Source organism: Pantoea sp. Nvir (genome assembly GCF_009829915.1).
Classification (GTDB): Bacteria; Pseudomonadota; Gammaproteobacteria; order Enterobacterales; family Enterobacteriaceae; genus Pantoea.
In genome coordinates, this window is record NZ_SZZW01000001.1 from 57,672 (window position 1) to 115,342 (window position 57,671).

38 protein-coding genes, 1 tRNA gene and 4 pseudogenes (2 of these 43 cut by a window edge) are annotated in these 57,671 nt (G+C 42.1%); 16 read left to right on the top strand and 27 right to left on the bottom strand.

The genetic code is table 11. From position 1 onward, the window contains the following. The 3 genes in view from astD to FD729_RS00245 are tightly spaced (each overlapping or abutting the next) and all read right to left on the bottom strand, a layout consistent with a single transcriptional unit that may run on beyond the window. Positions 1–974 carry the 5' portion of a succinylglutamate-semialdehyde dehydrogenase gene (astD, locus tag FD729_RS00235; RefSeq protein WP_159931304.1) on the bottom strand. 496 nt of this gene lie to the left of the window's left edge, so 974 of the gene's 1,470 nt are visible here — the first part of the coding sequence; its start codon is at positions 972–974; its stop codon lies beyond the left edge, outside the window. After that, positions 971–2,002: an arginine N-succinyltransferase gene (gene astA, locus FD729_RS00240; RefSeq protein ID WP_159931305.1), complete on the bottom strand. Its 1,032-nt coding sequence runs from the start codon at positions 2,000–2,002 to the stop codon at positions 971–973. The genes astD and astA overlap by 4 nt, the downstream gene beginning before the upstream one ends. Further along, positions 1,999–3,219, bottom strand: coding sequence for a bifunctional succinylornithine transaminase/acetylornithine transaminase (locus tag FD729_RS00245; RefSeq protein ID WP_159931306.1), 1,221 nt, complete (start codon positions 3,217–3,219; stop codon positions 1,999–2,001). Before FD729_RS00245 ends, astA begins: the two co-directional genes overlap by 4 nt. Before the next feature lie 1,167 nt (positions 3,220–4,386). Here FD729_RS00245 and chaA point away from each other — a divergent pair. Further along, positions 4,387–5,484, top strand: a pseudogene (gene chaA, locus FD729_RS00250) (sodium-potassium/proton antiporter ChaA). A gap of 139 nt (positions 5,485–5,623) precedes the next feature. Here the strand turns inward: chaA and kdsA are convergent. The 4 genes from kdsA to hemA all read right to left on the bottom strand — a co-directional run bounded on the left by kdsA (position 5,624) and on the right by hemA (position 10,247). After that, the gene (gene kdsA, locus FD729_RS00255) at positions 5,624–6,478 is read right to left on the bottom strand and encodes a 3-deoxy-8-phosphooctulonate synthase (RefSeq protein ID WP_159931307.1); all 855 of its coding nucleotides are present in this window, start codon (positions 6,476–6,478) and stop codon (positions 5,624–5,626) included. A 553-nt stretch (positions 6,479–7,031) separates the two neighbouring features. Further along, a complete protein-coding gene (prmC, locus tag FD729_RS00260; RefSeq protein WP_159931308.1) occupies positions 7,032–7,865 on the bottom strand; it encodes a peptide chain release factor N(5)-glutamine methyltransferase in 834 nt (277 codons plus the stop codon). 2 nt (positions 7,866–7,867) lie between these two features. Beyond that, positions 7,868–8,947, bottom strand: coding sequence for a peptide chain release factor 1 (gene prfA, locus FD729_RS00265; RefSeq protein WP_159931309.1), 1,080 nt, complete (start codon positions 8,945–8,947; stop codon positions 7,868–7,870). A 43-nt stretch (positions 8,948–8,990) separates the two neighbouring features. Further along, a complete protein-coding gene (gene hemA / locus FD729_RS00270) occupies positions 8,991–10,247 on the bottom strand; it encodes a glutamyl-tRNA reductase (RefSeq protein WP_159931598.1) in 1,257 nt (418 codons plus the stop codon). Between the two features lie 199 nt (positions 10,248–10,446). Here hemA and lolB point away from each other — a divergent pair, with 199 nt between their 5' ends. From lolB to treA, 6 genes are all read left to right on the top strand, one after another. Beyond that, entirely contained in the window at positions 10,447–11,106 is a 660-nt protein-coding gene (lolB, locus tag FD729_RS00275; RefSeq protein WP_159931310.1) for a lipoprotein insertase outer membrane protein LolB, read from the top strand. Then, on the top strand, positions 11,103–11,972 hold the full coding sequence (gene ispE, locus FD729_RS00280) for a 4-(cytidine 5'-diphospho)-2-C-methyl-D-erythritol kinase (protein ID WP_159931311.1): 870 nt from the start codon (positions 11,103–11,105) through the stop codon (positions 11,970–11,972). Before lolB ends, ispE begins: the two co-directional genes overlap by 4 nt. A 121-nt stretch (positions 11,973–12,093) precedes the next feature. Further along, positions 12,094–13,041, top strand: a complete 948-nt coding sequence (locus tag FD729_RS00285; protein WP_159931312.1) for a ribose-phosphate pyrophosphokinase — start codon at positions 12,094–12,096, stop codon at positions 13,039–13,041. A 231-nt stretch (positions 13,042–13,272) separates the two neighbouring features. Continuing rightward, the gene (gene pth, locus FD729_RS00290; RefSeq protein ID WP_159931313.1) at positions 13,273–13,860 is read left to right on the top strand and encodes an aminoacyl-tRNA hydrolase; all 588 of its coding nucleotides are present in this window, start codon (positions 13,273–13,275) and stop codon (positions 13,858–13,860) included. Between the two features lie 112 nt (positions 13,861–13,972). After that, entirely contained in the window at positions 13,973–15,064 is a 1,092-nt protein-coding gene (ychF, locus tag FD729_RS00295; protein WP_159931314.1) for a redox-regulated ATPase YchF, read from the top strand. Between the two features lie 501 nt (positions 15,065–15,565). After that, complete coding sequence (gene treA / locus FD729_RS00300; RefSeq protein ID WP_159931315.1) at positions 15,566–17,260, top strand: alpha,alpha-trehalase TreA; 1,695 nt, start codon at positions 15,566–15,568, stop codon at positions 17,258–17,260. 1,130 nt (positions 17,261–18,390) lie between these two features. On the opposite strand, the gene icd is transcribed toward treA, so the two are convergent. Beyond that, a complete protein-coding gene (gene icd, locus FD729_RS00305; protein ID WP_159931316.1) occupies positions 18,391–19,644 on the bottom strand; it encodes an NADP-dependent isocitrate dehydrogenase in 1,254 nt (417 codons plus the stop codon). A gap of 710 nt (positions 19,645–20,354) precedes the next feature. Here icd and mnmA point away from each other — a divergent pair. The 6 genes from mnmA (at position 20,355) to potD (ending at position 29,048) form a co-directional block, all read left to right on the top strand. Beyond that, positions 20,355–21,467 carry a tRNA 2-thiouridine(34) synthase MnmA gene (gene mnmA, locus FD729_RS00310; RefSeq protein ID WP_159931317.1) on the top strand — a complete coding sequence of 371 codons (1,113 nt, stop codon included), beginning with the start codon at positions 20,355–20,357 and terminating at the stop codon, positions 21,465–21,467. A 585-nt stretch (positions 21,468–22,052) separates the two neighbouring features. Next, positions 22,053–23,423, top strand: coding sequence for an adenylosuccinate lyase (gene purB / locus FD729_RS00315; RefSeq protein WP_159931318.1), 1,371 nt, complete (start codon positions 22,053–22,055; stop codon positions 23,421–23,423). Between the two features lie 1,831 nt (positions 23,424–25,254). Beyond that, on the top strand, positions 25,255–26,373 hold the full coding sequence (gene potA / locus FD729_RS00320) for a spermidine/putrescine ABC transporter ATP-binding protein PotA (RefSeq protein WP_159931319.1): 1,119 nt from the start codon (positions 25,255–25,257) through the stop codon (positions 26,371–26,373). After that, positions 26,357–27,217 (top strand): spermidine/putrescine ABC transporter permease PotB, encoded by an 861-nt coding sequence (gene potB / locus FD729_RS00325; protein ID WP_159931320.1) that lies wholly within the window; start codon positions 26,357–26,359, stop codon positions 27,215–27,217. The genes potA and potB overlap by 17 nt, the downstream gene beginning before the upstream one ends. Then, complete coding sequence (gene potC, locus FD729_RS00330; RefSeq protein WP_159931321.1) at positions 27,214–27,996, top strand: spermidine/putrescine ABC transporter permease PotC; 783 nt, start codon at positions 27,214–27,216, stop codon at positions 27,994–27,996. The genes potB and potC overlap by 4 nt, the downstream gene beginning before the upstream one ends. A 2-nt stretch (positions 27,997–27,998) precedes the next feature. Continuing rightward, positions 27,999–29,048 (top strand): spermidine/putrescine ABC transporter substrate-binding protein PotD, encoded by a 1,050-nt coding sequence (gene potD, locus FD729_RS00335; protein WP_159931322.1) that lies wholly within the window; start codon positions 27,999–28,001, stop codon positions 29,046–29,048. 447 nt (positions 29,049–29,495) lie between these two features. Here the strand turns inward: potD and FD729_RS05260 are convergent. The 4 genes and pseudogenes from FD729_RS05260 to lolC form a co-directional block, all read right to left on the bottom strand. Beyond that, positions 29,496–29,615 (bottom strand): annotated as a pseudogene (locus FD729_RS05260) (NAD-dependent protein deacylase); the annotation flags it as partial. 93 nt (positions 29,616–29,708) lie between these two features. Then, a complete protein-coding gene (gene lolE / locus FD729_RS00345) occupies positions 29,709–30,953 on the bottom strand; it encodes a lipoprotein-releasing ABC transporter permease subunit LolE (RefSeq protein WP_159931323.1) in 1,245 nt (414 codons plus the stop codon). After that, positions 30,953–31,657 carry a lipoprotein-releasing ABC transporter ATP-binding protein LolD gene (lolD, locus tag FD729_RS00350; RefSeq protein ID WP_159931324.1) on the bottom strand — a complete coding sequence of 235 codons (705 nt, stop codon included), beginning with the start codon at positions 31,655–31,657 and terminating at the stop codon, positions 30,953–30,955. The genes lolE and lolD overlap by 1 nt, the downstream gene beginning before the upstream one ends. Next, positions 31,650–32,849, bottom strand: a complete 1,200-nt coding sequence (lolC, locus tag FD729_RS00355; protein ID WP_159931325.1) for a lipoprotein-releasing ABC transporter permease subunit LolC — start codon at positions 32,847–32,849, stop codon at positions 31,650–31,652. Before lolC ends, lolD begins: the two co-directional genes overlap by 8 nt. A 504-nt stretch (positions 32,850–33,353) precedes the next feature. Between lolC and mfd the strand changes: the two are divergent. Both mfd and FD729_RS00365 read left to right on the top strand, forming a co-directional pair. Beyond that, positions 33,354–36,515 (top strand): annotated as a pseudogene (mfd, locus tag FD729_RS00360) (transcription-repair coupling factor). A 464-nt stretch (positions 36,516–36,979) separates the two neighbouring features. Further along, positions 36,980–37,064 (top strand) — tRNA-Ser (locus tag FD729_RS00365). Between the two features lie 656 nt (positions 37,065–37,720). Here FD729_RS00365 and efeB read toward each other — a convergent pair. The 4 genes from efeB to putP all read right to left on the bottom strand — a co-directional run bounded on the left by efeB (position 37,721) and on the right by putP (position 42,659). After that, the gene (gene efeB / locus FD729_RS00370) at positions 37,721–39,010 is read right to left on the bottom strand and encodes an iron uptake transporter deferrochelatase/peroxidase subunit (RefSeq protein ID WP_159931326.1); all 1,290 of its coding nucleotides are present in this window, start codon (positions 39,008–39,010) and stop codon (positions 37,721–37,723) included. 1 nt (position 39,011) lies between these two features. Continuing rightward, positions 39,012–40,139 carry an iron uptake system protein EfeO gene (gene efeO / locus FD729_RS00375; RefSeq protein WP_159931327.1) on the bottom strand — a complete coding sequence of 376 codons (1,128 nt, stop codon included), beginning with the start codon at positions 40,137–40,139 and terminating at the stop codon, positions 39,012–39,014. 19 nt (positions 40,140–40,158) lie between these two features. Then, positions 40,159–40,983, bottom strand: coding sequence for an iron uptake transporter permease EfeU (gene efeU / locus FD729_RS00380; protein ID WP_159931328.1), 825 nt, complete (start codon positions 40,981–40,983; stop codon positions 40,159–40,161). Positions 40,984–41,165: 182 nt separating this feature from the next. Beyond that, positions 41,166–42,659, bottom strand: coding sequence for a sodium/proline symporter PutP (gene putP / locus FD729_RS00385; RefSeq protein ID WP_159931329.1), 1,494 nt, complete (start codon positions 42,657–42,659; stop codon positions 41,166–41,168). A 426-nt stretch (positions 42,660–43,085) separates the two neighbouring features. Here putP and putA point away from each other — a divergent pair, with 426 nt between their 5' ends. Continuing rightward, on the top strand, positions 43,086–47,033 hold the full coding sequence (gene putA / locus FD729_RS00390; RefSeq protein ID WP_370461855.1) for a trifunctional transcriptional regulator/proline dehydrogenase/L-glutamate gamma-semialdehyde dehydrogenase: 3,948 nt from the start codon (positions 43,086–43,088) through the stop codon (positions 47,031–47,033). Positions 47,034–47,374: 341 nt separating this feature from the next. On the opposite strand, the gene lpoB is transcribed toward putA, so the two are convergent. The 11 genes and pseudogenes from lpoB to fabD all read right to left on the bottom strand — a co-directional run. Further along, positions 47,375–47,932 carry a penicillin-binding protein activator LpoB gene (lpoB, locus tag FD729_RS00395; RefSeq protein WP_204162606.1) on the bottom strand — a complete coding sequence of 186 codons (558 nt, stop codon included), beginning with the start codon at positions 47,930–47,932 and terminating at the stop codon, positions 47,375–47,377. 250 nt (positions 47,933–48,182) lie between these two features. Further along, positions 48,183–48,533 carry a purine nucleoside phosphoramidase gene (gene hinT, locus FD729_RS00400; RefSeq protein WP_159931332.1) on the bottom strand — a complete coding sequence of 117 codons (351 nt, stop codon included), beginning with the start codon at positions 48,531–48,533 and terminating at the stop codon, positions 48,183–48,185. A 287-nt stretch (positions 48,534–48,820) separates the two neighbouring features. Then, positions 48,821–50,292: pseudogene (gene ptsG, locus FD729_RS00405) on the bottom strand (PTS glucose transporter subunit IIBC). Positions 50,293–50,500: 208 nt separating this feature from the next. Then, positions 50,501–51,292 carry a metal-dependent hydrolase gene (locus tag FD729_RS00410; RefSeq protein ID WP_159931333.1) on the bottom strand — a complete coding sequence of 264 codons (792 nt, stop codon included), beginning with the start codon at positions 51,290–51,292 and terminating at the stop codon, positions 50,501–50,503. Between the two features lie 18 nt (positions 51,293–51,310). Continuing rightward, positions 51,311–52,309 (bottom strand): DNA polymerase III subunit delta' C-terminal domain-containing protein, encoded by a 999-nt coding sequence (locus tag FD729_RS00415; RefSeq protein ID WP_159931334.1) that lies wholly within the window; start codon positions 52,307–52,309, stop codon positions 51,311–51,313. After that, a complete protein-coding gene (tmk, locus tag FD729_RS00420) occupies positions 52,306–52,938 on the bottom strand; it encodes a dTMP kinase (protein WP_159931335.1) in 633 nt (210 codons plus the stop codon). Before tmk ends, FD729_RS00415 begins: the two co-directional genes overlap by 4 nt. A 631-nt stretch (positions 52,939–53,569) precedes the next feature. After that, entirely contained in the window at positions 53,570–54,388 is an 819-nt protein-coding gene (pabC, locus tag FD729_RS00425) for an aminodeoxychorismate lyase (RefSeq protein ID WP_204162602.1), read from the bottom strand. A gap of 121 nt (positions 54,389–54,509) precedes the next feature. Then, a complete protein-coding gene (gene fabF / locus FD729_RS00430; protein ID WP_159931336.1) occupies positions 54,510–55,754 on the bottom strand; it encodes a beta-ketoacyl-ACP synthase II in 1,245 nt (414 codons plus the stop codon). Positions 55,755–55,860: 106 nt separating this feature from the next. Beyond that, positions 55,861–56,097: an acyl carrier protein gene (gene acpP / locus FD729_RS00435; RefSeq protein WP_159931337.1), complete on the bottom strand. Its 237-nt coding sequence runs from the start codon at positions 56,095–56,097 to the stop codon at positions 55,861–55,863. Positions 56,098–56,249: 152 nt separating this feature from the next. After that, complete coding sequence (gene fabG, locus FD729_RS00440) at positions 56,250–56,984, bottom strand: 3-oxoacyl-ACP reductase FabG (protein ID WP_159931338.1); 735 nt, start codon at positions 56,982–56,984, stop codon at positions 56,250–56,252. A gap of 10 nt (positions 56,985–56,994) precedes the next feature. Beyond that, positions 56,995–57,671, bottom strand: the 3' portion of a protein-coding gene (fabD, locus tag FD729_RS00445; protein ID WP_159931339.1) for an ACP S-malonyltransferase. It continues 256 nt past the right edge of the window; only the last 677 of its 933 coding nucleotides appear in the window; the start codon falls outside the window, past its right edge; the stop codon is at positions 56,995–56,997.

Genomic DNA, 57,671 nt, shown 5'->3' on the forward strand with positions numbered 1-57,671 from the left:
TTTTCAGCCGCATTGACCGAAATTACACTCCCCATAAAAGTTTGCGGTTCTGTATTCCACGCGCTGGGTTGGAGCCGTGCGCTTACCTCAACTAACCTTGTTAATAAGGCATTCCCAGATGTACCGCGCTTTACTAATAAGCGGCGTGCACAGGTGCAGCGTTGTCCAGAAGTAATAAAGGCGGATTGAATGATGATATGAACCGCTGCGTCGATATTCTCCTGATTCTCGACAATGAGGGGATTGTTACCACCCATCTCTAACACCAATATTTTTTCAGGTTGACCTGCGAACTGGCGATGCAATTGATGGCCAGTGCTAGCGCTGCCAGTAAAAAGTAACCCGTCAATTTGAACGTCAGTTGCCAGTGCCTGTCCCGTATCGTGTGCGCCTTGTAACAGAGCTAGTACGCCGCGCGGTAGACCAGCTTCCTTCCAAATTTGCACGGTTTTTTCTGCCGTCAGAGGCGTCAACTCGCTGGGTTTAAATAGTATGCAGTTGCCTGCCAACAGTGCTGGTACAATATGGCCGTTAGGAAGGTGGCCGGGAAAGTTATATGGGCCGAAGACTGCTAGTACGCCATGCGGACGATGACGTAGCGAGATTTCTCCCTTACGTTGCTCGCCGGTACGCATGTGAAATGCTTTCACCGAAATATCAATCTTGTTAATCATAGCTTGTACTTCGGTAATTGCTTCCCAACGTGGTTTACCTGTTTCGGTGGCAATAGTGTCTGCTATATCGCTTTTGTACCTCTCTAGCAACATAGCAAAACGCTCGATCAACGCCTGGCGCTGGATAAAAGGACGACGCGCCCAACCAGGGAAAGCATTGCGAGCTGCAGTGGCAGCCTCAGAGACCTGTTTCGCTGTAGCGGAATGACCTTGCCATAAAATTTTACCGAACACCGGATCAGTTTTTTGCATTGCACGGCCATCACCAGACAACCATATGCCGTTAATCATCTGCGTCATGCTTTATTATCCCCATAACCTAACATAACCACACGCAAGCTGTCTCCTGACTGTGCATGTAGTGCTTTAAGTTGGTACTTATTAAGCAAAATTTCATCTTTTTCTATATGAGCAGGTAGCAATGTTACTCGAAAACAGTTGTAAGATACATTAGCTACTAAGCAAAGCGGCCCATACTCTTTCGTGTCACCAAGTGCAGCGCTATATATGTGGCTTTTACGTATAGCACGAATATTGTCAATATCACATTCTAACGTTGGACCTCCGTCAAAGATATCGATGTAGTTACGGTAGCGGAAACCTTCTGCCTCTAATACTGCACGCGCGGGCAAAGTTTTCGCGTGTACTTGCCCAATGACCGCCTTCGCCTCAGGAGAAAGGTAGTCAATGTAAAGGGGGTGTTTCGGCATTAATTCGGCGATAAACGCCTTTTGCCCAGTACCGCTGAGAAAGTCGGCCTTGCGAAATTCCATAGAAAAAAAGCGGTTGCCCACACTTTCCCAGAATGGGGAATGGCCATATTCGTCGCTGACGCCACGCATTTCTGCGACGACACGCTCCATAAAAAGATGACGAAAATTGGCCATGAACATGAAACGGGATTTCGATAGCAGATAGCCGTTTTTCCCGTCTCGGTAGTCGGGATCGAGAAACAGTGTACAGAGTTCACTACTGCCAGTATGATCATTGCTTAATGACAATGTTGGCAGAGCTGCATAAACATTAAGCTTTTTTGAAGCATGTACCTGAGTACCTACACGAAAGTTGTACCAAGGTTCTTGCAGTCCGACCGCTACCTCAATTGCGGAGACGCCGATGGCACGGTTGTTATCGCTGTCCACCAGCACGAATACATAACCCTGTTCAGCCAGTGACAGTGAGCCTTGCCAAGTTTGTAATGAGCGCTCGATGCGGGATTGTAAGAACTGATTGTCAATAGGAAGGGATGTTAACCCACCGTCAGTTTTTTTTGCTAGTGACAATAGCTGCGCTAGATCGTCATGTTCAACTGGACGAATCACCATCATGTTTTCGATCCTCGAGCCAAATGTTCACAGGCTACAGCGAAGCGTGCCATCCCTGTTTTCACTTCCTGCTCACTAATATTAAGCGCAGGAGTAAAGCGTACCACATTAGTTCCAGCAGTTAGCACCATCACCCGTTGCTCAGCAGCAGCTAAATTGAACTCCTTTGCCTTACCCGTGTAATCCTCATTTAGCACCGCACCAATGAGCAAGCCTAAGCCGCGCACCTTTTTAAACAGGTGCAACCGTTGATTAATAGCTGACAGTGCCTCGACAATCCACTTATGCCGTTCTATAACGCCTCTCATTACATGGGGCTGATTAATTAGCTGTATTACCTTGTACGCCACTGCACCAGCTAACGGATTACCACCGTAGGTAGTGCCGTGCGTGCCTACACTCATCACCTGTGCAAGATCTTCGCTCGTCAGCATAGCTCCAATGGGAAAACCACCTCCCAGTGCTTTAGCTGTTGTCAATATATCAGGCGTTATCCCATAGTGCATATAGGCGTAGAGCGAACCGGTGCGGCCTACACCACTCTGTACTTCGTCAAAAATCAGCAGTACCTTATGTTTTTTGCATAGTGTATGCAAACCACGCAAAAAAGCGCCATCAGCAGGTAGCACACCGCCCTCACCTTGAATAGGTTCAACAATTACTGCGCAAGTATGATCATTAATCAACTTTGCAGCGGCTTCAAGATCATTAAATGAAGCGTGGTAAATATCAGATGGTAGCGGCGCAAAATCTTGTGAATAGGTTGGTTGTCCTCCTACTGAGACTGTAAAGAGAGTACGGCCGTGGAAGGAATTAGTGAAAGCAACAATGCCACTTTTGTTCACACCAAAACGATCATGCGCTACCTTACGAGCTAACTTTAGAGCCGCCTCATTGGCCTCTGCACCAGAATTACAGAAGAAAACACGATCGGCGAAAGTAGCCTCTATCAGCTGTTTTGCTAAAAGTAAGATGGGTTCGTTAGTATAGCCGTTTCCGGTATGCCACAGGCGCTCCGCTTGTTCGGTGAGTGCTCTCTGCAAGTCTGGATGAGCATGCCCTAGTACATTAACAGCAATACCACCAGTAAAATCCACATAGTCCTGGCCACTCTGATCCCAGAGTGTAGATCCTGAAGCATATACCGGTACAAAATTAGCTGGTGTATAAACCGGCACCATCCATTGATCAAAATCGTAACGCGAAACCTGCGGTAACATAATTATTTCTCCTGCTTTCTCTCTGGCACACAGGCAAGTAAAGAGAATGTTTTAAATTTGCACAATATGAGTAAAAGCAGAACTACTGTAAACTACAGCTTACATGGCAGCTAGAGGAATAAATGCATAAAACAATGAGGAAAACAGAAAATCAATAAGTTACATATAAATATTATTCAATAATATTGCATATATATTGAATAATTTCATCTTTTTTATGACATTGGGGCAGATCTAACAGAAAATTTATAAATTTATAAAAGGTAATAGTGCTTCTATAATTTCTTTTAAATTTCATTCTTCCATTGGGAGATCGGCTTACAATTTAAGCACATTAAATTAACAACTTATATAAAAATTAAGGAACGATATCTTCTTGACTAAATGTGTACGCTAGAAATGGATCTTCCCTGCATCTTTTATCAACTCATTATTATTTAGAAGAAAAATAAAAGCACACTCAAAATTGATACATCGGAACTGAAATAGAAAAGTTTGATATTGATATTCTTATATCTATGTTGGTTACTGTTTCCCAATTTTATGACACAACAAGAAATTGGTACCTTCCTATAGAAAGGAGAACATAATGTGTAGATAGAGTGGATAGAATAATATAGAAGTTGTCCGGTATTTAAGAACTGCATGTATACAATATATTGGCATGTACTTACAGCGTAGAAATCAATAAGATTAGCTAGAGATCACTCCCCAATAGTGATGATGGGAAATAGATAGTTCACTACTTATTTAGACTCTCCCTAAGTCTAATCGTATTAATTACTAATTTTAGTAGTGATTATGATAGTAACTAAGGTGATAAAGAGGAGTACGGTGTCTATATAGTGCTAAATAGTTAGCCTATCGAAGTGGTGAGATGTTCTATATATATTTTATATATTAAGCTTTCGTAAAGCAAAAAATTTTTTCATTTAAGGATCTTTTTAAGATTACGAATACGGACAAAACTGTAATTTTACTTTGCATCTAAAAATATATTTATTAATCGATAAAGTATATGGCAATGAATATTGCTCTGTTCTATTTTTTAGAAATTATTTATCGAAATTTACGTCAATAAAAAATTTGCAAAATTTTAATACAGTGAATTTTTACTATTTCATAAAGTTCTGTTTAGGTTTCGCCTATGCTCTTCTTTTGGAGAGAATGGTAAATATCTATGCACAAAAAAACTATTATAAAAAGTCCCTACTGATACTACCACCTCACCTCACTTGGTCTACTATTTTTTTCAATTGTGACAAAGCACTGCATGTCATTATTGGAATCAACCTAATGGCACTAACAGCTGTTCTCAGCAGCGCCTTTAGTGTAGTACGTCATGCAGATGTACTAGCCCACTGTCTAGGTGAACCTTATGGTTCTCTGCTATTGAGTTTGCTCGTAGTCATTCTAGAGATCATTTTATTTCCGCCCTAATGGCGCCCGGTAATACCGCACCCGTACTTATGCGCGATACCCTCTACTACGTTATCATGATTGTCACTGGAGGAATGGTAGGATTTTCGTTGCTATTAAGTGGAAGGAAGTTTGTTACACAGCACCTAAATCTTATAGGAGTAAGGCAGTATCTGATCGCAATTTCTCCACTAGCAATATTGATATTCGTCTTTCCTAACGCGCTGTCAAGTGGCAATTTCACCATTAACCAGAAAATTAATTATTGAAACAATTTCAGCGATAATCTATGGTGTATTCTTACAAATTCAGACACGTACGCACTAAAACCTGTTTATATATGAAAATGAAGACGATAGTAATGGCGACGAGCCTCATCGCAGAAAACTTTCGGAGCACAATAGCATCTGGCATACCGTACGGTTAATAGTGCATCTAATTGCGGTGATCAGCGTCACTAAAATAAACGCTAGCACTCTAGAATATTTGCTTTCTTATCTTAATGTCCCAACACAGTTCTCTGGTTTTATTGTGGTACTGCTGATTTTATCTCCAGAAGGATTAAGTGCAATAAAGGCGGTGCTAATGAATCAGATGCAGCGAGCCATGAACATTTTTTTAGCTCGGTGTTAGCAAATATCTCTCTGACAGTACCTGCAGTTACCATTATCGCCACTCTAACGGGTAAGCAACTAGAGTTCGGTCTCGAACCACCGCAGATGGTGATGGTAATATCGGTAGTACTGTTCTTATGACAGATCTCCTTTTCTAATGGGCATACAAATGTTCTTAAGTTACTGCGTACTTAGCATTTTCGCTGGATATCTGTTTACTATCATGTTGTAACTATAATATTTAAATATTGGATATCAATGCCGATAACTATTGAGCTTTTGTAAAAGTTACCCGTTACTAGTTATTTTCTATAGTACATAAAGGAGGAAAAATTTATGGATCCTCTTGATCCAGCACTTTGAAGCTTTGTTTAGTTTTTGGTATCTAGTTCAAGAAAACTTTTCACCAGATCGTCAATGGCCTTTATTTGCACCAAAAACGGCTCAAGCTTGTTAAGCGGCAGCGCGGAAGGTCCATCACATTTAGAGTTATTAGGATCTGGATGTGCTTCAATAAAGAGACCAGCAATGCCGACTGCCATTCCGGCACGCGCTAATTCACCAACTTGGGCACGACGACCTCCGGAGGTTATATCCAACGAATTACGCATCTGCAGTGCGTGTGTTACATCGAAGATTACTGGTCTATTATTAGACACTTTCTTCATTACGTTAAAGCCGAGCATATCAACAACCAGGTTGTCATAACCAAAATTGCTGCCGCGATCGCATAAAATCACTTTATCATTGCCGCTTTCTATGAACTTATCTACAATATTACCCATCTGTCCTGGGCTAAGGAATTGAGGTTTCTTGACGTTAATTACCGCTCCGGTTTTTGCCATCGCTTTAACTAGATCAGTCTGGCGCGCTAAAAAGGCAGGTAACTGTATCACATCTACCATATCGGCTACTGGCTGTGCCTGCATAGGCTCATGTACGTCAGTAATAATTTTCACGTCAAAAGCCAATTTTATTTCCTGGAAGATTTTCATGCTTTTTTCGAAGCCAGGACCACGATAGGATTTTATTGAAGAGCGGTTAGCTTTATCAAATGAAGCTTTGAACACATAAGGGATAGCGAGTTTGTCGGTAACATTCACATAGTGCTCACAAACACGCATAGCAAGATCACGAGATTCTAAAACGTTCATACCACCAAACAACACAAATGGTAGATCGTTAGCAACTTTAATATCACGAATAGTGACTACTTTTTGAATCATGCTTTTTCCTTTTCTTTTATTTTATCCGAAACTTTTGAATATAATTAATTTCGTATAATACACTGAGCTTATATTTATTAGCACTATCCTAGAAAAATTCATTGATTAAGAAGTTAGAGTACCCAATATCATATGCTCGTATTTTAAATGGGAACACTATAAAAATTATGATCACGAATTTTATAAAGGTATTTGGAGTAGATCTGTACTAGTAATTGACTTTTTTTTAAAAAAATATTAAGCAATATGATTGCCTAACATATTATTTTCAATATCTTATGTTGATATATTTACATAATTAATTAAACATATCACATATTGCCATTACTCATCTCAATGAGATCCAAGCTGGAGGCAAAATATTATCGTCAGCAGAAAAATAGGAGCTTATGTAAAAGATGATGTATATAGTACATCCTATAATCTTCTTTTCTATGATTACTCCCTTGATAACTAACTTTCCTTACAAAGGAGGAATTCGATTCTTAAGATATTTCATATATAAAATTGTTTAATGAAGTAATAACAAGATCACATAGTGCGCTTATGTTTTTTAAGGTGCAGTTTGACCAAGTGTAACGCGTGGGTTACCACTGTAGTCATTTACTGTAGTAACTTGAAAAAATCCTTGCTGTTGCATCAATTCTCTCACTATCGCATCTTGTTTCCATCCATGCTCCAATAGTAACCAGCCGCTAGGTACAAGCCACTGCGGCGCCTGTGTGATAAGATGCCGCAAATCTGCCAATCCGTCCTCATTAGCTACTAGAGCGCTAAGAGGCTCAAAACGCACATCACCTTGCAATAAATGTTGATCATTCCTACCTATATAGGGAGGATTACTAACTATCAGATGAAACCGCTTGGTAAGTATATTATCAAACCAGTGGCTCATTGTGAAAACTGCATTGGGAATAGCCAGCCGTTTAGCGTTATTACGTGCTAACATAACAGCAGCATCGATGCGATCGACCCCTTGCACCTGACAATCAGGACGTTCACACGCTAGCGCTAGGGCAATAGCACCAGTACCTGTGCCTAAATCAAGGATACTTGATGGAGTAGTAGGAATACGCTTTAATGCCTGCTCAACTAAAACTTCGGTATCTGGCCGTGGGATCAGCGTCGCGCTGGACACGCGCAATGGTAACGACCAGAACTCGCGTTCACCGACCAGATAAGCTACTGGCTCTCCCTGAACGCGGCGCTCTAGCAATAAATTAAGGCACACAAGTTGCTCTGGTAGTAGTTCAGTTTTATCAAATGCTATCAGCCAGCTGTGTGACTGACCGGTCACGAACCTCAGAATGATCTCCGCGTCACGCTTCGGGCTATTACCTCCCTGCAACGCGGTAATAGCTTGTTTTAGCCAGGCATGAATCTCCATTATTACTCCTCACCGGCCAGAGCAACTAACTGATCTGCCTGATACTCTTGGACATTCGGTTCAATTAGGTTGTCGAGCTTACCCTCCATGGTTTCCTCAAGACGATGAAGGGTCAGATTAATACGATGATCGGTGACACGTCCCTGAGGAAAATTGTAGGTGCGAATACGATCAGAACATTCACCGCTGCCAAGCAGATTGCGGCGTGTGCTCGCTTCTACTTCACGGCGCTTCGCTATTTCTGCAGCGTGGATACGAGCACCCAGAACTGCCAGCGCTTTGGCTTTGTTTTTATGCTGAGATCGTTCATCTTGGCACTCCACGACGATACCAGTAGGTAGATGGGTAATACGTATAGCAGAATCAGTGGTGTTAACGTGTTGGCCACCTGCACCAGATGAACGGAAGGTATCAATTTTTAGATCAAAAGGGTTAATATCCCTGAGTTTCGCTTTAGGCAGTTCAGGCATCACTGCGACGGTGCAGGCAGAAGTATGAATACGACCCTGAGATTCGGTTTCTGGCACACGCTGAACGCGATGGCCGCCAGATTCAAACTTCAGGCGGCCATAGGCACCCTCACCTGTCACACGTGCGATCACCTCTTTATACCCACCGTGTTCGCCTTCGTTGGCGCTAACAATTTCAACTCGCCAACGGCGGCCTTCGGCATAACGACTGTACATACGGAAGAGATCACCTGCGAAAATCGCTGCCTCGCCTCCTCCGGTGCCGGCTCGTACTTCAATAAAGCATGCACGGTCATCTTCTGGATCTTTTGGGAGCAGCAGCTGTAGCTGCTGCTCCAACCGCGCTCTTTCTCCGCGCGCAAGTCGTAATTCTTCTTGCGCCATATCGCGTATTTCCGCATCATTCAGCATTAACTGAGCCGCTTCAATATCTTCCTGCGTGTGTTGCCACGCACGAAAACATTGAGTAACGTCAGTTAATTGAACGTATTCGCGTGAAAGCGTGCGGAAGCGATCTTGATCGGCGATGATACTTGCATCGCCCAGCATCGCTTCTACTTCTTCGTAGCGCTCTTGAAGCGCTTCTAATTTAGCAATAATAGAAGTTTTCATTTCGTGATAAAATTCTCATTACAGAGGGCAAAAACCAGAAAGTCTAATTAAGACCCAGGCTAGTGCGAAGTAATTGCAGCCGTTCGGTATCACCGTCGCGAGCGGCTTGCTGTAAAGATTTGGTTGGTGCATGAACTAAACGGTTCGTCAGCTTATGTGCCAACTCCTGCAGTACCTTTTGTGGATCAGCACCTTGCTGTAGTGCGACCATTGCACGCGATTCAAGAGCTTCACGAATACTTTCCGCCTGAATGCGGTAATCACGGATAGTTTCTACCGCGCTCTGGGCGCGTAGCCAAGACATAAATTCACTGCTTTCCTGCATAACTATACTTTCAGCTTGCACGGAAGCAATTTTACGCTGCGCCATATTCTGGTTAATGATCACTTGTAAGTCATCAAAGCTATAAAGATAGGCGTTAGGTAGTTTACCGACATCAGGCTCAACATCGCGTGGTACGGCAATATCAACTAACAACACTGGTTTATTACGGCGTGCTTTTAGAGCTCGCTCCAACATTGCTTTGCTTATAATTGGCAACAGACTGGAAGTAGAAGAGATAACGATATCAGCCTCGATGAGGCACATATCAATATCAGTGAGTTCTATCACTTCGGCACCTATTTCTTCCCCCAGCCGTTCGGCGTGTTTGCGGGTCCGGTTGGCTATAATAAGTTTTCGCACTTTATGCTCGCGTAAATGGCGAGCCACTAGCTTAATAGTTTCGCCGGCACCGACTAGCAGCACATGGACCGATGAAAGAGATTCAAATATCTGACGAGCTAGCGTACAAGCAACAAAGGCTACCGATACTGCACTAGTACCAATTTCCGTCTCGGTACGCACGCGTTTAGCAACCGAGAAAGATTTTTGAAACATACGCTCTAAATCACTGCTTAAGGTATGGCCTTGCTGTGACTCAGCAAAAGCCTTTTTTACTTGGCCAAGAATTTGCGGTTCCCCCAGTACAAGAGAGTCAAGTCCGCTGGCTACCCGCATCAGGTGGCTTACGGCCGCGCTGTCCTGATGCCAATAGAGACTTGGACGCACGTCTTCTTTATTAATATGATGATAGTTGCACAGCCATAGCAGCAAGTGTTCCTGCAAATCAACTTGATATTCAACACTGAGGTAAAGCTCGGTGCGGTTACAGGTAGAAAGGACGATAACGCTCTGGACCATTGGTTGGGAGAGTAAACTGTCGAGAGCCGGTCCAAGCACCTCTGGTCCGAACGCAACGCGTTCACGCAAAGCGAGAGGTGCAGTTCTATGATTTATTCCGAGAGCAAGCAGCGTCATAGCGATAATAGCAATAAAGTTGGTTTGTCCCAATAATGTCAGGGTTTTGTGAAGCGCATTCTATAAGATGTGATAGACCATGGAAAGCTATACAAAATTCATCATAGTCATATAAGATTAATTGATCATGTTCAATTTTCTGTCATCTTTATTGACTCGTTATAGCTTGGTCGTTAGCTTTGTTTATTACAAATTAAAAATGTGTTTAAGGAGAGGAGATAACTACGTGGTATCTTTTCCACCACGCAATATATTGTGCATTTTTTTGCTATTAGTGAGCGTTCTGCTAGCCGCATGTACCGTTAATAATACTCAAGGTCCTGGTCCTAGTACAACAGTACCACAGTGGAAGCAGCATCAGCAGCAGGTGGAGAAAGTCACGCGTTATAGAACACGCGGTGTTTTCGCTTATATTTCTAATAGAAAAAAAATTTATGCTCGATTTAACTGGCAGCAATCAGCACCAGACCTCTATTCTTTGCTATTGACCAGCCCACTAGGTAGCACAGAGCTACAGCTCAATGCTCAGGGCAAGACCGTACAGCTTATAGACAATAAAGGCAAAAGATACGTCAGCAACGATGTAGAAAAGCTGATCGCTCAGCTAACAGGTATGAATATTCCACTGACCAAGCTACGTCAGTGGATTATGGGGCATCCTGACAATATCAGTCAATATCAGCTTAACAGTAACTATCAGTTAAAAAGCCTGAAATATAATCGCAACGGCCAACATTGGCAGGTCAATATTCAAAGTTACGATAACAAGGTAACGCCTGCGATGCCTATGAGTATAGAGTTACGCGAAGATGACCAATGCATTATTAAGCTACGTATGGATAGCTGGAGCATTCCATGATAACCTCTTGGCCTGCACCAGCAAAACTCAATCTTTTTCTTTACATAACCGGACGTCTTATCAATGGCTACCATAAATTGCAAACGCTGTTTCAGTTTCTAGATTATGGGGACACGCTATACATCACTCCAGATCAAAGCGGTAGTGTCACTCTGATCACGCCAGTCAAGGGTATAGCCAACAAAGATAATCTGATTATACGTGCCGCAAAGCTTCTATACCAGACGGCTCTGGAGCAAAATAATTTACCCGTAAATGCAGGAGCAAAGATTGCCATTGAAAAACGGCTGCCAATAGGCGGCGGCCTAGGTGGCGGTTCCTCAAATGCTGCGACAGTTCTAATCGCGCTGAATTACTTGTGGTGTACTGGTTTCTCTTTCGATACGCTGGCAGAATTGGGGATACAGCTGGGTGCAGACGTACCTATCTTTATCAGAGGTTTTGCCGCCTTTGCGCAGGGTATTGGCGAACAGTTGAAACCTGTCAATCCGACAGAGAAGTGGTATCTGGTGGTGCACCCTGGCGTCAATATTTCCACGTCGCTGGTGTTTAACGATTCTCAGCTTAAGAGGAATTCACCCGTGCGTTCGCAGGAAGAGCTTTTAGCAGAACCATTCCATAATGATTGTGAAGCAGTAGTAAGAAAACGTTTTTACGAAGTTGATGAGCTTATTTCTTGGCTGCTAGAATACTCACCATCGCGCCTGACTGGCACTGGCGCTTGCGTGTTTGCTGAATTTAACACCGAGTCAGCAGCTCGTCAGGTGCTGGAGATCACTCCAAAATGTGTCTGCGGATTTGTCGCACGAGGTGTTAATATTTCTCCTCTGCACAGTACCCTTTTCAGAATGCAGGCGTATTTATAATGGTGTCACCTTGTTTCAGATACTTTAACTCTGCGCATTAACATACCCGTATGAATAGTGCTGTAGGATGCGCAGTGTCCGTTGGTTACTGTAACGCTGTTCATTGTTTGAGGTTTTTCTCGTGCCTGATATGAAGCTGTTTGCTGGTAACGCTAGCCCGGAACTGGCACAACGTATTGCCCACCGCCTCTATACTAACCTAGGAGAAGCCGCAGTGGGACGTTTCAGCGATGGAGAAGTAAGTGTACAAATTAATGAAAATGTACGTGGTGGAGATATTTTCATTATCCAGTCTACTTGTGCTCCCACCAATGATAATGTAATGGAGTTAGTGGTGATGGTCGACGCGCTGCGTCGAGCTTCTGCTGGTCGTATTACCGCAGTCATTCCATACTTCGGCTATGCTCGCCAAGATCGCCGCGTCCGTTCCGCAAGGGTGCCGATCACAGCTAAAGTGGTCGCAGATTTCCTTTCCAGCGTCGGAGTCGATCGGATTCTGACAGTGGATCTTCATGCTGAGCAAATTCAAGGTTTCTTTGACGTTCCAGTCGATAATGTTTTCGGCAGCCCTATTCTTCTAGAAGATATGCTACGAATTGGTCTGGAAAACCCGATTGTAGTTTCACCCGATATCGGTGGCGTCGTACGTGCACGCGCAATAGCGAAATTACTGAATGATACCGATATGGCTATTATCGACAAACGTCGTCCACGAGCTAACATTTCGCAAGTAATGAACATTATCGGCGATGTAGCTGGCCGTGACTGTGTACTCGTAGATGACATGATCGACACCGGAGGAACGCTAATCAAAGCTGCAGAAGCTCTAAAAGAGAGAAACGCAAAACGCGTCTTTGCGTATGCAACTCACCCGATTTTTTCAGGTGATGCAGTAGAAAATCTGCATAATTCTGTGATTGACCAGGTTATCGTATGTGACACCATTCCGCTTTCTAACGCAATGAAAGAATTACCGAATGTTCGTACACTGACGCTTTCTGGCATGCTTGCTGAAGCCATTCGCCGTATCAGCAATGAAGAGTCTATCTCAGCAATGTTCGAGCATTAATATTAACAATAGAAGAGACTAGTAGCGCGAATGGTTTTCTTTTGAATTTGATAATAATTTGCTAATGAATCTGTTTCTTTAAACCATATTTTTTGATTATTCCTTTCGTTAAATACCTTACTTTATTTCATAATGTTTGCTTCTTTGGCCAATCTAGGGGGGAACGTTTGTCCTCTTGTCTGCCGTTAAGTACACTAGCTTTTTCAAAACTTGAGCAGGACAATAATCATTGTGAGCAAAATTAAATTAATTGTTGGATTGGCGAATACTGGGGCGGAATATATCGCAACACGCCATAATGCAGGTGCCTGGTATCTCGATTTACTAGTGGAACGCTATAATCAGTCTTTGAAGGAAAAAGCGAAATTTTTCGGTTATACTGCACGCATTAACCCGTCTGGTAAAGAAGATATATATCTGCTCGTGCCGACGACTTTTATAAACCTTAGCGGCAAAGCTGTATCAGCAGTAGCAACCTTTTTTCGCATAACTCCGGAAGAGATTTTAGTCGCTCACGACGATCTAGATTTGCTTCCTGGCATTGCTAAATTTAAACAGGGCGGCGGCTCTGGCGGACATAATGGTCTGAAAGATATTATCAACAAGCTAGGGAATAATAATTTTCACCGTCTGCGGATTGGTATCGGCCATCCGGGTAATCGCAATAAGGTGACTGAATTTGTATTAGGAAAGCCATCTGCTAGCGAGCAAAAGCGGATCAAAGACGCTATTGCTGAAGCGGTATACTGTACTGAAGTCTGGTTGAAGGAAGCTCGTTTAAAAGCAATAAACCGGTTACACTCTTTTAAGGCAAGTTAAACTCCTTGCTTATGCTATTGATGTGTCTATAATGTGGCAGCTTTTCTTTCTCAACAATGCTTATTAATGCTGACGTTGCGTCTCAATTTAACATTGACTAAGGTAACCAACCATGGGATTTAAATGTGGTATTGTGGGCCTACCAAACGTTGGTAAATCTACTATTTTTAACGCATTGACTAAAGCTGGAATCAAAGCGGCTAATTTCCCCTTTTCCACCATCGAACCCAATACCGGTGTGGTACCAATGCCCGATCCGCGTCTTAATCAGCTAACAGAGATCGTCAAGCCACAACGTGTGGTGCCTACTACAATGGAGTTTGTTGATATCGCAGGCTTAGTAAAAGGAGCGTCAAAAGGCGAAGGTCTAGGCAATCGTTTATTAACTAACATCCGTAAAACTGAAGCGATCGGACATGTGGTACGCTGTTTCGAGAATGACAATATTATCCACGTTGCTGGTAAAGTCAATCCTGTAGAAGACATTAACATTATCAATACCGAACTGGTACTCTCAGATATAGAAACCTGTGAGTGTGCTATCCGGCGTTTGCACAAAAAAAACAAAGGTGGTAGTAAAGATGCGAATGTTGAATTAGCAGTTCTGGAGAAGTGCCTGCTACACTTAGAAAACTCGGGTATGCTAAGAACACTGGAGTTAGATGCCCATGAGAAAGCGGTGATCTTTTACCTAGGCTTCTTAACTCTGAAGCCTACTATGTATATTGCAAACGTTAATGAAGACGGTTTTCAGAATAATTTCTACTTCGACCAAGTATGCGCTATAGCAGCCGCTGAAAGTTCTGTGATAGTACCGATCTGTGCAGATTTAGAATCAGATATCGCGGCATTAAACGACGAAGAGCACAATGAGTTTATAGCTGAGATGGGTCTGGACGAGCCCGGTCTGAACCGTGTCATCCGCGCTGGTTATGCACTTCTGAATCTGCAAACTTATTTTACTACGGGTGCGAAAGAAGTGAGGGCATGGACCATTCCGGTAGGGGTCACCGCTCTGCAGGCAGCTGGTAAGATACATACTGACTTCAGGAAAGGTTTTATCCGTGCGCAAACGATCGCTTTTGAAGACTTTATCAATTACAAAGGTGAACAAGGTGCGAAAGAAGCGGGTAAGATGCGTTTAGAAGGAAGAGAATACCTTGTTAAAGATGGTGATGTTATGAGCTTTTTGTTTAACATCTAATGGTTATTTGCCATCATAATTACAAAAAAAATATATATATAGTTGCGTGTATTTTTTATCGTATCGAATGATAGATTACCTTTTTGCTAAAAGGTAGAATACTCCAAAACATACAGAATATGGCGTTTTAAAAAGTTTTCCAATTTAGAGAATTAATATCGTCAGGAATCGGTCACAAAGGCTCCTACTGACGTAGGCGCAGCATGGATTCAGTTAAATGCAAACCCTTTCTCTACATTGAGGTATGCTAATAAAAACCGGAGACACCAAATGAACTGGTATATACTTGATACTAGCATAAATAGCGAATATATCTCTACTATGCACAAATTTGAACATTTTACCAGTCGGTCGGGTATCAGATAATTATTCATGCGGTTTCTATCCACTTTATTTTATATTTCCGCTTCACCACTACATTACGACGCTAGATGATGACTAAAGTTGTTTTAGTGTCTAGTCAGTTGCATGCAAACGCTTTTCTAAGAAGGAAAGAAGACGATGAAGAAATTGTTTTTAACCACGCTCTTCAAACGTCAAGGAGTTGCACCATTCGTCGTGCTGACTCTGCTGTTTTATCAGCCTGCACTGACGACGCAGGCTGATGATAATATACAACATATGCTCAGCAACCATCCAAAACCTCCGGATATACGATTTGGTGAGCTATTTGAGGAAGTGCAGAATGCACAACTTTATACTGACCAAAAAACCTTCGCTGACGCTGTACCTAAATACGATCCCTCTTTGATCATAGCTGATTGGAAAAGGCAGAGAAATCAGAGAAATTTCGACTTAAAAAATTTTATATTGAACAATTTCACCCTACCAGACGAAAGTAATAAGTATGTGCCAAGCACAGGATATAGTCTTCGTGCGCATATCAACAGTCTCTGGCCAGTGCTGACACGTACTACCAAAAGCACCGGACGCTATGACTCGCTACTACCTTTGCCAAAGCCCTATGTGGTTCCTGGTGGTCGTTTCCGAGAGTTTTATTACTGGGACAGCTACTTTACCATGCTTGGTCTAGCGGAAAGTAAACGATGGGATCTCGTGCAGAACATGGTGGACAACTTTGCGTGGGAGATAGATCACTATGGTCATATACCAAATGGCAATCGCAGCTACTATCTTAGCCGGTCTCAGCCCCCCTTTTTCAGCCTGATGGTAGAGTTGTTGGCAACACACGTTGGTGATGTCATATACACTAAATATTTACCGCAGTTGCATAAAGAGTATAACTACTGGATGGCAGATAGTAACAGCGTTTCTGCTGGTCAGGCAAGCAAGCGCGTGGTTAAGCTAGCAGATAACACGCTTTTAAACCGCTACTGGGACGATCGAGCCGTGCCACGTACTGAATCTTGGCTAGACGATGTTAATACCGCGAAAAAAGCGCCGCAGCGCGATAAAAGTGAGATCTATCGTGACCTGCGCACCGGTGCTGCATCTGGTTGGGATTTTAGCTCACGCTGGTTCAGCGAACCATATAACATTACCTCAATACGTACTACCCAGTTAGCGCCTGTTGATCTTAATAGCCTAATTTTCCACTTAGAGCAGACACTTGCTAAAGCCTACCAAATAAATAAACAGCAAGATAAAGCGAAACAGTTCGATAATCTAGCAGAAAAGAGGCAGGCAGCGGTTAATCATTACCTGTGGGATGAAAAGCATGGGTGGTACGCTGACTACGATATTAAGAACAAGTATGTCGTTAGTGAGCGGCTTACTGCCGCAACTCTCTTTCCTCTCTATATGCAGCTTGCTAGCGACAAACAAGCTGATCGTACCGCTTCTGCCGTGGAGAATCAACTACTGAAAACGGGCGGTTTACTTACCACTACGGTGAACAATGGTCAGCAGTGGGACGCACCAAACGGCTGGGCGCCACTGCAATGGGTAGCAATAGCTGGTCTAGAGCACTACAACAAACCGCAGCTAGCGCAACAGATAGGATTGCGCTTTCTGAAGAATGTACAAACCACTTATGATAAAGATCATAAGCTAGTTGAAAAATATGTAGTTGACGGGCCAAATCTTGGCGGAGGTAGTGGAGGCGAATATCCACTTCAAGATGGCTTCGGTTGGACTAACGGTGTAACACTGATGTTGCTTGACAAATACTGCCCAAAAGAGAAAAGTTGTAACAACGCACAAGATATTCCTCAAATCTCTATAATGAAGAAATAACCTGCCTAGGCAAAATACCTACCTACGTTGGTATTTTGCCTTATTTCTTTTACTTGACCGGTTGCTGATATATGAACATAGAGATCATATATAACATATAGTATACATAAACACGATTAATATCATCTCCTAAATTTATATACAAAAAAAGTACCAGGGAGAAGTCTTGTGAATTAACTACCTTTCTTCAGAACTGTAGTTCAGAATAAAAGGAAACATCTAGCTGTTAGTCCATATAACTAGCACTTACATTATGTCTTGAATGACTAATTCATTTTAATACTTTAGAGGTAACTATAGATAGTAAATTCTGTTATAGAGAAAGGGCGCTATGCTTCAATGTATTATTTACCATTGCTAAAATAACAGGACTGCAACTTTTCATCTTAGTGATTATAGTGCGTACATAATCTGCAGTGAGGAAGAACCTTTGACACCTGACTGATAAAGTTTCCTATAAGGAAAAATCGTTTTCATAAAAAATACTTAAAAACATATTTGTTTTTTTGATTAAACGTATAGCAACTGTACAACTAATAACACACTAATTATATTAGGAAAAATTAAATATACCGTAAGAGCAAAAAAATTGCTAATTACCCTGTTTTACTTTAAAAGATGACTGAAAAACAATAAAATCTCCTGCGTATATATCTTATTGTACTCCCCTTTAATCAGAAACTTTCTGCTCACTCGCAGAAAGTAATGATGCTAAGTTTCTTTACCAGCAACTGGGGAATATTAATTTTTTTAAAAATACTTTAAAACAAAGAATGGAAAAACAAAAAAACACCCATTACTCTATAAATGATAGAGACATAATCTATATCTAGACAGTGCAATAATTAATTTTATTTTGTTATAGGATAAGGGCAGATAAACCTACTAACTTAAATTCCCATATTAGTTAGTAACCAGAATTCTAAAAATTAATAAAATATCCAAATGAATCTAAAAAATGCAACTAACTGCTAAATTCTTATTATCAAGTTCCAAGTTTTTAGAAGCCAAAGTAAAGTTCATTTTTTAGTATGACTCCTTAATTAACTAATAGAGCAGTTAGCTGAAAAAAGAAATAAACAACTCTGGTTCCACCAGAGATTTGACTAGGGTTAAGAATAAGAATTCTTTCACATGTTTTTAATTATAGCGTTGCCAAACTCTGAACATTTTAGTAAAATAGAATCTTCCATCATACGCTCGAAGTCATAGGTTACAGTCTTATTAGCAATAGCTCCTTCCATGCCTTTAATAATTAGGTCAGCTGCTTCAAACCACTCTAGATGACGTAGCATCATTTCTGCAGAAAGAATAATGGAACCTGGATTTACTTTATCTTGGCCTGCATATTTCGGTGCGCTGCCATGAGTAGCTTCAAACACCGCGCATTCATCACCGATATTTGCACCTGGTGCAATACCGATACCACCGACTTGCGCTGCTAATGCATCTGAAATATAGTCACCATTGAGGTTCATACAAGCAATAATGTCGTACTCCGCAGGACGTAGAAGTATTTGTTGGAGGAACGCATCGGTGATTACATCCTTGATGATGATATCTTTACCGGTATTTGGATTTTTAATCTTCATCCACGATCCACCGCCGTCCAGCATCTCCGCACTAAACTCCTCTTTTAGAAGCTGATAGCCCCAGTCTTTGAACGCACCTTCGGTAAACTTCATAATATTGCCTTTGTGTACTAACGTTAAAGAATCGCGATCGTTTATAATGGTATATTCAATTGCTGCGCGCACCAGACGTTTAGTTCCTTCTTTTGAGCAAGGTTTCACACCAACCCCGCAATCATACGGGAAGCGAATTTTTTCCACGCCCATTTCGTCACGCAGGAATCTAATGACCTTTTCTGCCTCAGAAGAGCCAGCTTTCCACTCGATCCCAGCGTAGATATCTTCAGAGTTTTCGCGGAAGATAACCATATCAATATTTTCAGGATGTTTTACCGGGCTTGGAGTGCCCTTATAATAGCGAACTGGACGTAGACAAACGTACAGATCGAGCTCTTGGCGCAGTATAACGTTCAGAGAACGTATGCCTCCACCAACCGGAGTGGTCAGCGGGCCTTTGATAGCAACACGGTACTCTTTGATCAGATCGAGGGTTTCTTGAGGCAGCCAGTGATCTTGTCCATAGATTTTTGCAGCTTTCTCACCAATATAGATCTCCATCCAAAAGATTGTACGTCCACCTTGATAAGCTTTCTGTACAGCGGCATCAACCACCTGCAGCATAACCGGCGAGATGTCAACGCCAATACCATCACCTTCTATATAAGGAATAATCGGGTTACTTGGTACATTAAGTTTGCCTTGATCTATAGTAATTCGTTGACCTCTCAGTGGCACAAGTACTTTACTTTTCATTAATTTCTCCTGGAAGATTTGTTTATAAAATAAAAAATATAATCGTATAATACTTGAATGTATGTGTCGCGCCAATCTTTGGCGTTTTTTGTTTTAAGGCGTATTTAACTCCTAAATAAAAAAATTTTTTTAAAAATTAAGTAATGTAATTAATATTACAAATTTTACGGATGTCGGATATAATCCATTATTCAATGATTGTTATATTAAATAGCTATAATTTACTGGTCCATAGCTTATCTGTAGACTAAATACATTAGTGCACAGCACGTAATGCGAAATTAGTTTTTTGTTAAACATTAAATAAAAATTTAAAAAGTCTTTATTTAAAGATAAAGTCACCTTTACAGAAGGTTGTACAAGCTAATGGCTGAGTTAGAAAAGAATATAAGATCATGCTACCTGCAAATAATTGACTTCTCGCTCGGAAGCAAATAAAACACCATCAGATAATATTTCTTTTGTATTTGTTTTTTATAAGAAACTATATTAACAATATGAAGGTAAGGGATACTCATTATTACTAATGAAGTGCGCCTAAGAGAATTATATTTGTAAGTACTTATATGTACTATTTTTTGATAAAAGCATACGTTGTGATAAAAATCCCTAAGTTATAAATTCATCTGAATGAACCAGTTTATCAGAAAATAGCGCAACATCAACATATGCGTAAAATACGCCGTCTATTTTTAGGATCAAGAGTTCTTATGTCTACAAACAGCCAAAAAAAAGTGATAGTTGGTATGTCAGGAGGCGTCGATTCTTCAGTATCTGCTTGGTTATTGCAGCAACAGGGCTATCAGGTAGAAGGACTATTTATGAAAAATTGGGAGGAAGACGACACCGAGGATTACTGTACTTCATCAAACGATCTGGCGGATGCGCAGGCAGTATGCGATAAACTCAATATAAAGTTACATAAAATCAACTTTTCTGCCGAGTACTGGCATAAAGTCTTTAAACACTTTCTTGAGGAGAACAGAGCGGGTCGTACGCCTAATCCCGACATTCTTTGTAATAAAGAAATTAAATTTAAAACATTCTTAGAATTTGCTACTGAGGATCTTGATGCTGACTATATTGCTACTGGCCATTATGTAAGGCGCATAGATACCGAAGGTAAAATTCAGCTGCTACGTGGTCTGGATGAGAATAAGGATCAAAGTTACTTCCTCTATACACTAAGCTATAAGCAAATCTCCCAAAGCTTGTTTCCGTTAGGTGCACTAAATAAACTCCGAGTACGCAGCATAGCTAAAAAGCTAGATCTAGTGACAGCGAAAAAAAAAGATTCCACCGGTATTTGCTTTATTGGAAAACGTAAGTTTCGTGATTTCATCGGTCGTTACCTACCTACATGCCCTGGCGCTATAGAAACTATCAATGGCCAAGTAATAGGAAAACATGAGGGACTCATATATCACACAATAGGTCAGCGTAAAGGACTGGGCATCGGTGGCCTGAAAGAGAGCACAGGAGATCCTTGGTACGTGGCAGATAAAGATGTGGCACGTAACTGTCTAATCGTAGTACAAGGCATTGATCATCCGTGCCTAATGTCAGCAGGGCTAATTACCCAGCAACCGCACTGGATCGACCGCTTACCCATAACCGCTCCACTACACTGCACGGTAAAAACGCGTTATCGCCAGTCGGATATCCCTTGTAAAATTATTTCGTGCAGTGAGGATTTTCTCGAAGTGCGTTTCGATAAACCAGTCTCCTCAGTTACCCCAGGTCAGTCCGCTGTTTTCTATCTCGGTGAAATATGTCTCGGTGGAGGTATTATTAAAAAGCGCCTGCCACTGACTGTAAAATGAAATGGCTTTTTAACTTGTAAAAAGGGTAATTTGTAACGCCGTAATTAAAAAAATGTTATGGTACCGATAGTACTGGCAGATATTTGCCAACTGATTTACTTCATTTAGCAACTAGCGCATCAGGATAAGTGGCAGCCGTAAGCCTTACATATATCACTACTTGATATAATTGATATGAATCCCGTCGCGACATTAGAGGTTTTCAGAAAATAGTGAGTGACATCACTCTGCATTTGGAATTAGAAAAATCAATAGTAGTGCTTAATATCAGCACTTATCGGACGGGATGTGGTTGTAGTAGAACTATTGCGATTGGTTTATCTCGATGTTAGCACAAAGTATTAGTCTGCTCGAGCATTATAAACTTAGATCTGAAATCACTACTATCAGATAATACAGTTGGCGTCCATATCGGTATAATTAGTTAATTCAAAATGCGTATATAGGTGACCAGTTTTGTAGAATTCAAGTTTGTAGAAAGGAGTATGCGGTATGTTACCGATAGGGAAATTGATTTATCATATCTATTTCTCTGAAATACTGAGCTAATGCAGTCTCATATTGAATGATTCAGGAGTTGCACTGATGGAATTATCCTCTCTGACCGCCATCTCACCTGTAGATGGTCGTTACGGTGATAAAGTCAAACTATTGCGAGCTATTTTTAGTGAATACGGATTACTGAAATTACGAATTGAGATTGAAGTTCGTTGGTTACAGAAAATAGCAGCCACTGCAGAGATCAGGGAAGTTCCTGCATTTGACACTTACACAAATGCTTTCCTTGATTCGATCGTTTTAAATTTTAGCGAAAAAGACGCAGTGCATATTAAAACGATCGAGCGCACTACTAAACATGACGTTAAAGCAGTTGAATATTTCTTGAAAAAGAAAGTTGAACGTATGCTGACTCTGCGTAATGTATCAGAATTTATACACTTCGCTTGTACTTCTGAAGATATCAATAACTTAGCTTACGCACTGATGCTGAAAAGGTCACGTCGCGATATAATCATTCCCTTTTGGCAGCAAATTATAAGCTCGGTAAAAAGTCTTGCACATGAATACCGCAATATTCCTTTGCTATCGCGCACACATGGTCAGCCTGCTACACCATCCACAATGGGCAAAGAGATGGCGAATGTTGCCTACCGCATGGAGCGACAACTGTGCCAATTTCACGAAATTCAAATTCTGGGGAAAATCAACGGAGCAGTAGGCAACTATAATGCGCACCTCGCTGCCTACCCGGACGTGAACTGGCACCAGCTAAGCGAGCAGTTTGTTACCTCTCTGGGTATTACCTGGAATCCTTACACCACACAAATTGAACCCCACGACTATATCGCCGAATTTTTTGATTGCATGGCGCGCTTTAATACTATTTTGATTGATTTTGATCGCGATATCTGGGGTTACATTGCTTTAAACCATTTCCAGCAGAGAACTGCCACTGGAGAAATTGGTTCTTCTACCATGCCACATAAGATTAACCCAATAGAATTTGAAAACTCTGAAGGAAATCTGGGCCTCGCAAATGCGGTTATGAAGTACCTTTCAAGCAAGCTACCAAGATCACGCTGGCAGCGCGATCTCACTGACTCTACCTTACTTCGCAATCTCGGTGTTGGTGTAAGTTATTCACTAATTGCTTATCAATCAACATTGAAAGGAATTTCCAAATTAGAAGTCAACAGACATGCTCTACTGGAAGAACTAGATCAAAATTGGGAAGTATTAGCAGAACCTATTCAGACTGTAATGCGTCGCTACGGTATTGAACAGCCTTATGAGAAGCTAAAAGAGCTGACGCGAGGTAAACATATTGACGCAACTGGTATTCAAGCTTTTATTGACAGCTTAGCTCTACCGGAAGAAGAAAAAACGCGCTTAAAGAGGATGACCCCGGCTAACTATCTCGGCCTAGCCATTCAGATGGTCGATGATCTGAAATAATATTTTGCGGACGATAGTCTGCACTAGACTTAGACTATGTGAAACTATTATATAGAATCTAAAAGTCGAAGTACTACAAGTAGCAATAGATGATTATCTGATTAAAACTTTCTTTCAATAATATTAAAGAAAAATAAATTGTTACAGTTGCTCATACACCTGTAACGGCGGATATTATGGGCTTCATCAGATGATTCATGATTACATCGTTTCAAGTGTCTTCGTGCACTGCTAATTTAAATTTATGACAGACCTGTAAAATTGTAATCTCCTTTGAATAAACTATTGTTGAAACCTAGATCCGCAATACTAGTAAAAATTCATCAATACTGCATCTTTTGATAGATATCTAGTTTTTTATTTTGCCATCGTGTTTTGTTTTCGCTATCGCACGGCATGGTGGTTAGAATAGATCCATGCAGTTTTAGTAGATATACCATTGCGTAATGCGTGGCAAAGTAATTTTCGCTTGATGTTGTCACTACGATTAAATCATGATTGTGCAAGTTTAATAGCTGAGATACGGGTAACAATCAAACAGAATAGCTTCTTCTGAAGCCTAATTTTTTACGAAATCGATACTCGTAACCGCCTTAGTAGTGCAGTCGCAATCATCAATATTTTGTCTTCAAAGACGCACAGCGTATTATTAACAGCAATGATATTTTTACTTGCTTTACACTTTCTATTACGATCAGTTGTTATGAAAGTACTAACCTACTAATTTGCACAATTCAACCATTGATTATCTGGTTAACTACCATTCCACAGGAATAGTAGTATTCATACGTGTTTAGTTAGACTTTAGATACATAGTGCCAATGTACATCTTAATTTTAGTGATCCATATTTTTATAGCTAGCTATTACTGAATTTTACAACTTATTATCTACCTAGTAACTCAAGTCAGCTAGCTAGAGAAGTGCTAAAATATTGATGACTGATTGCACAAGAATTACAGAATCTTGTAGTAACTTAAACGTTCTGCTAAGTCATAAATACCAGCACTATAGGTATCACCACTTCCCCTCTTGAACCTCTCCAATTCAATTTAATTCAATACATACTATTACGCTGTTGGCAGGGATACAAAGCACACTATCACACTATGTACTCTACACAAAAAATATCTCTCCATTGAGAATTGCAATTCAGTGAATGAAAAATCAGGTCGATTGTATTTTGCAACATAGAAACTAGGACTTACCTGAACTCTCATCAGCATGCAAGGTGGGATCATCAACTGCTATGTAATATGATTACAATCGATATTAATATGACTTGATAGCTTCTACGTAGATATTATTTGGAATATATCGCACTGATGGAATTAAGATTCCATTGTCATTCTAAAATAAGACAATGTACAATGAATTAAGTAACAAATTAAATCTCCGGTAGAAAAAGTGTACTCATCAAGTAATGCCATTTACCAAGCTATCTATCAACGTAACTAAGCATAATCAGCTCTTTCCATAGCTTAACTTACTTTTATACTGTCACTTAACTTAAAAAATTAAATAATTTATACATATGAATTTATTTCAAAAATTGATTGTGGTTATCATTAGTAGGCGTATTCAACATATGTTGCATCTCAACATATGTTGAGATGTTAATCCGTACTGCATATTCTTGTGTAAGCAACACTAGGTAATATCCATCATGATTAGAGTAATTAATAACTAAATTATACTTCTTTTCATCGCTAAAACATGGTACTGCCGCTATTTTCAGGTAGCATCGCGCCCTCTTACTAGCTGACTGATGCGAACGGCTGTGCTGTAATCTCTGAACAGCTTCCGCTTCCATACTAACCTGAGTGACTAAAATGACGCAAACATACGTGCCGCAGGCGCTGGTTACGCTTTCTGGCATCAGTAAAGTTTTCAACGCCAAATCTATCATTAGTGACTTTAACTTGACTATTAACGATGGTGAATTTATTACTTTGCTTGGTCCGTCAGGGTGTGGAAAAACCACCATCTTGCGTTTAATTGCTGGGCTAGAAGAAGTTGATAGCGGCCGCGTAATACTAGACGGTAATGATGTCACCAATATGCCAGCCGAGCATCGTCATGTTAATACAGTTTTTCAAAGTTATGCACTCTTTCCTCATATGTCCGTATTTGAAAATGTTGCGTTTGGTCTACGTATGCAGAAAAAGCCGAATGCAGAGATCACTATGCGTGTTAGTGAGGCACTGTCGATAGTTCAGCTGGAAAGTTTTGCAGATCGTCGCCCTCATCAGCTCTCTGGTGGTCAACAGCAGCGCGTTGCTATTGCACGCGCGGTGGTGAATCGCCCCAAAGTACTGCTGCTTGATGAGTCACTATCCGCTCTCGATTACAAGCTGCGTAAACAAATGCAGAATGAGCTAAAGGCTCTTCAGCGCAAACTTGGTATTACCTTTATTTTTGTTACCCATGATCAAGAAGAGGCACTCGCTATGTCGGATCGCATCGTGGTAATGCGGGATGGCAAGATTGAGCAGGACGGCACTCCACGTGAGATCTATGAAGAACCGAAGAATCTGTTTGTAGCATGCTTTATCGGCGAGATTAATGTATTTAATGCCGCCGTACTGGATGCCAGCGACTCTCCACTCGTACGTGCACGAGTGGAGAGTCGTGACTGCGATATTAACTGTCCCTTTCCGGTAACCGTTGGTGATCGCCTGTATGTTCTACTACGTCCGGAAGATCTACGCGTCGAAGAAGTATACAACAGCAAGCAGGTGGTACAAGGACTCATTGGCTATATACGCGAACGTAACTACAAAGGGATGACGCTAGAGTTAACTGTGGAGCTTGAAAATGGCAAAATAGTAACAGTGAGTGAGTTCTTCAATGAGGACGATCCTGACTTTGATTATTCTCTAAACCAAAAAATGGTCATAAACTGGATTCCCAGTTCGGAGGTGGTGTTACGCTATGAAGCTAATGCGTAATCGTTTTCAAAAAGTTATGACATCGCTAATTATCAGCTGGCTAGCGATCTTCGTACTACTGCCAAACTTAATGATTTTTATCATCAGTTTTCTAAGACGAGACGATGCACACTTTATTCGCATGGCGTTCACTCTTAGTAACTATACACGTCTGTTCGATCCACTCTACGCTGAAGTACTACTACATTCTATTAATATGGCAGTTATTGCTACGCTCTCCTGTCTACTACTAGGGTATCCTTTTGCCTGGTGCCTAACAAAACTACCGGCGCGCTTACGCCCATTAATGTTGTTTCTCCTGATTGTACCCTTCTGGACCAACTCTCTAATCCGCATTTATGGGTTGAAGCTTTTTCTTAGTACACGCGGTTGGCTTAACAATTTCCTATTGTGGCTAGGTATAATTGATACGCCATTGCATATTATGTACACGCCACTGGCGGTGATCCTTGGCTTGGTATATATTCTGCTACCTTTTATGGTTCTACCACTTTACTCGAGCTTAGAAAAGCTGGGTTGTGCATATCTGGAAGCGGCGCGTGACCTTGGTGCTAGTAAAACACAAATATTCTTGCATATTATTCTACCGCTTACTATGCCTGGTATCGTTGCTGGTTGCTTACTGGTGCTAATTCCGGCGATGGGACTTTTCTATGTGGCCGACCTGATGGGAGGTGCAAAAAATTTACTGATCGGCAATGTTATCAAAAGCCAATTCCTAAACATTCGCGACTGGCCATTGGGTGCAGCCACAAGTATTATGATGACGGTGCTAATGGGACTGATGCTAATATTTTATTGGCGGGCCGTGCGTCTGTTGAATCAAAAGGTAGAGCTAGAATGATTACGCGCTTATTACGTGGTGGATTTATGGCATTAATTTATGCCTGGTTTTATATTCCTATCGTGATCTTGATCGTAAACTCGTTCAATGCATCGCGCTTCAGTTTGAATAATTGGCAGAAGTTTAGTACCCAATGGTATAGCTTACTTATCAATAATGACAGCTTGATTCAAGCAGCACAACATTCACTTGTAATAGGTGTGCTCTCGGCTAGCTGTGCGACTATCATTGGCTCGCTTACCGCAGTAGCACTCTACCGCTATCGTTTTCGTGGCAAGCCATTCGTTAGCTGCATGCTATTCATGGTAATGATATCGCCAGATATTGTGATGGCCATTTCTCTTCTAGTTCTTTTTATGCTGTTAGGTATATCGCTTGGCTTCTGGTCTCTTCTTTTTTCTCACATAACCTTCTGTCTACCTTTTGTAGTTATCACCGTATACTCGCGGTTAAAAGGATTTGACGTACTCATGTTAGAAGCAGCAAAGGACTTAGGGGCCGGTGAAACTACTATTTTACTCAAAATTATACTGCCTCTAATAATGCCGGTAGTGGTAGCCGGATGGCTACTTAGCTTTACTCTTTCAATGGATGATGTCGTAGTCTCCTCTTTTGTTACTGGACCGACATTTGAAATTTTGCCGTTAACTATTTATTCGATGGTAAAGGTCGGTGTATCGCCGGAGGTAAATGCGTTGGCGACTATTTTATTGCTAACGATGCTATTGGTGGGTATCAGCCAGCTATTACTTCATAATAAAACTAAACAAGAGGACTGATAATGAAGATATGGTGGTCTCATTGGTTAATAGTTGGGATGCTGGCACTGGTCATGCAGGGTAGTGCGCAGGCTAATGACGGGAATATCCTCTATTTCTACAATTGGACTGAATATGTACCTCCAGGTTTACTAGAGCAGTTTACTAAAGAAACCTGTATTAAGGTGATTTACTCCACCTATGAGTCCAACGAAAGTATGTATGCTAAGCTAAAGACTTGGAAAGATAACTCTTATGACCTAATCGTGCCATCAACATATTTCGTTGCTAAGATGCGCAGTGAGGGAATGTTACAAAAGATCAACAAGTCGCAACTTAGCAATTTCAAACACCTCGATCCGAACCTAATGAATAAGCCATTCGACCCAAATAATGACTATTCAATCCCTTATATTTGGGGAGCAACGGCGATTGGCATTAATACCCACTCTATTGACGTAAAATCAGTGCAAAGCTGGGCAGATCTTTGGAAGCCAAAGTACAAGCAAAGCTTGCTACTAACTGATGATGCGCGCGAAGTTTTTCATATGGCTTTACTTAAACTCGGATTTTCCGGAAATACCCGAGATCCAAAAGAGATTAACATGGCTTATGAAGAGCTCAAAAAGTTGATGCCAAACGTACTGGCATTTAACTCTGACAATCCAGGTAATCCCTTTATAGAAGGAGAAGTAAACTTAGGCATGATTTGGAATGGCTCTGCATATGTTGCACATCAGGCAGGGACACCGCTTCAGGTAATTTGGCCGCGGGAAGGTGGGATTTTCTGGATGGATAACTTGGCAATCCCAACTAATGCTAAAAACAAGGCAGGTGCACTGAAGCTAATCAACTTTCTACTGCGTCCAGATATAGCAGCAAAAGTAGCCGAGACCATTGGCTATCCGACACCTAATTTAACTGCGAAGACGCTACTTCCTAAAGCGGTAAAAGAGGATCAATCTCTCTATCCTTCTGCTGAAGTAATTATGAATGGCGAATGGCAGAATGATGTCGGCGACGTCAGCGCACAATATGAAACACTTTTCCAGAAGCTCAAAGCAGGAAGATAAAGAAGAAAGCACTGAAAATCTACCAATGGTAGCGGTAGGCATGAATCGAAAAACTGCTCATAGCGATATCCGCTTTACCCGACTGATGTAGGGAAATAGTAATAGTACAGGACATAGAGTGAGTACAATCCTTGCTCTATGCAATCAACTTGACGGTACAGCTAGTATAATGTGCATATTATACCTAGCTGTGTACATGTAAACCATTCTATTTCAGAGCGGCAGCCTAGGATAAAATTTCATGTGTAAAGTGCTCACTTGGATCTCGGTCGACTTATGCAAGCGGTGTCATACGTTTAAAAGTACTGTACTAGCTTGGTATCAAATAGATATTGTTGAGATGTCTTCACACTATCTACTCGATAATTTTCTCACGGTACTAAAGGTGTTAACGTCTCACACAAATGGGACTCCTGCTTCGGTCAAGAATATAACAAACGACTAAGAATGAGTTACAAGTTCTATTTGTCGATCTCGCTCAAAGATACGCTGACGAAACCGTTGATATATCTTACGACGTATCTTCTTATAGCGCACAAGTCGTAAAGACCGACGAAGTGTATGCATAAAAAAAATCCTTATAGATTATAGTTAGACCGCTTTCATAAACCTCAAGTTCGTTAACACGGGCGACACAGTTCTGCGCTGTCCTTTTATTGATTAATGATGGTTCAGAATACATGCTGGATCGATGCGACTAGCACGTTGTGCAGGATACCAACCTGCCAGAAGACTAAGCACTATGGTCACTAGCAGCACAGAAAAAACATCAAGCCAATGTAGTTCAGACGGTAGAAAATTAATAAAGTAAATATTACTTGCTAGTAAATGATATCCAGTCAACGATTCTATCCAGTAGACCAACATGGTAAGATTAAGAGATATCAGCACTCCAACCACCGCACCGATAAAGCAGCCAAATAGGCATACCAGCAGGCTATACCAGATAAAGATTGCACGGATCAGATCATCTTTTGCTCCGAGAGTACGCAGAACCGCAATATCACTGCTTTTGTCTTTTACTGCCATCACTAACGTTGAAATGATATTAAAGCAGGCTATGCTAATCACCAACAGCATCGCCAAATACATAATAGAGCGGATCATCTGAATATCGCGATACATATAGCCGAACTTGCTGATCCAACTATGAATATAGACGGGAGCATGTGTTGCTTCTCCCGCATTACGCGTTAGTTTTTCCGCCTGAAAAGGATCGTACATCTTTAGAGCGATACCCGTGACACTGTCATTTATATCGAGATATTTTTGCGCATCTGCTAGCGGCACTAACGCCAAGCTATGGTCTAGTATACCGCTCAGCTGAAGAATACCGCTGACATGTAAAAGAATACGCTTCGGCTGTAATAATTTTGTACTGACATTATTGTTGGGAATTATGATACTAACCCAGCCGTCCTGTTTCACATTTAGTGAGCGTGCAATGCCGCTACCTAGAATAATCTGCTGCTTTCCAGCGGTAAAGTTTGCCCAAGCATTACCCTCGACAAAACATGGTAGCGTGCTAAGGTATGGTTCCTGTATGGGATCGACACCTTTTACCTGTAATGCTTGCAGCTTAGTGCCTTTCTCAATCAGTCCGTTGAAGTTAATATAAGGAGCAGCGGCTGCAATACCGGGTACCTGTTCCACAGAAACAATCAGGGACTGCCAGTGACGGAATGGTTGATGTACTGCTTCTATTTCTCCGTGCGGCACTACAGCTATAATACGCCTATTAAGCTCTTGCTCAAATCCGTTCATTGAGCTTAGACCGATAATGAGCACTGCTACGCCCATTGCAATACCCAATGTCGAAATAATAGAAACCAGTGATACCATGCTGCTACGCTGGCAACCGCGGCTGAAACGCATCCCTAAAAACAGGGATAAGGATAAAACCATTATACTATTCCTGCTAATGTCACCTTTTCTCTTAACTCGCCATCCCGCATTTCCATTTGACGCGATAACTTTTTTGCGAGATGAAGATCGTGTGTTACCACAAGAAAAGCAGTATTATGACGTAAATTTAATTCTCTCAATAATTCGAAAATAGAGTCAGCGTTACGTACGTCGAGGTTACCGGTTGGCTCATCTGCCATTACTAGGCATGGGCAATGCACCAGCGCGCGAGCGATAGAAACTCTCTGTCGCTCGCCGCCAGATAGCTCTGAAGGACGATAATACACGCGTTTTCCCAGCCCTACTGCTGCCAGCATATCACGAGCACGCTGCTGGGCTTCTGCTTTACCGCTTTTGCCAATCAGAAGCGGCATCGCGACATTTTCCAGCGCATTAAAATCTGGTAGCAGATGGTGACGCTGATAGATAAACCCTAACTTACGGTTGCGTAGCACTGCTTTAGCTGAAGAGGACATAGAGTTGAGAGACTGGCCATTAAATAAGACTTCACCGGAAGTTGGGATATCAAGGCCGCCTAGCAAATGTAACAACGTGCTTTTACCAGAACCAGAACTACCGACAATCGCTAACAGCTCGCCTGGCTCTAGGCTGAAGGTAACGTTACGTAGAACATCAGTCTGTATACCTCCTTCCTGATATCGTTTGCATAGAGCTCGGCACTGTAATAAAGGGACATTACTCATAACGTAGAACCTCAGCGGGGGGGTTAACCGCGGTACGCCAAGAGGGATAGAATGTTGAAAGAAGTGCTACTACCATAACCGTTAAAGCAATAGTCACTATCTGCCGGAGATTAATATCGACCGGTAGCGCCGAGTCTTCAAGAAATAGACTGATTACTGGCATCATATTATTAAGCTGACTAGTAAATAACACACCCAGTAATGTACCTAACATTGAACCGATAATCCCGGCGCTAGCTCCTTGTACCATAAATACCGCCATAATCTGGTAACGAGTCATGCCCTGGGTTTGTAGAATTGCCACTTCACCTTGCTTTTCCATAATAAGAAGCCCTAGTGAAGTAATAATATTAAAAATAGCGACAGCGATGATTAGGCTAATTAGCAATCCCATCATATTTTTTTCCATACGCACTGCCTGAAAGAGATCCCCTTTACGGTTGCGCCAATCCTTCCATATTAGTCCGTCTGGTAATGACTGCTGGCTAAGTACGTCTACTTTTAATGGATTATCGAGCCATAAACGCCAGCCAGTGACATTACCTGCTGGATAACGCATTAATCTTGAGGCATCTTGTTGATTAACTATAATCTGGTAGCGATCCACCTCACTATTGGTCGCATAGGTGCCCACAACCTTAAAGAGACGCTGGCTTGGTACGCGTCCCACTGGTGTAAACTGGCTAACTAACGGCACCATAAGCCGCAGCTTGTCACCTTGTTTAACACCGAGTTGTATCGCTAGCTGTTCACCGAGAATGACATTATACAGCCCTGGTTGTAGAATGTTTTGCATCGTGTTGACCAGAAACGGCGTTAGGGGATCCTTTTCTTCTGGCGTGATACCGAGCATCACGCCTATTGACATATTATGTACACTCTGTAAAACCACTTCAGCGGTAGTGAGTGGCGCTATGCGGGTGACGCCCTGCAGTCTTAGGTTGCTTGCTGGTTGTTGTTGAGGATTAATACTGCCTTTATCACCGGTAATCAATACCTGCGGCATAAATCCTAGAATATTGCTCTCCAGTGCATGCTCAAATCCATTCATTACTGACAATACGGTGACGAGTGCAAGTACGCCTAGTGTGATACCTATAGTCGAGAGCCACGAAACGAAACGACCAAAGCGATCCGCTGCTTGACTATTCATATAGCGTAGGCCAATAAATAATGCGATGGGTTGATACATATTATTCTGTTTTGGTAATTTCCCCAATTAGTAGGCCAGTGATAATTAAAAAATCATTTAGGTTTGTAAAATCTCATAATTCTATGGGTACAAATTGTATCAATTTTTTTGCGAAGGAAACCCCATAATCCGGCTATATGCTTAATCGATGATCGTGTATTTAGGCTATATTACTAAATATATTTAGAGTTATGTACCTTAAATCTAGGTTTAGACAACATATTCGACTATCTTAAATATAGTATTGTAAGATACTAATTTGCAGATTTCACAATTAAGATTATGAACTGTTTAAATAAAAACACTTTGTAACTAAGTGAAGTAAGAATGTATCAAGCAACTACAGATGTTATTATTGCACCTAATCTGAACGAATATCAATCTTCCATATGTGCACTATACCTAACTATATATCAGTAACATAAGCAACTTGCTTAAAGAAAAACTATAGCATTAAGTAATTACTAAGGGGTAAATCTCCTGTCCGCACAAACTCTCTTTACTATGCTAGTAAAACTTGGTGATTGCTACCCGCTTAGTCATTTGACCGATGTGGTGTATGTGTTATATTGTGCCAATATCACCTATTATCACTCTGGTCTGATGATGATTATCCCAGACATAAAAACTACATGGCGTTTGCTGTATGCACTCGTTCAGTTCACTGAACTTCCAATCAGCAAGGTCTCTGATTAGAAGATGTGGCTTTATAACAGCTTATACCCACGTACGGATATCATTTCGGCCAGCTTGGCGACACTCCGTCAGCTGCCGAATGTAGCACAGTATACTAATTATACTGATGCACAACTTGATACAGCACATCTGTGCGTATAATTATACGCACAGATGTGCTAATGATAATCAAAGCAAGGGAACAGATTATTGCGTAACGGCTTGCTTCTAATAGTACAGGCCGTTTACCGCCATTTAGACAGACTAATGAAATACAGCAAATATATTACGTGGGGCACGTTGTTTGATCTATTCTATATCAGCAGTCAAACATCCCATCGAGTTAACTTCTACGATAACAAGATTGACGATATCCAGAGACTTTTTAACGTTGACACACACCGTACATCAGAAGCAGTTTCAGTGATTAATTTACTATCGTATTATGAATTTTTAATCAACAAAAAGGCAATTGGACTCTTGCGTATCCGATGGCGCGATCTGTTTACTGTGCACCATGAGATAGAATATATCTATAAAAAAATAAGCAAAGACACTCTGCCAAGCGAGGTAGGATACTATCAATGGCGCTTTTTTAAGCAAGGTCTGCTGATGATCTTGGGCTTCTTTCCCCAAAAGAATGTGATTATGAATCATGGTAATCTCAAAAAGAGAATAGAAAATTTTTGGTGGAATGTCGAAACACGCTATGAGAACTACTGCTTCAATCCAATACGTCGGCTTATAAAGAAGGAGATTAAGCTAAGTCAACAAAAGGTACATTGTTTTGATAAGAGCATTCAGGAGCTGCCTACACTGACTATGAGCACCAGTAAGTGTAATTCGGTTAACACCCTACGCAATTGCGCTCCCATTGATGAGAACGACCAGTTTGGTAAAAACGTCAGTTCTCACTTTCAACAAGATAAGAGCTATCCCATCAATTCCAATATTTTCATTCACAACTGGGATATGCTAATACCAGGACAACCGGTAGTGCATTTAGAACACGGAGTCGGTCGTTATATCGGTCTTCGTACTCTGGAAGTAGGAGGTATCAAGTCGGAGTATCTGATGCTCTCTTACGCTAATGACGCTAAACTTTATGTACCAGTGTCTTCTCTGCATCTCATTAGCCGTTACGATGGTGGTGCAGATGAAAATGCTCCACTACACAAACTGGGAAGCGATACTTGGTCGCGCACGCGGCAGAAAGCGGTTGAAAAAGTGCGCGACGTTGCAGTAGAACTGCTGGATATTTACGCCCAGCGTACTGCGAAAGCAGGTTATGCTTTTAAGCACGATCGCGAACAGTATCAGCTCTTTTGTGAGACGTTCCCGTTTAAGACCACTCCAGATCAGGCTCAGGCGATTGATGCGGTGTTGAACGATATGTGTAAGCCATTGGCGATGGATCGTCTGTTGTGCGGAGACGTAGGTTTTGGCAAAACCGAAGTAGCGATGCGTGCGGCTTTCCTAGCAGTTAATAATCATAAGCAGGTAGCTGTGCTAGTACCGACTACATTACTGGCACAACAGCACTACGATAATTTTCGAGATCGCTTTGCTAATTGGCCGGTGCGTATTAAAATGCTATCGAGATTCTGTAGTGTTAAAGAACAGTCGCAAGTTTTACAAGAAGCTAGTGAAGGTAAAATTGATATCTTAATAGGTACTCATAAGTTACTAATAAAAGATATGAAATTTTACGATTTAGGTCTGCTGATTATTGATGAAGAACACCGTTTTGGAGTGCGACACAAAGAGCGCATTAAGGCAATACGTGCTGATATCGATATTTTAACGCTGACTGCAACACCGATTCCACGTACTCTAAAAATGGTGATGAGCGGCATGCGTGATTTATCAATTATCGCCACACCACCAGTATGTCGTTTGGCAGTAAAAACCTTTGTATGTGAATACAACTCCTTAATTGTACGCGAAGTTATTTTACGTGAAATTTCACGTGGTGGCCAAGTTTATTACCTTTACAATGATGTATCGAATATCGAGAAAGCAGCACGGAGGTTGGTGGAGCTCGTGCCAGAGGCATGCATTGCCATCGGCCACGGCCAGATGCGGGAGCGCACCCTTGAAAGAGTAATAAATGATTTTTATCATCAACGTTTTAACGTGCTAGTTTGTACTACTATTATTGAAACTGGTATTGATATTCCAACTGTCAATACTATTATTATTGAGCGTGCTGACCAGTTTGGTCTAGCTCAACTACATCAATTAAGAGGTCGGGTTGGACGCTCTGATCATCAGGCATACGCTTGGTTACTGACGCCACATCGGAAAGCGATAAATAGTGATGCGCAGAAGCGTTTAGAAGCAATTGCCTCGTTGGGAGATCTTGGTGCGGGCTTTACGCTAGCAGCACAAGATCTGGATAGCCGTGGCGCAGGTAAGCTATTAGGTGAAGAGCAGAGTGGCCAGATAGAGACGCTAGGTTTCTCATTCTATATGCAATTACTAAAAAATGCAGTGGAGGCGCTTAAAGTAGGACGTGAGCCGTCATTACAAGACCTCATTAGTAATCAGACTGAACTAGAACTACATATCCCTGCTCTTTTACCAGAGGATTTTATTCCTGACGTTAATACGCGTCTATCTCTCTATAAGCGTATTGCTAATGCTGAAAACACAGAAGTGTTGCGGGATCTTAAAGTTGAGATGATCAACTTCTTTGGCTTGTTACCAGATGCTGTGCGCAATCTACTAGATAGTGCAATGCTTCGACTATTAGCGCGTAGTCTTGGTATTTGCAAGATCGAAGTTAGTGATAAAGGAGGCTTTTTTGAATTTACGCCAAAAAACAATATTGATCCTACCTGGCTCATCAGCCTGTTGCAAAAAGATCCTAAGCAGTGGAAGCTTAATGGTCCAACGAGATTGTGCTTTACCAAAGATTTGCCTGAGTGCAAACTGCGTATAGAGTGGGTGCAAGACTTTATGACCCAGTTGAGTAAAAACTGCTCATAACAGAAGAGTATATTCAAGCATTCTTGATCAATAGGCAACGTTTACTTGTTTTACAGTAGGGAGTTTGCCTACCTTAATTCAGTGCCATCATGTCAAATAAGGTAACTTATAAAAATACATACCATCACGTGTTAATATGGATCCTAAAAAAATCATCTTTAATTTTGATTGGATATTTAATACTATTAACTCTTTTAGCTCATCACTTTCTTCCTGCAGTTAGTGATTTAGATGATATCATATGCTGTATAGCATAGCTTTAATAAATAAGTCAGCGATAAAAATGTATACTTATTATATTTCCACTGTTTATATCTTCTTAGTAAGAGTTTATATGATAAATTTCATTTATGTGAAATTACAACCGCGATTTTTTTAAATAAAGATCAAATATTGCTTGATCCATTTCTTACTAATCTTTATAGTAACGTCCTTTTGAACTAACAAGTTCGGAAATAGTGTATGGTGAGGTGTCCGAGTGGCTGAAGGAGCATGCCTGGAAAGCGTGTATACGGGAACGTATCGGGGGTTCGAATCCCTTCCTCACCAAAATTATAAGTGCTGGATGGGGGTACATTGCTTTTCTACAACTGCTTTACACTATCTTCATTATAGCACCTAACAAGTTCATTAACTGCTAATTAACAATTAAAGTGTCTTTTATACAAGTTAAAAAATTACTTTTTTTATGATACTAGCTCTTTTTAAAAAAGCATTAGATATAAGTTGACTATCTATTAATTAATTCTAGCGCCAATATTACCTATTTTGTTGTATGCTATTTAGCTAAATTTAATATCAAGAACGCTATTTACATTTTTGAATGTTATTTCATGAGTATAATAGATAAAAGTACAATGCCTAACCTTTCAACTTTCTAAAAGAAGCAAAAAATTTTTTAACTAGAATCTCTTTCAACTGGATAGGAATTTATTTTTTTAATAATTTGCTATTAGGTATTCTGAGTTTCTTTCAATATATATATGTAGTACGGGGGATTTTTAAATAAGATTTATTGATTCTGTAGATATGATATTATCTCAGGATTACTACTATTTTTCATAACATGGATTTAATTATTAGGCTGGTGAAAAACCAGCCCAATTCACACTATAAGTTGATATATCAATTATTCTTTCTTGTTTTTTCTCGGTACGAGGAAAAACAGCGTTACTCCCTACCATTAATTGAACATACAGATGGAATTAAGCTTCTAACATCGACTGTGCCAGATAACTTTTCTCATTCACAACACCTGGTAAAACAAAAAAGTAACCGCCACCGATTGGACGCACATATTCCTCCAGATCTTCTCCGTTTAATCGTTTCTGCACAGTAATGAAGCCTTTTTCTATATCATGCTGATAACACACAAAGAGAAGGCCCATATCAAGTTGTCCTGATGCGGTAACACCCTCCGAATAGCTATAGCCCCGCCGTAGTATCAAGCTACTCTCCGTCTCACTAGTACGAGGATTAGCAAGACGAATATGTGCATCGAGAGCGATAATCTTGCCGTCTGGATCCTGCGCGTAGTTGGGAATATCTTTCTCGTGATTCATACCTAACGGTGCACCACTTAGTTTTTCACGGCCAAAAATAGTTTGCTGCTCGCCGAGTGGAGTACGGTCCCACATTTCGACGTAAAAACGAATAATGCGTGCTACCTGATAACATCCGTTATGAGCCCAAGCTGGCTCATCTTGATTAGATGTAACCCATAATAGCTTGTCCATCAACAGGTTATTCTGAGTATCAGGATTCGCAGTACCGTCTTTAAACCCGAGTAGGTTAATCGGTGTTTCTTTACTTCCATTACGGGAAGGAGAGTCAGCAATGAAACCTTCGCGTCGCCAGCGTACACCAAGCAGATCGGGCGTATGCTTAATAATATCTCGCACTGCATGGATAACTGTATCTTGAGTATTTGCACAGATTTGCAGCAGCAAATCTCCATGGCACTGAGAGGCATCAAGCGAATCATTCGGGAAACGCGTCATAGTTTGAAGTTTTTTTGGCCGTACATCCTCTAGGCCAAAGCGATGGTCGAATAACGTTGCTCCTACCGATACCGTAATCGTGAGGTTGTCCGGTGCAATAAACCCCCCTAAGATGCCAGAATCCATCGGTGGTAGCTGTAGATTAACAACAGGTGGTGCTAAGCCTCCATGAGTTAAAAAAGAAATCCGGTTGGTTAATACCTGAAATAACCGTACCAAATCAGCTTTATCACTGGCCAGCACATCAAAAGCGACTAGCATCATTGATGCCTGCTGCGGCGTGATAATGCCTGCTTGATGCTGTCCATAAAAGGGCTGCACCTGCTGCCGAGCCTCAACCGCCGAAACCACTGATCCCATGGGATCAGTGGGAGTAGTTTCTGCCGATACATGAAACGGACAACCACCACTTAAGGCAGTCGCACTGCCAAGCATTCCTAAACCCTTTAAAAGGCGCCGCCGCGCGGACTGTATTTCATCCTGTCGATGACTCATACTAATCAAGACCTAATGTAGCACGTAGTAAAGAAAGATCTTCCGCAAGCGCAGTAATGGGGCCTTTAAGCGCATTACGGTCGACGCGAGTTAATTTTTCATAAGAAGCATATCCATCTTTAAAGCAATATTTTTTAATTATGGCGTTAATCTTCTTAAAATTACTGTCTATTTTTGATAGAAGTTGCGGATTTGCCTGCTGTATCTGCGGACGCAGTAGATTGACAATTTTTTGCGCACCGTCGAAGTTTGCTTGAAAATCCCATAAATCAGTATGGCTATAGCGATCCTCTTCTCCTGAGATTTTCTTGGCAGCGATTTCCTCAATCAGCGCTGCTGCACCACCGACCACTTTTACTGGCGGGAACGCTAATTCACTGATACGAGACTGCAGATCCCGTACGTCTAGATTTAACTGGTTAGCATAGCCCTCCATACCTTTAGTGCTATTGTTGCTAAATAGAGCTTTCTCCAAGCGATGAAAGCCAGTAAATTTCGGATCTTTCTCTTTGTGCTCAAAATCATCTTCACGCGCATCAATGTTACTATCAAGATCAGAAAAAAGCTCAGCAATAGGTTCAATGCGTTCATAGTGCTGGCGTGTCGGCGCATAGAGAGCACGGGCTTTGTTGAGATCACCCGCTTTTACTGCACGAGTAAAGGCTTCTGTTCCCGCCACGAGTTGTGCTACTTCATAGGTGACGTAAGTTTTATATTCAGTAATAGGACCTATTAGCGCCATTACATCAGGTTGACTGTTCTTTGTCTTTGAAGAGGTTTCGCTGTTCTGCACGATAATTTTACCCTTGATATTGCTCAGTAGACCACAGGTCATCTCATACTCCCCAGCTTCAAGGTTAGCAGTTAGCTTTTGAATGAAGCCAGGTGCAATATTCTCACGTTCTTCCACTACCATTACACCTTTGAGAATTTCCCACTCCACTGCTTTATCGCTATTATTTTTAATTAGAAACTGGGTTTTACCTTCCTTAACCGTTAACTGAATCGGTTCGCATTGAGTATTAGTTACACTGACATAGACCTGAGGAATATCGGTTGAGTCAGCATGACCAGATAACAAAGCTAGCAGTGAAGCTAGCAACGTTTTGCAGCGAAAGCAAGTCATCATAGATATTCCATATCCCCTATTAGAGAGAAAGTTGGCGCTGCGAACGCGTAGGTAGTAAAAACAGAAGTAGTGTTGGAATAAGATAGAAAAAATATACTGTTACTTCACTGATGCTTGGTGATTCCTGATAGCCTAGCACTCCCTGAAGCAAGGTCCCCAATAGCGAATGAGTAGATAGCACATTACTCATATCAAACACAACAGTCTGAAAGTGGTTCCAGATACCTGCTTCATGAAAAGCGCGCACGGCGCCTGCTGCCAATCCGGCGGCGACAAAAAGAATAAATAAACCGCTCCAATAAAAGAAATTTGCCATATTAAGCCGTATGCCACCTAAATAAAGCAGAATACCAAGCACTATCGCAGTAGCTAGACCGAGGAGCGCTCCTATCGCTGGAGCGTAACCGACATCCTGAGTAAAAGTTGCCAGTAGAAAAAAAATCGACTCCAGCCCTTCTCTCGCCACAGCAAGAAACACCATCAGCACCAGAGCTAAACCTCCGCATCTACTTTGGTTCAGTGCCTGATCAACTGCCTCTTCAAGCTGCGCACGCATGTTACGAGCTGCCTGGCGCATCCAGAATACCATCGAGGTAAGAATGGCGACAGCTACAACGGCTACGATACCTTCAAACAACTCTTGTTCTTTTTGCGGAAACTCTCCGGTAGTCTGATTAATAAAAACTCCAAGTGCTACACAAATTGTGGTAGCGATAAAAACGCCCGTCCATAGTGCAGGGAACCATTGCTTACGTCCCGTGCGTTTTAAATAACTACTGATTAAACTCACAATCAGTGCCGCTTCAAGGCCTTCACGTAGCATGATAAGAAAAGGAACAAACATTACCAACCTCATGAATGTTAAGCAGAGTTAACCGCAGACAAAGCTACATAAAATGCGAATGCTACCGATTAGCATTATCGCCATTAAAAAAACAAGTAATCTTTCGAAATTATTTTGTTGAAGACATCAAAAAAATCTACTACTAACGTAAAGAAGCAAGCATACATTACTCCATTTAGCAATTATTTAGTAAGGTATTCCGCTTCAGCTGCGGCAAAACGCTGTTGCATAGCAGCTGATGGCGCACGACTTAGTAGGCTAAATACTACAATCGCGATACTGGCAAAAACGAAGCCAGGAATGATCTCATAAAGATCCAGCCAGTGGTACTGTTTCCAAATCAGAACGGTTACTGAACCGACAATAATACCTGCCAGAGCGCCGTTTCTCGTCATACGCTTCCAACAGACACCTAAGAGAACCACTGGTCCAAAAGCTGCCCCAAAACCGGCCCAAGCATAGCTTACTAGTCCCAGCACGCGGTTATTCGGATTAGAAGCAAGAGCAATGGAAATTAGTGCCACTAGCAGTACCATGGCACGACCGAACCACACAAGTTCTTTCTGACTAGCATTTTTGCGTAGCAAACCTTTGTAGAGATCCTCAGTTAGTGCGCTAGAGCAGACTAACAGCTGGCAACTCAATGTTGACATTACTGCTGCTAAAATAGCCGAAAGTAAAATCCCCGCAATCCACGGATTGAACAAAATACGTGCCAGTTCAATAAAGACACGCTCGCTGTTACCGCTGACTCCAGCTGCTTGCTCAGGATGGTTCTGAAAGTAAGCGATCCCAAAGAAACCAACGGCTACTGCACCTGACAAACAGAGTACCATCCATGCCATACTAATACGACGAGCGGTGCGGATTGAACGGTGAGAGTCTGCTGCCATAAAGCGTGTTAAAATATGTGGTTGCCCGAAATATCCGAGTCCCCAGCCAAGAAAAGAAATAATAGCAACGAAATTTAGTCCTTTAAGCATACTGAGGTCTTCAATATTTTTTGCCTCAATGACCGATAACGAATCGTCTAATCCACCTACCGCAACAATCACGATGATTGGCGTTAAGATTAATGCGAAGATCATCAGACTTGCTTGCACAGTATCAGTCCAGCTCACCGCCAAAAAACCGCCCACCAAAGTATAAAGGATAGTCGCTGCCGCACCAGCCCAAAGTGCTGTTTCATAGCTCATACCGAACGTACTTTCAAATAGACGCCCACCTGCTACTATGCCTGATGCACAATAAATGGTGAAGAAGATCAAGATTACTAACGCAGAGATCACGCGCAAAACTTTGCTTGTGTCTTCGAAGCGGCTAGTAAAAAAATCAGGTAAAGTTAAGGCATTATCATGGTGCTCGGTCTGTACTCGTAAACGTCCCGCTACGATTTTCCAGTTTAGCCAAGCGCCGATAGTTAAACCGATGGCAATCCAGCTTTCAGAAATACCTGAAAGAAAAATCGCACCGGGTAGTCCCATCAGAAGCCAACCGCTCATATCTGATGCGCCCGCTGATAGTGCGGTTACTACACTGCCTAGACTGCGGCCTCCTAAAATATAATCATCAAAATTCTTAGTAGAACGGTAAGCTACAAAACCTATTAGCACCATCCCAATTATATAAATTAAAAAAGTTACTATCATTGGTGTAGTTGGTGTGGTTGTACTCATTTGTCTCTCCCACTTTACAGTTGTTTCTCCAAGAGAAACCGCACGCTGGAGCATCGCGTGAATATGTATATGTAATATACTTTATCCACGTTCACGCACTTACCCCTAGGCGCGGTATCTTGCCGGAAAGGCGCAACACGCACAATGGTATCTAACACAGGCATCACGGTGGCTCTACCTTTTGTTGATGTATTTTGTTGACAGGTTGCACGAGCTCACATTTCAATAGTTGCACCTGCGTAATTTTGACAAGATTCTTACAACAAGTTCCTGACTATCTTTTTTTTGACGCTAACAAATTAATCATTAAAAAGGCTGCAACACAGGTCACACTTAACACTGTTGCACAATATTACAACATCAGTGATAGTGCTGCCCACATACGTATTATAAGATACAAAAAAAAGGAGTGAAGATGTCATGGGCATGACTACTACCATTGATATGAAATTAGATGAAACTACCCGCGAACGTATTAGACTGGCGGCGCAAAAGATTGACCGCACCCCGCATTGGCTCATTAAACAAGCAATTTTTCATTATCTCGTCCAATTGGAAAAAGGAGAAATATGGCCGGAGAGTCCTATAACAACATGCGCACTGATCGAGATAGAAGAGAAACCAACAGAAGAAACATATCGGCCTTTTTTTGATTTTGCCGAAAACATTCTGCCGCAGTCAATGTTAAGAGCCACTATTACCTCTGCTTGGTGTCATCCTGAAACTGACGCTATACCTATTTTGCTAGAACAGGCAAGGCTGTCTAGAAGTCAGGCAGAAAAAACGTACGAGCTAGCATATAATCTTGTCGATAAGCTAAGGCAAAAAAAATGGGCGACTGGGCGCGCTGGAATAGTGCAAAGTCTACTACAGGAGTTCCCATTATCTTCGGAAGAGGGGGTGGCTCTAATGTGTCTGGCAGAAGCGCTTCTCCGTATTCCAGATAAAGACACTCGCGATGCCATAATTCGTGACAAAATAAGTAATGGAAATTGGCAATCACATCTTGGGCGTAGCTCTTCCCCATTTGTTAACGCTGCTACTTATGGATTGTTCTTTACTCGGCGTTTTATATCAAACGATAAAACTAACCTATCGCACTCTCTTAACCTAATCATTGATAATTTTTGTAAGCCTTTTATTCGTAAAGGTTTTGATGTAGCAATACGTCTTATGGGAGAGCAGTTTGTTACTGGAGAAAACATTGCCGAAGCATTGGCGAATGCAAGAAAGTTGGAAGCAAAAGGTTTTCGATATTCTTACGATATGCTTGGTGAAGCAGCGATGACTGCCAGCGATGCTAAAGCTTACTTAGTATCCTACCAGCAGGCGATCCACGCTATCGGAAAAGCCTCCAAAGGCCGCGGTATCTATGAAGGCCCTGGCATCTCGATCAAACTTTCTGCATTACATCCGCGCTATAGCCGTTCTCAATATGAACGCGTAATGGAGGAACTTTATCCACTTCTAAAATCTCTAACGTTGCAAGCACGTTCTTATGATATTGGTATTAATATTGACGCCGAAGAGGCTGACCGATTAGAGCTGTCACTCGATCTGCTGGAGAAGCTCTGCTTTGAGCCGGAACTGGAGGGGTGGAACGGCATCGGCTTCGTGATCCAGGCCTATATGAAACGCTGTCCGTTCGTAATCGACTGGCTGATCGATTTAGCACAACGTTGTCACCGACGCTTGATGATTCGTCTAGTAAAAGGGGCTTACTGGGACAGCGAAATCAAACGCGCTCAGGAACAAGGCCTTGAGAACTATCCAGTATATACCCGCAAGGTCTACACCGATATTTCTTACTTAGCTTGCGCCCGAAAATTACTGTCAGTACCAAACCTAATCTACCCACAGTTCGCCACCCACAACGCCCATACCTTAGCGACAATATACCAAATGGCAGGTAACAACTACTATCTAGGCCAGTATGAGTTCCAATGCCTACATGGTATGGGTGAGCCACTCTATCAGCAAATAGTAGGTAAGGTCGAGGATGGCAAACTGAACCGCCCATGCCGAATATATGCCCCAGTTGGTACACATGAAACACTACTCGCCTACCTGGTACGTCGCCTGCTGGAAAATGGCGCTAATACTTCTTTTGTTAATCAACTCGCGGATACCTCTTTACCAATAGATGATATAGTGGCTGATCCAGTCTCAGCTGTTGAAAAGCTAAGTGCTAGTGAAGGCATCATTGGTCTGCCGCATCCGAAAATTCCTTTACCCCGCGATCTTTACGGTACGGTCCGTAGGAACTCTATTGGAATCAATATGGCCAATGAACACAATTTAGCTAAGCTTTCCAGTTCTCTACTGAACAGCGCCACACAATCCTGGCTGGCGCAGCCTATTATTGATAGCGAACTAATAAGCTATGGTGAGACATCGTCTGTTATCAACCCTGCCGTTCTAAGCGATATTGTTGGCCAAGTACGCGAAGCAAGTGAAGCGGAAATTTCACTAGCGCTAGACGCCGCAGTGAATGCTGGTTCGATCTGGTTTGCGATTCCTCCGACCGAGCGTGCTGAGATTCTCGATCGCGCGGCGCAGCATATGGAAGCTTCGATGAATCAGCTCATCGCTATTCTAGTGAGAGAAGCAGGCAAAACCTACAATAATTCCATCGCAGAAGTGCGTGAAGCAGTAGATTTTTTACGCTACTACGCCAGTATAGTTCGTAATAATTTTGATAATGCAACCCATCGTCCTCTAGGACCAGTGGTCTGCATCAGCCCATGGAACTTCCCACTAGCGATTTTCACCGGGCAGATTGCAGCTGCGCTGGCAGTGGGCAATAGCGTACTAGCTAAACCTGCCGAACAAACTCCCTTGATAGCTGCACAGGCAGTACAGATACTGCTAGATGCAGGAATACCTTCTGGTGTGCTGCAGTTACTACCAGGTAAGGGAGAAACCGTTGGAATGCAATTAACGTGCGATCCGCGCGTACGTGGTGTAATGTTTACCGGCTCTACCACAGTAGCTACGTTGCTGCATCGTACTCTAGCCGGTCGTCTTAATCCGCAGGGTTGTCCGATACCACTTATCGCTGAAACCGGCGGATTAAATGCGATGATTATCGACTCATCCGCACTGACAGAACAAGCAGTGGTCGATATTCTTGCTTCAGCGTTTGACAGTGCTGGACAACGTTGCTCAGCACTACGTCTGCTCTGCCTGCAAGAAGATGTAGCAGATCACATTCTGAAAATGTTGCGAGGAGCGATTGCAGAATACCGTATGGGTAATCCAGAACATTTATCTACTGATATTGGTCCGGTAATTGATGCCGAAGCAAAATCCAATATTAAATTTCATATTCAAGCTATGCTAAATAAAGGCAATGTGGTCTATCAAGCAGTACAGGAGAACTTGAAGGATAGGATAGGGTGGCAGAACGGTACATTTATCAAACCAACTTTGATTGAACTTGAACGAATTAGAGACTTAGAAAAAGAGATTTTCGGTCCGGTACTACATGTAGTACGCTATGCGCGTGACGCGCTACCGCAACTGATCGAACAAATTAATGCCACTGGTTACGGTCTGACACTGGGCGTGCATACTCGTATAAATGAAACTCTTGCGAAGGTAATAGGAAAGGCTAAAGTAGGCAATATGTACGTCAACCGCAATATGGTGGGAGCGGTGGTCGGAGTACAACCGTTTGGCGGGGAAGGATTATCCGGCACCGGACCAAAAGCGGGCGGTCCGCTCTACCTCTATCGCCTGTTATCCAGTCGTCCAGAAGATGCACTAGGGCTTATCTTTAAGCATCATGATGCTGAACGCCATACGGACAGTGTGCTGTGCGAATCGCAGCTAGAGCCCCATATTGCATTAAGTACCTGGGCCAAAAAAGATAACCCTGAATTTTCGGCTCTCTGCCAGCGCTACTCTGCATTAGAACTCGTGGGTAGTGTTCTTCTATTGACTGGTCCAACCGGCGAGCGCAATACTTTCTCTTTACTACCACGCGAACGTATACTCTGTATAGCTGATAATGAGCAGGATATTCTGGTGCAGTTAGCAGCAGTAACTAGCGTCGGCAGCCAGGCACTATGGCCAGACGATGAGTTGCATCGTAAGATGCGTAATATGCTGCCGCGTATAGTACAGGCACGTATTCATTTGTCAAAAAATATGCTTTCGTCACACTTTGACGCCGTCATTTACCATGGTGATACCGATCAATTGCGTATACTGTGTAAGCAAATTGCTGCTCGCGATGGTGCGATTATTTCTGTGCAAGGTTTTACCCGCGGTGAAACCCATTTGCTATTGGAACGTCTGTTAATTGAACGTACTTTAAGCATTAATACTACTGCTGCGGGTGGAAATGCTAGCCTAATAAATATTGGCTAAGAAAGAAAAGAAGCAGTAATTTTCTGCCAGAAAATTATATAGGACACGCTAGAAAAAAATGCCCTATTCGCTTCTTAGCAAGCGAGCCTCCTTACCGCACAAGCTATATAATTAACTGTGCGCCTGGATATTAATATAAAAAGCGCATCCCATGATACGCTTTTTATTGTAAATAATCTTCTATCGGTGATAACCAGTAGTATCTTCTTTTGTAGATTCATTTAGAATGACACTCTTGTTTTTGTCTGTGTTTAGTAATTTATGGCTAGTTCCGTAGGTGGTTAATTAGAAAGAAACTAGCTAGTTTTTTCACTCCTCCGCTTCTCTTATTCAGAGAAGTGTTAATTCAGAGTGACGACACCTTGACTCGACCAAATAATTTCTCCAGTTTTTACTGACATCAATTGCATCTGCAGCGTCGGTGTTTTCGCATCGCCCTGTACGGTGCTATAAAGTACGTACTGTGCTTTTAAAGTACGAGCTAAGCCAATTGCCTTACTACGGGAGTGAAAACTGTCATTTGTAGATAGTCCTAACATTTGCCTGGTTTGTGCTAGCTGGTCGTTGGTTACTAGAGTAAACTTTCCGTTATTGACCAGTGCATTCTGGATTGCATTAGTAGCTTTTTCTTTTTGTAAAGTGCCGTTAGTGCTATTTTTAATGCAATCAACCATCAGCAAGCTGTTTGAAGAACTATTTACCGAATGTAACATTTGCGACACTAAAGGTTGTACGCTGACATCCCAGTTAATAGTCTTGAACTTCGGCAGCTGCGGCACTATTTGTGGTTTCGGAATAGGCAGTGGTGGCTGCGTTGCTTCAGTGGGTCGTATTAGTTCAACATGCGCTGGTCTCTGCTGCTGTTTAGTAACGCAGCCAGTGAGAAGAATAAGCGTCATCAGTAGTAACGCTACAGAACGAGGTAATTCATGAAACACGCGATAGTTCTCAAATATAAAAGTAGAAACTAATCTAACTAGCTTTGAGGTTAAGGTTTCCCCGCTAAGAAGGAAACTACACCAGCAGCCCCAGTACCCGTTTTTGCAGGGTAACTTCAGTCTTTTTTTCATTAGACCGATAAGTAAAGCATCGACAATTTCATTTTTAAATACTTCGAAGTATCAATCATTATTTGGTGATGTGTGAAAATTAGTAGGCTAGCATGGGTCCTAGCGGCCGTCCGCCCAACAGATGCATATGAATATGATTCACTTCCTGTCCACCGTGACGGTTACAGTTTATGATCAAGCGATATCCGTCTTCGGCAATACCTTCAGAACGTGCTATTTTCAAGGCCACGGTAAATAAATGTCCCATAGACTCTTCATGGATAGGTAATAAATCGTTGACGGTAGGAACTAATACATTAAGAACAATTAAAACATGGGTCGGTGCTTTTGGAGAGATATCTCGAAAAGCTGTCACTAGTTCATCCTGGTATACCACGTCAGCAGATATCTCTCGACGAATGATTTTACTGAAAATAGTTTCTTCCACCATGACACAATTCCTTGAGTGTGCTTAATATTCGAGTCCTATGTGAGAGGATTTTTTTCCTTTCAACATAGTACCATTTTTTTCGATTAACCACCTTATCGAATAATAACTTGTCTTCTCAATTAGGAGCACGAAGTTTTTTTGCGTTTTTGACCACCAACTGTATATTCCATATAACTCCGATAGTTTTACCCTACACTAGAACTTTCTATTGTAACATTCCGAACTGAATATTTATCGTATTTTTTAAACACACCAAAATCTCCCTAGGGAGATTTTCTTTATACTAGTCACATACCGCTGTGTATGTAGTCATCCATATTGGTTTTCAAGTTGTCAGATTTAGTACCGAAAATAGCTTGAATGCCAGAACCTGCTACTACAATACCGCGTGCACCAAGACTTTTTAACTCAGTCTTATCTACTTTTCTGATATCCACCACACTGATGCGTAAACGTGTAATACAGGAGTCCAAGTAAGTGATATTCTCTTTTCCTCCAAATGCTGCAATAAGTTTACCTGCTATTTCGCGACTGCTTATGCTGTTTTCTGAAGAAAGAAATTCAGTGGTAGTAGTCCCTTCATCATCACGACCTGGTGTTTTCAATTGTAACTTAGTAATCAGTACTCGAAAGATAGTATAATAAACTAGACCGTAAAGAATCCCGACAATTGGGAAAAGCCAAATTCTGCTGCTATTGCCGCTTAGTAAAATAAAATCAGTGAGACCATGCGAAAAACTGGTACCATCACGCATGCCAAGCAGGATACAGATAGAGAATGCTAAACCCGCTAGAAGAGCATGGATTACATAGAGGATCGGGGCAACAAACATAAACGAGAACTCAATTGGTTCAGCGATTCCTGTCTGTTAAGAAGGCAGTCAGTGCAGCAGAAACCATGATGCCGCCCACCTTGGTACGGTTTGCGGATTTTGCAGAATGCCAAATAGCGATTGCTGCGGATGGTAGACCATACATCTTAAATAGAAAACCGCCTGATAGTTTACCTGCAGTAGGATCACCCGCTAAATAGCGCGGAACATCACCGTGAAAAGTCTGGCCAGCTGCATTAGTGTATTCACCAATTTGCATTTGAAAAGGCACGTTCCAGATATGGTGCAAACCAAAAGGCAATAGTGCACGCTCAACAATGCCGTAAATGCCGAAGGCGACAACCGAGTTTTGATAGGCAGCCCACTGTGAGAAATTGTGGATAGCAGAACTAATTGCTGGCCAGATAAAGGAGAGTATGACTCCAAAAAAAATAGCCGTTAGTCCAGGTATAATAGGCACGAAGCGTTTACCAGCAAAAAAGCCTAAGTATTCTGAAAGCTGAATACGATAAAAGCGATTGAACATATAGGCCGCAATTGCACCGGCTATAATACCGCCCAACACTACCAGTATCTGACAAATGTCTGGTATCGATGATTCCTGTGCTTGAAACATTCATGCCCAATACTAGTGGGGCAACCACTGACATGGTCTTTACAATAAAGCCATAAGCTACTACAGATGCTAATGCAAAAACACCATCATTATTAGTGAAACCAATCGCCACACCGATCGCGAAGAGTAGGGGCATATTGGTAAATATAAAGCTGCCGGTCTCTGTCATAACACGGGAAACTATAGCTGGTTGCCAGCTATAGTTTCCCGAACCAACCCCTAATAAAATGCCGACAACGGGCAGAACTGATACTGGCAGCATAAGTGATTTACCGATCTTTTGCAGATTCGCAAAAGTGTGCCTGCACATAAACTGAAACTCCTAATATACAAGTGCAGTGTTGAACACTACCCTAACTTTGTTAAGTAAAACTTGTAAAATAGTTACTAGCGGATAAATTATAATTGTCACTTAAGGTAAAATAAATAAGCAGGACTTACATTAAAATATCTTTATTGTAGAAAAACATGAGCACTTATCAACTGCAATTTATTATTGAAGAGTGTGAGATAAAACTTCATACGCCCAGACGACTCTCTGGAATATGAAAAAGTGTCGAGAAATTTTGCGTGGTAGCAGCAGCTAAGGTTTCAATATCGACGCATTTTAAGACAGCGAGGTATTCCGCAATATCACGAGTATAGGCCGGTTGGTTTTCTTTACCGCGGTAAGGCACTGGAGCTAAATAGGGAGAATCAGTTTCCACCAAGATACGATCTAGAGGAACATAACGAACAGCTTCGCGCAGCTGCTCAGCATTATTAAAAGTTATAATGCCGGAAAAAGAAACATATAAGCCCATATCAAGCAGCTTCGCTGCCGTTCTCTTATCTTCCGTAAAACAGTGCAAAACACCGCCGCAGATTTCAACCTGTTCTTCACGTAAAATAGACAGAGTATCCTCACGTGCGTTGCGAGTATGAATGATAACCGGTTTATTAAGTGCAATACCGGTGCGTATATGCTCACGGAACGAGGCTTGCTGTTGCGCTTTAGTTTCCTGCTGATAGTGATAATCAATGCCAGTTTCTCCCAGTGCTACGACACGTGAATCGGTAGCTAAACGACGAAATTCCTTAAAATCGTAAGGCTCTTCTTGATTTAACGGATGTACACCCACCGAGAGTGCGATATTGTTACGGTCGCCTACCAGAGCCTTTAATGCATGAAACCCTGGAATAGTAGTTGCGATCGCCAGCATAAATTTTACGTCACAAGCAATGGCTTGATCGATGACTGCATCTAGATCAAGATTATTTTTCTGATAATTTAAGGCATCGATATGGCAATGCGAATCCACAAGAAACATAATTATCCCTTCCTAACGTTAAAATACAATACTGGTATTGCGTCTGTTAGCCCACCTCAGAAGTTGATCAGTTAATAACAGTTCGCAGTTAATAGCTCCTACGTGGAGCAGATTTTCACGGCACTGCATCCACTCATGCGTACTCTCATGCAGCGCACGAGAGGAAAAAAAATTCGCCAGTAACGCTACTACATCATGACGGTCAGGATTGATCATCCAGCACGTTGTGCACTGTTGCCATTTTATTGCATCAACTAGAAGCGCTAGTAGCCAGCTGATACGTTCAGCGACATCTTCCGTATCATTTATTAGTAGCACTGGCAACATTTTTAGAATATCTTCCTGCAACGCGTCGTGCAGCACGTTGCATAGCGCCTGGCGCAATTGCCACCGCACAGGTTCTAGCAGCTGCAGAGCGGCGGGCGGTGAGCCTGTGTTAAGACGTAGGGCAGTTTGCAGCACTTCCTTATCACAAGGCGCCTGCTGGCTTAACCACTGTAAGCTTTGTAGTTCATCAGGCGGTATGAGAGCAATTGCCATACAGCGGCTACGAAGTGTAGCAGGTAATCGCGAAGGTTGAAGGCTACTTAAAAAGAACCAGCTGTTAGTCGGCGGCTCTTCCAAGGTTTTTAACAACGTATTCGCTGCTGACTCGCTTAGCTGAGAGGCATAGGGAAACCAGACTACCTTCGCTCCTCCTTGCTGTGCGAAATCGTAAAGCTGTTCGATAACTTGCCGTACCATGTCAATTCCCAGAGTACTTTTCCCCTTTTCTGCTTCTAAACAATACCAGTCGGGATGTGTTTGTGCCTGCATTAGCCGGCAGCCATGACAGGATCTGCAGGTCTTGAGCCCGTCTGGCTTTTGACACATAAGCCAGCGACTAACTCCCCATACGAGTGCATCGTCGCCTATTCCGTTAATTGTTTTGACTAATAGCGCATGATGCGCCCGACCTACTTGATGTTGGTTTATAATGTATTGGTATAACTGATTCAACCACGGGTACCATTTCATGACTGTTGTTCCAACCAACACATCAGTGTTGTTTTGATTTTCTCCGTCACGGTATCGAGCGGCTGCATTGCATCAATAATCAGGATACTGTAGTCTGTTGCCGCTAATTCCATATAACGTGTACGAGTGCGTTCAAAGAAATGCAGCGACTCCTGCTCAATACGATCCAGCTCGCAGCGCGCGCGTGCGCGATTCAGACCAACCTCAGGCGTAACATCGAGATAGAATGTAAGATCAGGACGGAAATCTCCTAAGACTGCATTACGCACGGTACGCATTAGTGAACTGTCCATTCCACGTCCACCTCCCTGATAGGCCTGCGAAGAAAGATCGTGCCTATCGCATATTACCCAAGTGCCACGTGCTAGTGCTGGTTTAATTATTGTGTTAACCAATTGTACGCGTGCGGCGTAAAGCATTAGTAGCTCCGCTGTCTCAGTAATCTCTTCTTCTTCAATACTCTGTGTCACTAATATGCGCAGCTGCTCCGCTAGTGGTGTACCTCCTGGCTCGCGTGTGCAGACGATATCTTGAATACCTTTCTCGTACAGAGTGGTGACAATCTTCTCGCGTGCGGTAGTCTTTCCCGCTCCTTCTAGGCCTTCAATGACGATAAACTTACTTTTCATCTCATCTTTTTCCCTTTAATTGCTGTAAATAATCCTACATAATTCAGTGATGAATGATGAGATTTTTAGTAAAAACATCACCAACTTTACTACCATCGCAAAAAATAATAAAAGGAAATCTTTTTTCTAGATACGTTCCTACTTCTAGGAAATCCTTACTTGGTACAGTATCCGACCTAACTGTAAAGAGTTAATAGCATAGTGTTGTAATCGCGCTGCAAAGGAATGATATAAATAGTATGAAAAGTATAAAAGATACATATCAGTATAGAAATTGCCTTCGATAAACACGAGTAATCGATGTTCAGTATCTGTAATAGCGTGTTACGCTGACCATTTTTAAGCGTAACTACAGTAAAAATTTTCCCTTTTCACCTCTTAAGAGTAATTTAAGTATCGCGCGCACCACCATCCTTTTGTCTATCAAGGTAGGTATTTGTAAACTAGGCAAGCTCAAGTATTAGTTTAAGTTGTGTTCCCAGTACTGTACTTCTAGTACCTACTGGGTAAGATATCAATAATTATCTTGTCAATGGTTAAAGGGCCTTCGCAAGACACTGAATCTACTAATAGCTCGAGGCAGCGACAAAAACTCAAATCACTGTGGTGACCGTACAATTTTTTATCAAAGTCACTTCATTTTCATAAAATGACAGCTTTCCCGTAGCATGTTGTAAAGAGAGCGTTCCTTGAACAGCCTATCGTCCAACTGTCGCACTGGCAATACTGGCATCAAAGAATTGCAGATGACTACTTCGTCGGCCTCGAATAGCTGTGACAATCCACAGCAGACTACCTGACAAATTTGCCCTGCGGTTGACATCTGCTCCATTAGATAGTACCGCATTATCCCCTCGACACCAGCCTGTGTCAGATCAGGTGTAAAAACTCTACTACCCTTTCGCCAAAATAAATTAGCCGTACAGCATTCCACAATATTACCTGCGGTATCAAGGACCAGTGCCTCTTCGCCGTCTCTCTGGTCGAGATGTGCACGGATTAACACCTGTTCCAGACGATTTAGGTGCTTAATACCTGCTAGTAAAGGATTTTGTGCCAATCGAACTGGACTTGTACATAACTTTATGCCCTGTATTTGAAGCGTCTGATAATAGTATGGCCAAGATGAAATAGAAACAATGCGTGTTGTTTTACTTATACCTGTGCGGCTGTAACCACGTCCACCTGACCCAGCGCTAATAATAACCTTTAGGACCGCCTGCGTATGCGATTGCGCGGCCTTAATCATTTCTCTTTCCAATCGCGCCCAATCTACATTTAGCATTATCAGTCTTTCACAGCTCCAACGCAGACGTCGTAAATGCGCCTCTAGTAACTGAATACGTCCATTACGTACTGCCGCCGTGGTAAAGCATCCGTCACCGAACTGTACAGAACGATCGCTAATGGCCAGTGTGGGTTGCTTTTTCCCATTTATCCAGTTATACAAGTAGGTTTCTCTCGTGGGGAAAAGACGTTGCAATAGTATTGCTCTGTGTGAGAATCTATTTTCAATCTCTTAAGATAGAAAGCAATGAATGTAAATAAGGTCATTTTTGGCTACACGTGAATCATAATACTTTACGGAAGATTAGCGAACCGTTAGTACCGCCGAAGCCAAAAGAGTTACACAGAGTGTACTTCAGTCCACTAACCTGACGTGCTGTATGAGGAACGAAATCGAGATCGCAGCCTTCGTCTGGATTATCTAAGTTGATAGTCGGTGGTACGGCTTGGTCACATAGCGCTAAAATCGAGTAGATAGATTCTACTGCTCCTGCCGCCCCTAATAGATGGCCTGTCATGGACTTGGTCGAGCTAACCATCAGGGTTTGAATAGCCTTGCCGAAAACGGATTTCATTGCTTGGGCTTCCGCTTTATCACCAGCTGGCGTCGACGTACCGTGTGCATTAACGTAGCCTATCTGATCTGGCGAAAGTTGCGCGTCACGCAAAGCGTTTTGCATGGCCAAGGCAGCGCCTGAGCCATTTTCCGGCGTCGCTGTCATATGATATGCATCACTGCTCATACCGAATCCGACAATTTCAGAGTAAATTTTAGCACTTCGTTTTTTTGCATGCTCATATTCTTCTAGAACGATAATACCTGCGCCATCTCCTAACACGAATCCGTCACGATCTTTATCCCACGGACGGCTCGCTGCCTGTGGATTATCATTTCGGCTTGAGAGCGCGCGAGCTGCACCAAAGCCACCGACTCCTAAAGGTGTACTAGCTTTTTCAGCGCCACCTGCTAGCATTACATCAGCATCATTGTAGGCGATAATGCGTGCTGCGTGGCCTATATTGTGCACTCCTGACGTGCAGGCTGTTGCTATAGAAATACTAGGGCCTTTCAGGCCGTATGTAATAGTTAGGTGCCCCGCAACCATATTCACGATAGTTGAAGGCACAAAAAAAGGACTAATTTTGCGCGGTCCTCCCTTAACTAATAATGAATGATTTTCTTCAATCAGGCCTATTCCACCGATACCGGAACCGATTGCGGCGCCGATCCGACTAGCGTTCCCTTCGGTCACAACTAAACCTGAATCCTGCACAGCTTGTATGCCGGCAATGATGCCGTATTGGATAAAGTGATCCATCTTGCGCTGATCTTTGCGTGAAATGATTGCATCACAATTAAAATTTCTTATGGTGCCAGCAAACCGGGTTGCGTAGGCATTTGTATCAAAATGGTCGATCTGGTTAATGCCACTCTGACCGGCAAGGAGCGCACTCCAAGTAGATTTTACAGTTTTGCCGACAGGAGACAACATGCCAAGACCTGTCACCACTACACGACGCTTAGACACGTTCTTCCTCCGCTTTCCCTCCTTGGAGGGAAAGTAAAACTTTATATAACATATATAAAAATCAGGCGGTCGAGCGACCGCCTGAAGGTATTCATGAGCCTTAGCCTTAGCCTTGATGGCTATTGATGTAGTCGATTGCCGCCTGAACGGTAGTGATTTTCTCAGCTTCCTCATCTGGAATTTCAGTATCAAACTCTTCTTCCAGAGCCATTACCAGCTCAACGGTGTCAAGAGAATCAGCACCCAGGTCTTCAACGAAAGATGCAGAGTTAGTTACTTCGTCCTCTTTCACACCCAGCTGCTCAGCAATGATTTTCTTAACGCGTTGTTCGATATTGCTCATACTATTTAATTTCCTATCAAAAATCGCTTTCGCGATGGTTTTCGTAGTGTGTAAAATGCTGAAAAGATGCAATAGAATCCCGGCTGTTCGAACCACGATTTTATGGCATTTTGCGATTTTTATCGCATGTAATGCAAATGATTTCTTAATTATCAGGCCATATACATGCCGCCATTGACGTGTAGCGTCTCACCGGTAATGTATGCTGCTTCCTCCGAAGCTAAAAATGCAACAGCATCGGCGATTTCCTGTGCATTGCCTAAACGACCTATCGGAACCTGAGTTAAAATACTAGAATGCTGCTCTTTACTAAGTGAATGCGTCATGTCCGTCTCAATAAAGCCAGGAGCCACGACGTTTACGGTAATGCCACGTGACGCGACTTCACGTGCTAATGATTTACTAAAGCCAACTAAACCTGCCTTGGCTGCTGCATAGTTTGCTTGGCCTGCATTGCCTATAGCTCCAACAACGGACCCAACAGTAATGATACGTCCTACACGTTTCTTTATCATGTCACGCATAACCGCCTTACAGAGGCGAAAAACGGAAGTCAGGTTGGTATCTAAAATATCCGTCCATTCGTCTTCTTTCATACGCATCAACAAATTGTCACGAGTAATGCCTGCATTATTGACCAAAATATCTACTTCGCCAAATTCTGTGTGAACCTTCTCTAGCATGCGATCGATCGATGTAGGTTCGCTCACATTTAGTTGCAAACCTTTACAGTTATCGTTAAAATAGGCGCTAATTGATTCTGCACCGCTTTTACTTGTGGCGGTTCCGATAACCTTACCACCCTCTCTTACCAGCGTTTCCAGGATACGACGACCGATACCACGGCTTGCACCAGTTACCAGAGCAACTTTACCTTTAAACCTCATGATTTTCTTTTTATTCCTGTTTAAGTGCTGCAGAAAGAGACGTCGGATCATTAACTGCTGCAGCAGTTAAGTTGCACATAATGCGTTTAGTCAAGCCCGTAAGCACTTTTCCTGGTCCCATCTCTAGGATATGAGTAACGCCCTGGGATGCCATAAACTCTACGATTTCAGTCCAGCGAACTGGATTATAGAGCTGACGTACTAACGCGTAACGGATCTTCGCTACTTCGCTTTCGCATTTTACGTCAACATTATTGATCACTGGAATCAAGGGTGCGTTGAAAGTAATTTTCTCCAGCGCAATCTTTAGTTTAGTTGCTGCTGGCTTCATTAGTGCACAGTGTGAAGGTACACTGACTGGTAGCAGAAGAGTGCGTTTTGCACCTGCTGCTTCACAAGCCACGCGAGCGCGCTCGACTGCCTCTTTATTTCCTGAGATGACTATTTGTTTTGGGGAATTAAAATTAGCCGGAGAAACAACTTGTCCCTGTGCACTTTCTTCGCAAACTTTGTAGATCGCGAGAGCGTTAAGACCTATAATAACCTGCATTGCTCCCATGCCCTCTGGCACAGCTTCCTGCATTAATTTGCCACGTAGTTCAACCAACTTAATAGCGTCAGAGAAAGCCATCACGCCTGCGCAGACGAGAACAGAATATTCTCCGAGGCTGTGACCAGCCATCAGGG

Coding starts and splice junctions, on each gene's coding strand:
- FD729_RS00415 (WP_159931334.1), bottom strand. CDS start 52,309: ATGAAATGGTACCCGTGGTTGAATCAGTTATACCAATACATTATAAAC.
- hinT (WP_159931332.1), bottom strand. CDS start 48,533: ATGGTGGAAGAAACTATTTTCAGTAAAATCATTCGTCGAGAGATATCT.
- lolE (WP_159931323.1), bottom strand. CDS start 30,953: ATGGTTTTATCCTTATCCCTGTTTTTAGGGATGCGTTTCAGCCGCGGT.
- acpP (WP_159931337.1), bottom strand. CDS start 56,097: ATGAGCAATATCGAACAACGCGTTAAGAAAATCATTGCTGAGCAGCTG.
- ispE (WP_159931311.1), top strand. CDS start 11,103: ATGATAACCTCTTGGCCTGCACCAGCAAAACTCAATCTTTTTCTTTAC.
- fabG (WP_159931338.1), bottom strand. CDS start 56,984: ATGAGGTTTAAAGGTAAAGTTGCTCTGGTAACTGGTGCAAGCCGTGGT.
- icd (WP_159931316.1), bottom strand. CDS start 19,644: ATGAAAAGTAAAGTACTTGTGCCACTGAGAGGTCAACGAATTACTATA.
- mnmA (WP_159931317.1), top strand. CDS start 20,355: ATGTCTACAAACAGCCAAAAAAAAGTGATAGTTGGTATGTCAGGAGGC.
- putP (WP_159931329.1), bottom strand. CDS start 42,659: ATGAGTACAACCACACCAACTACACCAATGATAGTAACTTTTTTAATT.
- potC (WP_159931321.1), top strand. CDS start 27,214: ATGATTACGCGCTTATTACGTGGTGGATTTATGGCATTAATTTATGCC.
- potA (WP_159931319.1), top strand. CDS start 25,255: ATGACGCAAACATACGTGCCGCAGGCGCTGGTTACGCTTTCTGGCATC.
- putA (WP_370461855.1), top strand. CDS start 43,086: ATGACTACTACCATTGATATGAAATTAGATGAAACTACCCGCGAACGT.
- potD (WP_159931322.1), top strand. CDS start 27,999: ATGAAGATATGGTGGTCTCATTGGTTAATAGTTGGGATGCTGGCACTG.
- purB (WP_159931318.1), top strand. CDS start 22,053: ATGGAATTATCCTCTCTGACCGCCATCTCACCTGTAGATGGTCGTTAC.
- lolB (WP_159931310.1), top strand. CDS start 10,447: ATGTGTTTAAGGAGAGGAGATAACTACGTGGTATCTTTTCCACCACGC.
- ychF (WP_159931314.1), top strand. CDS start 13,973: ATGGGATTTAAATGTGGTATTGTGGGCCTACCAAACGTTGGTAAATCT.
- astA (WP_159931305.1), bottom strand. CDS start 2,002: ATGATGGTGATTCGTCCAGTTGAACATGACGATCTAGCGCAGCTATTG.
- prmC (WP_159931308.1), bottom strand. CDS start 7,865: ATGGAGATTCATGCCTGGCTAAAACAAGCTATTACCGCGTTGCAGGGA.
- treA (WP_159931315.1), top strand. CDS start 15,566: ATGAAGAAATTGTTTTTAACCACGCTCTTCAAACGTCAAGGAGTTGCA.
- lolC (WP_159931325.1), bottom strand. CDS start 32,849: ATGTATCAACCCATCGCATTATTTATTGGCCTACGCTATATGAATAGT.
- efeO (WP_159931327.1), bottom strand. CDS start 40,139: ATGATGACTTGCTTTCGCTGCAAAACGTTGCTAGCTTCACTGCTAGCT.
- potB (WP_159931320.1), top strand. CDS start 26,357: ATGAAGCTAATGCGTAATCGTTTTCAAAAAGTTATGACATCGCTAATT.
- lolD (WP_159931324.1), bottom strand. CDS start 31,657: ATGAGTAATGTCCCTTTATTACAGTGCCGAGCTCTATGCAAACGATAT.
- hemA (WP_159931598.1), bottom strand. CDS start 10,247: ATGACGCTGCTTGCTCTCGGAATAAATCATAGAACTGCACCTCTCGCT.
- tmk (WP_159931335.1), bottom strand. CDS start 52,938: ATGAAAAGTAAGTTTATCGTCATTGAAGGCCTAGAAGGAGCGGGAAAG.
- FD729_RS00245 (WP_159931306.1), bottom strand. CDS start 3,219: ATGTTACCGCAGGTTTCGCGTTACGATTTTGATCAATGGATGGTGCCG.
- efeB (WP_159931326.1), bottom strand. CDS start 39,010: ATGAGTCATCGACAGGATGAAATACAGTCCGCGCGGCGGCGCCTTTTA.
- efeU (WP_159931328.1), bottom strand. CDS start 40,983: ATGTTTGTTCCTTTTCTTATCATGCTACGTGAAGGCCTTGAAGCGGCA.
- kdsA (WP_159931307.1), bottom strand. CDS start 6,478: ATGATTCAAAAAGTAGTCACTATTCGTGATATTAAAGTTGCTAACGAT.
- lpoB (WP_204162606.1), bottom strand. CDS start 47,932: ATGACGCTTATTCTTCTCACTGGCTGCGTTACTAAACAGCAGCAGAGA.
- prfA (WP_159931309.1), bottom strand. CDS start 8,947: ATGAAAACTTCTATTATTGCTAAATTAGAAGCGCTTCAAGAGCGCTAC.
- FD729_RS00410 (WP_159931333.1), bottom strand. CDS start 51,292: ATGTTTCTTGTGGATTCGCATTGCCATATCGATGCCTTAAATTATCAG.